The sequence below is a fragment of the Allobosea sp. 01N443 genome (genome assembly GCF_056399325.1).
The window spans coordinates 1-46320 of sequence record NZ_JBFTRC010000042.1; the positions used below are offsets into that span (position 1 = coordinate 1).

Sequence of the window (46320 nt, forward strand, 5' to 3'; positions counted from 1 at the left end):
GCTACAACAAGTCCGCCTGGCCGAGGGCTTTTCGGTGGCTGCTCGAAGGCATCGCCGACGGGTGAAACGCTTGAAGCTCTAAGGGCATAAAAGGAAGAAAAGCCGTCGGCCCAAAAGCTTCTCAGTGCGATTCCACCGTGCGACACGAGCCAACTTGCCGCGCTAGTGGACGGTGAGCGGTACGGCAACCAGATTTGCCAAACCGACGTGCTCCGCATGCTCGATGAATTCGGCMATGGCTTCGGTATCAGTCGCAAATGACCTCAACCAAATTGTGGAGGTGCCGCCTTCCAGCTCCAGCGTCCAACCGTCATTCTCGATCCTATAGATGGCGACCTCGACCGTAAGATCACCGACCTGGACGCTGCAAGAARGGGGGGAGCGGGTAATCCTGCGGTGCTCGTTCATGGCCGTGATTGCTTCCTCTGGCGATAGCAAGCGGCGGGAGTTTCGGGGGCGACGTCGGCTCTCGAATATAATCTAAAGCTGGCAGAAATGAAAAAGGCCAAGCATGAGCTTGGCCTTCCTCGAAGGACTGCTGCGACAATGCCAGTACATCCGTGGTCATCGTCGACGAGGCAGTCTGATTAGGCGGCTTGGAGCTGCTCCGCAGCCATTTTGCCGGACTTGTTGTCCCGGGCGACTTCGAAGCCGAGCTTCTGGCCTTCCGCAAGGTCGCGCATTCCAGCGCGCTCGACGGCGGAGATATGGACGAAGACGTCCTGGCTGCCGTCGTCAGGCTGGATGAAGCCGAAACCCTTGGTGGAGTTGAACCATTTCACTGTGCCGGTGGTCATAAGAAACCCTCCTTTTGGCAAGACCTGTCGCTCGCCAAGCGAGTGCCCGGCGAGTTCAGAACGATTTCGAAAGGGGGAACTTATCAGAAACGCGCTGAGCGCGAAAATAACAACGACCGTCCAAGCAATATCGACAAAAATCAACTTATAGAAAACAACCGATAAGGTCAATCTTTTTGTTAAATCATTTCTCTAGACGCAACATGTGAACTCGGTAATTCGTTTCAAAATATATGCTTTATTTCACATATCGGGGCGAAATTACAAAAAATATCCTTGCGCTTGCCCCATTGCGAGGGGACGCGCGCCGTGGATCCGCCCTCTACCGCTTACGCAAATTCTTGGGATCCGTGACGCCCGCTCCTAACCTACAAGGCGGACGATCGTCTCCGCATTTATGGGCAGCACCATACAAAAGGTCTTCTATCCCGATTTTATGCGGGCTAGGCCCGACCGCATTGTGCTTTGCGACGTAGGTCCGCTTGCGGGCAAGAAGTCGAGTCGGCTCTTGGCGCGCTCCGTCAGGATTATCGCGTCTTGAGGCTTGAAGGGTCGCCAGAGAGCCAAATGACGTCTTGGTCCGGAAAGAGTCATACCTCGCTGCGCGATGTGCCATGACAGGCCTTTTCGGCTGTCGACAGCTCTCGGAGCGAAAGCGGGTCCACGGATCTTTCCATGGCTATAGCAAAGCCCGACCGGGCTCACATGCTCCTCTTAAGTGACTGATAGCACGTGCCTCGACGTCATTGGAAACTATTCGCCCCCCCAAGGGACCAAGCGGCCGGCTTAAGAACGGGCGTAGGCTGCCGGCAGCCTGCGACAGCCGGCTCGGGGCTGGCTTTGCCGAAGAGAAAGCCTTGATCTCGAACCAGGCTGCGGCCGCGGGCTGGCGGGAGGGGGCGCCAAGTCCGGCAAGCCGGCGTCAGTGGCGAAATGCCCTCGCGGCGAACCCTCATGAATGGATAAGGGTATGGCACCCTAACGAATTTCTAATTGTAACATGAACAATTCTTTTCAATTATACGCAACAACCATGGCTGGCGCCAGTTAAGTCGGTTCACAGCCGAAAGCTCTCCATGACAAAGACCGTCGTTCTTGTCGTCGAAGACGAGCCCATTATCCGCATGAATGCGGTCGCACTGATCGAAGACGCGGGCTACGACGCCATCGAAGCGGCCAACGCTGACGATGCCATCCTTCTTCTGGAGACGCGGCCCGACATCCGTGTCGTGTTCTCCGATATAGAGATGCCCGGGTCGATGGACGGCCTGAAGCTGCTCCATGCTATCCGCGAGCGATGGCCTCCGGTCGTTCTCATCCTTGCATCGGGCCGCGTATCGCCCTTGGCCGACGAAATGCCCTCCGGCACCGTCTTCTTACGGAAGCCATATGCCGAGACCTCAGTCCTCGATGCCATTCAAAGGGCCGATACCCGGGCGAATCCGACGCAGACGTGTTGAACGGCCTTTGGACGTCGGTCGGCGATGCGATCGGTCTCCACACTGTCGTTTCGGAAGGAGCTGCAGGAAGCTTCAGGCCGATGGAGCCCAACCGTAGGTCGCAAGCACAGCCCCGTAGAAACAGCCGGACGCCGCGAGGACGAAGACGTGCCAGATGGCGTTCTGAAACGGAAGGCTCCGCCAGACGTGGAACAGGACGCCCACCGTGTAGAGAACGCCGCCCGCCAGCATGAGCCACAAGGTGACCGCCGGAAACTGCGCAACGCGCTCCCACACGATCACGCCGCTCCAACCGAGGCAGAGATAGAGCACGATCGAAACGCGATCGAACCGGCCCGGCAGAGCAAGCTTGAGCAGGACGCCGGCGAGCGACGTGATCCATACGGCAGCCAACAGGGATTGCGCCACGACGGCTTCGCCGAGCTTCATCAGGAAGGGGGTGTAGGTACCGGCAATCAAGACGTAGATGGCTGAATGATCAAAGCGTCGCAGCAGCCACTTCATGGGCGAGACCGGCCACATGTTGTAGAGGGCGGAAACGCTGAGAACGGCAATCAACGCAGCGCTGTAGATCCCGACAGAAACCAGATCGGACAGCGAAGCCGTCGCGAGCACCCTTGCGATCAGGATGGCGACCGCACCCAGCCCCAAGGCGATGCCCAGCACATGGACGACGCCGTCGGCCCAAAGCTCGGCGCGGGTGAATTCGAAGCGCCCATGCGTTGGTTCGCGCATGTCAGATTCCTTCAAGCCTTGTCAGGAGATCGGGAGAAATCGGCCTGCTCGCCCACGCCATCGAAGCGGGACATCTCCTATCGCCGGGACAAGCGCCTGACATTCAAGCGCACTTTGGAGCGATACGCACGCACGATTCCGATGGGAGGCGCCCCTGCCGCGAGGCTCGAAAAAGCCTGCTGGGCCGCCGCCAGTTTCTCGGTCACCATCAACTGCGCCTCGCGACCAGCGGCAGATCCACCGGCTGACAGCCTGATGGTGCGCAGCCATATGGCCTGCTGCGCTTCGGCGGCGAGCATCGAGAGCTCGTAGAAAATCTTGAACATCAGAGCCTGCCCCCTCGCAAAGAAGCTCAAGCCGGGCGCAGGCAGAATGTTCCGTCGCTCTGGTGGCCTTCAGCAGATATCCGGCACGATCGCCTGCGCGATCTCCGGCAGGTGCAGCGCCGACCGCGTGAGTAGAGCCCCGCTCGCCTGGGGGGCCCTGAGGCGCATTCAGCCCGTCCCGGCGTCAACGTCCTTGCGCGGCTTGGTCGAGGGCAGCGCGCCGGCCCCCGGCGTCGCGTCATGGTTCGTCGAGCCCTCCGTCACATGGGGGCCTGCCGCGGGCATCGTCTTGTCGGGCTTCCCGACGGGCTTCTTGTCCGTGCCTTCAATCCTTTCACGGGCGCGGTCGAATTCGCTGTCTGGTTTCTTGGCGGGGGTCATCGAACTGTCCTTTTTGATCGAACACGGATTTCGGCCGGCATCGACGCGGTGAATCGCGGGCCATCGCTCCCGGGGAAGCGGAGGTAAACGCCGTGCATGCGGCGTTATTCCCTGTGCGATCGTTCGATGTGTTGTCGCGCCGGCAGATCGATCGACGCTGCCCTGTCTGGGCCTCGTTCGAGGCGATGCCAGGCCGGGTTCATGGGGTGTTCCGAGCCGCCTCTCATCTTAACCCGGCAGCGGCCCCGGATGTTCCGGGATGTCGCAATCGCAACGCAGCAAGCTGCCCCAAGCCTGCGGAGCACGGGAAGGCTCGCTGCGCATCCAAACGGTCAAAGCCCCCTCTCCTGCCGGGGCTTCAGGCTCCAGGTTGCGAAGCTCGTGACGTTTGGCGAGCAGCCGCTGCGTCTCTCCGCGCTGCGCGAACGGACATGACAGCCCGGAGATGCAGACGCAGGCGCGCTTCGATGCCCCTATCCTCCCGTATTCTGGACGATGCCCGCCTGTGGCCGAAGCGCGCCTTGTGCAGCCGCTCGCTATTTGACGCGCTCGACAGTCCAGCCCGCCCGGCTGATCTCGGCTTGCGCCATCGGCGTAAGCGTGCCGTTGCTCGCCAGCACCGGAGCCTTTCCATCGCCAGGGTTCACAGACGAGACCTTGCCGAACAGGCCCGCGACAGTCTCGGTCCAGGCGATCTCGTCGAGCGGGAAAAGGGCCAGCAGACGGCCGTCCTTCAAGCGGTTCAGCGGGAAGCCGCCAACCCCGACGAACGGGCCGATGCCGAGAGCCTTGGCGTTGGACGCGAGCAGCAGGGCGCGGCTGCGCTGGAAATAGGCCTCTTCACGCGTCGTTGCCTCAGCCGCCTTCGCCACGAAGAGTGCGTTTCCGCCGACCTTGAGCGAGGCCAGGGCCTTTGTGATCAGCAACAGGTCGGTCGGCGTATACGATCGGTTCTGGACGAAGCGCTCCGCAAGTGCGCGAGAGACCTTCATGCGCGTTAGCATGCCGATCACCTGTTCCACGATCTGGGTCGAGGTGCGTTCGGCCAGAGTTGCCCGAACGCTATCGACGGTCGTCGTGGAACTGATGGCGACACCGGCGCCCCCCGGGATCGCCAGCATCATGCCCCTGACGGAAAGCCCGCCCATCGCGCTGGCTGCGGCAATGTCGTTCAGCTTGGCGGCCAGCGGCGGGAAATCGGTATAAGGATCGACGCCCAACTGGACGGCCAGCGCCCGTCGCGCTGCATCGACGCCCAGAATACTGCCGGCAATGCTGTCGCGGTTGGCGCTGGTGTTGGCGATGCCGGTTCCAATCCGGCTGAACATGTTGGCGACACCTGAAGCGGATTTCTTCAGCGTCTCCGCTGGCGAGGTGATGAGGTCGGCGCCGAAGCGCAGGGGAGCAGTGGCTTGCCGCTCAAGCGACTTCACGAAAACATCCGATGCGGACATTTCGTTCAGCTTGCGAAGGGCCGACAATTCGCGGATCCGCTCACGCATCAATCCTTCGCCGGCTATGTCGAAAGTGCCGAATGCGGTCTTGAGCACAAAGAGTCGCAACAGGCCGTCGCTGTGCACCTCGGGGTCGACGCGATAATTCGGACCGGAGGCCTGCGCGCCAAGCACTGAAGCAGCGCTGACCGTTGGCGGGGTTTCGAAGGCAGCGGCGAGGCCTGATCCGAAGACGGTCAGAACAAGCCCGAGGAGAGCGCCAAACGGCCTGGCGCCGCGCCGCAAAGCGCGCCCCTGGGCCGATCCGAAACCAATAGCCAGACGCATGAAAAGGCCCCCCGGAGCGATTGCTCGACGGCGACATTACGCACGTCCAGCCCCTGCCCGTCGAGACCGCGGGCACCAACGCCACAGGTGTCGAGGATGGGTCGAAGCGGTGGTGGGCGGGCTGAAGGCCCGGCTTGCCGGGAGATTGCAGTCGCCGGGCCAGACCTGGCGCAAGTTCTGGCCAATGCTGGCGACGTCGAAGACGAATAGCGGCGCCGTATCCGCCTCTGCTATTTCAGAAGCGGATCGTAGCTCTGCCTGAAATTTCAGGCAGAAATGGTGATGGCAACCTTTCCGCGATGCTGCCCGCTGCGCAGCCGGTCGAACGCGTCCTGCGCCGCCTCGAAGGCAAAAATCTCGTCGATAAGCGGCTTGACCCCAGTCGCCATCGCGGCTTTCAGATCGGCGACAGAGCCAACGTAAACTCCGCGGAGATCGATAGCCTTCATCAGGATTGCGCCAGTGTTGATCTCGCCCGCGACGCCAGTGAGAACGCCAACGAGCGCAATTTCGCCCCCGGGCCGAGCTGCCAACAGCGCCTGGTTCAAGGTACCGGAGCCGCCAACCTCGACCACGAAGTCGACGCCCTCTCCGCCCGCCATTCCTGCGGCAACCTCCCCCCAATTCGCTGTGGTGCGGTAGTTGATCGTCGCTTCCGCGCCCAGCTTGCGGGCCCAGGCCAACTTCTCGTCGGAACTGGAGGTGACGATCACACGCGCCCCGGCGGCTCGGGCGAACTGCAGCGCGAAGGTCGACACGCCGCCGGTGCCTTGTATCAGAACGCTATCACCGGGGCGCAAGCCGCGGCCGCCGAACAAGCAGTTCCAGGCCGTAACGCCCGCACAAGGGTATGCTGCAGCCTCTTCGAAGCTCCAGGCATCAGGGAATGGGACCGCAGCGGCAGCCGGCAGGACGATCTGCTCGGCGAGCACGCCATCAACGAATCCGCCGCCGAGCGCGGTCGCCTGCTTGCGGGCCGCGAACGAGCCGTCCAGCCAGCCAGGCATGAAGCCGAGCACGACGCGCTCGCCAATCCGATCGCGAGACACGCCATCTCCAACCTGGGTCACGATGCCGGCGCCGTCGGAAAGCGGGACGAGATCGTGCTTCTGGTCCCCAGGATAGCGTCCTTCCCTGACGATCAGATCCCGATAGTTGAGCGTGGCCGCCTTGAGGTCGACGAGCACCTCTCCTGGGCCCGCCGTCGGTGCGACGTCCTCGTGCAGCGTCAGCGGGGCGTTCGTTCCGTTCATTCGATAAGCGCGCAATGCCGTCTCCTTGGGCTGTGTTGGCGCGCTAGACCTAGGCAGGTAAGGACATATTCGTAAGTACGATCAAAAGGCACATGTACTATCATGAATGATACTGTCAGGCAGGCCCGCCGCAAGGCGACCCGGACGGGCTGCGCAGTCGAGGCGACCCTCAGCGTCATGGGTGGAATCTGGAAGCCCGTGCTGGTGTTCCACCTTCTCCAGGGACGATTGCGCTTCAATGCGCTGTGCCGCCTGACGCCGAACGCGACGCCCCGGATGGTGACGATCCAACTCCGCGAGCTCGAGGCCGACGGCGTCGTATGCCGCACCGTCTACCCCGAGGTGCCGCCGCGCGTTGAATACGAACTGAGCGAGTTTGGCCGCACGCTGGAACCCGTTCTGATCAGCTTGCGAAACTGGGGCGAAGCTTTGCAGGCCAGGGACCAAACCGAAGCGGCACGGAGCTGCCCTCCGCGGTGAGGGCGCATTCGGTCGAGGCGGTATCGAGCCATCGTTGAGCGGGCGCTGACATCGCGAATGTCGGAGTTGGCCCATAGCGGACGCTCTTGCGAACGTCGCAACCCCGATGCCATGCTTCCCGACTGGACGCCTGCGGGAGTGAAGCGAGGATGCACAGCGGCTCATGCCTTTGTGGTGCTGTCAGCTTAACAGTGGCTGACACTCTGCCAAATCCCAACTTCTGCCATTGTCGTATGTGCCGCAAGCACTCGGGCCACCACTTCGCGTCCACTGATGTGCCTAGGACTGCCTTGACGATTGTCGGCGAGGAGAAGCTGACGTGGTTTCAATCGTCGGAGAACGTCCGACGCGGCTTCTGCTCGGCATGCGGATCGTCTCTCTTCTGGGATCGGTCGGATCGGGGTTGGATCGCCGTGGCAATGGGTGCGTTCGACGGACCGACAGAGACCACTGCAAATTTGCATATCTACGTCGCCGACAAGGGGGACTACTACGAGATCGCAGACGGCCTGCCGCAATACGACACCGTTCCACCGCGCGGCTGAGGTGTTGAGAGCGAACGTCCGGTCGCCGGCCGACGCTGCCCATCCCGTCTGCGAATATCCGGTTCCGGGCAAGGCGCCAACATCCGCTCCTGGCGCGAGGCAGTCTTGAGGCGGCCCAGCGCCCTTGCGGGCCGAAATCGCTGGCAGTCGATAGTGGCGATCGGCTCGAACTCGCCCGTCACGCACGAAATCGATCATGCGCCGTCAGCCGCACCGTCAGCGGCTCGGCGTCTGCCCAGCCATAKATGTCGGTGCGGAGATAACGGAGTTCCTCGTCATGGAGCTCTTCGTCGATTTCGATCCACCAGGCTCTGGGCCGTCCGTCGCTCCCATCCGACCATCGATAGCCTCGCCCCTTGAGGTGATCCTTCATGTCGAAGGGAGCATTTTCCGCGTAGATGCGGATTCTGCTGCGCGCGCTCGATCGCAACAGCTCGGAGAATGGTCGCGTTCCACTGGCTCCCACCGGTCTCGCCAGGACCTCCAGGAGGGCATTGCAGTCATCCGTTGCGCGGTGCCCCTCATGGAACAGCCCGGACTGACCGACGAGATATCCCAGCTTGTTGCCTTCAAAGCCTAAGTCGGCCCAGCTAATTTCCCTGACGGAGCAGGCCCAGGCTTTTGAGGCGAAGACTGGCGACAGCCGCTCGCAGAACGGGCGATCGAACGCAGCATTATGGGCGATGACGAGATCGGCAGGTTCGATGAAGGCATCGAGCGTCGCGATATCGATGGCGTGACCGGCGACCATCTCGTCGGTGATGCCGGTCAGCCGCGTAATTTCCGCGGGGATGGGCACCGATGGCTCGCGTAAGCCGCCGTAGATGCCAACGACATCCCCGATCGCTCCCTCGTCGTCATAGGTGAAACCAACGGCGCCGATTTCGATGATCTCGTCCCGCGCGTGCTGCAGGCCCGTCGTCTCCGTATCGACCAGCACCGCGAGGTTCGGGAAGGCGCTCTGCGCGCGCGGGACGATGGGGCGAGGCACGAGCTTTCGCAGCACCTTGAAGCGGCCAGTTTGCTCCAGCCTTCGGGCAGCCTCTTCATCAGCGCCGCCGGGCGACAGCGGCACGGTCTCGAGCCTGCGCTTTCTCGGTGCCGGTCGTGGCGTCTGCCGGTAGCCCGGTGCGTCATCGAACAGATCAAATTGGGAGGATGCCATCTTCATGCCGCGACTCTAGCCGTCTTCTTCGCCGCCGACTGCCCACCAGTCGTTCACCAGGATATAAAACCTGGTGACAGCGAGCCATCGGGCCTCGCAAGACCCGGTTCAATGTCCACCGCATTCGCTGATCGAACTGCGGCGCCACTCCGTGCGTATCTGGTCGCAGGCAAATCGATCTCTGGCACCAACATGGCGCCCGGCTGCTTCCTATCTCCTCTCGCCATGACGAGAGTGAGGCGAAGGCGTCGATCGCACGCCCGCTGCATTGCCCCAGCCTGAGAAGCAAAGGGACGCTCAGCGTACATCGAGCCTGCACAAGCCCCCTGCTCTGCCCAGAACTTCAGGCTGCCCGCGCCCCTGAACGGACGGCTATCTCACGCGCCGCGGCCGTCCCGGCCGCTTCGTCCCCTCGCCTGGCAAGGCGCTCGCGATCGGCTTCACATGGGCCAGGTGGCGGGGCGAGTCGTTGCGGTAGTCCAGGATCTCGTCGAAACGGCTCATCAGGATTTCGGATGGCCGCAGGATCTGCTTGATGCGGATGTCGCGCGCGGCCTCGCCATCGCGCCGGCGCAGCGCTTCGACAAAGGCGAGCGAGGTTTCCACGGTGGGCGGAAACCCCTCGAACAGCGAGTAGAGACGGACGATCGGCCCGATCTGACGCCAGAGGCTCTGGATGATCGGCAATGTCGCCGGCCGCTGCGCGGCCTCGTAGAGCGTGAAGAAGATCTGCTTGTTCAGCACGAGGAAACGCTCGCTGCGGAAGACCCCGAGCTCGTTCATCTCGTCGATCGCGCGTGCCACGTCCCGGACGTTCTTATCCGTCAGATGCGCAACTGCGGCGGCCGTCACATCCCCTTCGAGCAGCGTGCGGACATGCGTGATCTCCGCGAATTCCGACTTCGTCGGGCGCCAGACGCGGACCCCCTTCTGCGGCTCGACAAGAAGAGCGCGTTCGGCGGCCAGGCGGCGTACGGCATCGCGCACCGGCATGATGCTGGTCCCGAACTGGGTTGCGAGATCGTTGATATTCAGCGCTTCGCCCGGCCAGAAGGCCCCTGTCATCAGCGCATCGCTCAGCTGGTCATAGACCAGATCCTGAAAGCTTGTCGCCGCCACCGGCTTGAACATGACCATCCCTTTCCGCGGGCCGATGCTGCCCGAGCGATGCACGCATATCACGAACCGGGCCTCCGTCTTGACACCCCGCTTCGGCCCTAACTAATATCTTAGATATCAATATAACAAGAGGGGAAGGCGCATGAGTTCGTCATTGAGGCATTTCGCGGGGCCAGCCGCGGTCGTCGCCGGCATTCTCGCTTCCATCTGCGTCGCACCGGCCAGCTTTGCCGCGGACAAGGCGACGATCCGCATCGGGGCCGACTATGACAGCCTTGACCCGGTCAAGACCGTGACGTCGGACGGCTATCAACTCGTCAACGTGCTCTATGACCGCCTTGTCGCGCTCGACGACAAGGGCGCGCCCGTGCCGGCGCTCGCCGAATCGTGGAGCGGCGACGCGAGCCGCACCGTCTTCAAGCTGCGCAAGGGCGTCACCTGTTCCGATGGCACCCCGCTGACCGCGACCGCGGCCGCCGCCGCGCTGACCCGCCTCGGTGCCAAGGAAACCAATGCGCCGATGGCCTATCGCACCGTCGGCATCGCCGGTTATTCCGCCACCGGGGACGACGCCGCCGGCACGGTGACGCTGACCATGACCGCCCCCTTCAGCGACCTGCTGATCGGGCTGGCGATGCCCTGGGCCTCGATCGTTTGCCCCTCCGGGTTGAAGGATACCGAAGCGCTCGGTTCGACACCGAGCGGCACCGGGCCCTACACGCTCGACAAGGCGGCCTCGGTCCGCGGTTCGCACTATGTGCTGAAGCTTCGCCCGGACCATGCCTGGGATTCAAGCGGAGCGACAGGAAAGGACCCGGGGCGGCCCGCGACGATCCAGGTGCGCGTGATCAACAACAACACGACGGCGGCGAACGAGCTGCAGTCCGGCACGATCGACGTCAGCCTTGTCACGGGCCGCGACATCAACCGGCTGAAGGCCGCGAAAGCGCTCGATTTCCTCGATGCCAAGCCCTTCGGCATGCAGTTCATGATGTTCCAGCATCGCGACGGCTATCCCACGGCCGACGTGCTGGTCCGCCGCGCCATCGCAACCGCCATCAATCGCGATCTCGCGACCCGCGCCGCCACGGCCGGCAACGGCCTGACGGCCACGAGCTATATCAGCCCGCTGGTCGCCTGCTACGAGCCCAAGACGGCGGATCTCCTGCCGAAGCCGGATGCGGAGGCGGCCAAGGCCCTGCTGAAGCAGGCAGGCTATGCGCCGGGATCCGATGGGATCTTCGCCAAAGACGGCAAGAAGCTCAGGCTGCGCCTGATCGGCCAGCCCGGGCTTCAGGGCTCGGCCCCAGAATACATCCTTGAAGCGCTGCGCGCGATCGGCGTCGAGGTCGAGCTCCGCAACATCACGCTTCAGGAGACCGCCTCGGTGATGAGCGGGCCCGATTGGGAAATCGGCGTCTTCCCCTTCGGCCCGCCGATGCCGAGCGCCAATACCGTCGTCCCCTTCGTGAGCGGCAAGGGCTCGAACCACGGCACGATCGAGAATGCCCGCTTCGCGGCGGCACAGGCCGCGGCGCTCGCCTCCTCCCCCGACAGCCCCGAACGCTGCGCCCGCTGGAGCGAGGCACAGCTCTCGCTGCTCGAGAACATGAACATCCTGCCGCTGTTTGGCGGCGTGAACACCTTCTTCTCGCGCAAGGGCGTCCGCTTCACCATCGGCGGACCGTTCGTGATGGATATCCGCTCGATCCGCGTCGGCAAGTGAGCGCAGCATGATGACGCGCGGCCGACCGCTCTCCAGGTTCCTGCTCGGGAAGGCCGCGCAGATCGCCGCGATCCTTTTTGCCCTCGTGCTCCTGACCTTCCTGATGGTGAAGATGATCCCCGGCGATGCAGCCAGCCGCATCGCCGGGCCGGACGCCGACGCCGCCTATCTCAGCCAGCTGCGCAGCGAACTCGGGCTGGACCAGCCCTTCGCCGTGCAGCTCTGGAACTATGTGGCGGGGGTAGCGCGCGGGGATTTCGGCGTCTCGCTCGCCACCCGCCAGCCGGTGATCGAGCTCATCCGCGATCGCCTGCCCTATACCGCCGCGCTTGCCGGGCTCGCGCTCGCCTTCGTCGTGGTGGTCGGCTTCAGCTTCGGGCTGGCGGTCGCCATCGCGACGCGCGACGACCGCCTGCCCTGGCTCGACCATGGCTTCACGATCGTGACCGGTACGCTGGGCGCGATCCCGGAACTGCTGGCCGGCATCTTCCTCGGCTATGTCTTCGCCGTCTCGCTCGGCTGGCTTCCGATCTCGGGCGCCGCCGGCCCCGGCTCGGTCATCCTGCCCGCGCTCGCGATCGGCCTGCGGCCGGCGCTGAATCTCGCCCGCGTCGTGCGGGTCGAGGCGCGGCGGACACTGCGGGCCGATTTCATCCGCACCGCCCGCAGCAAGCGGCTGCCCGCCTGGCGCATCTATCTGCGCCATCTCGCGCCCAATGTGGTCACGGCGGCGCTGACCATTGCCGGACTGGTCTTTCCCTTCCTGATCGGCGGCGCCGTGATCGTCGAGAACATCTTCGCCTGGCCGGGCCTGGGCACCGCCATCGTGCGGGCGGTCGTGACCGCGGATTACCCCGTCGTCCAGGCGATCGTCGTGCTGCTCGGCCTGCTCGTCCTCGTCACCAACATGATCGTCGACGTGCTTCTCGCCATCGCCGACCCGCGCAGCACGGTCCGCACATGACCGGACGGCTCAACCTCGCATCCCTGCTGGCCGGTATCGGGGCCATCCTCCTGCTCGCGACCGCGCTCGTCGCCCCGGCGCTGTTTGCCGACGTCGTCAGCCGGATGGATGTCGCGGCCGCCGGAACGGGCCCCTCATCCGAACACTGGTTCGGCACCGACGATCTCGGGCGCGACGTCTTCGCCCGCACGCTGGCGGCAACGCAGCTCTCGCTCGGCCTGGCGCTGGCGGCAACGGCCATCCGCGTCGTGCTGGGCGTCGCGATCGGCATGTGGCTGTCGCTATCGGGCAGCCTCGCCCGGTCGATCGGCACGCGGATCATCGACACCGCCCTGTCCTTCCCCGCGATCCTGATTGCGATCGTGATCACCACGATCGTCGGCCCGAGTATCGAGGGCGCCGTGCTCGGCGTCGGCCTCGCCGGCGTGCCGACCTATGCGCGGCTCGGCTACACCATGTCCTCGGCCATCGTCGGGCGGGACTATGTCGCCGCCGCAAAAGCACTCGGCCTCGGCCGCATCGCGATCCTCTGCCGCCATGTCCTGCCGAATATCGCCGACACACTCGCCGTCAGCACCGCGACCTCGCTTGGGCTGGCGATCGTCGAGATCGCGTCGCTGAGCTTCCTCGGCCTCGGCGTCAACCCGCCGGCCTTCGACTGGGGCCGCATGCTGATCGAGCGTCGCCTTTCCGACCGAGGGCTCCCAGACGATCGCGGCGGTTCGCAATGTAGGCTTGAGCATCGGGCGTGGCGAGACTGTCGGGCTCGTCGGGGAATCCGGCAGCGGCAAGACGCTGACCGCCATGGCGCTGGCCGGGCTCACCGGCTATCCGGCCCGGGTCTCCTCCGACCGGATGCTCTTCACCGGCGAGGATCTGACGGCGATGAGCGGGGCTCTGCGCGAGCGTCTGCTCGGCACCGGGCTCGCCGTCGTCTTCCAGGATCCGAGCACCTCGCTGAATCCGGCTTTGCGCATTCGCGAGCAGATGACGGAAGCCGTGCGCCATCATCGCGGCCTGTCTGAAGAGGAGGCCAGCGCGCTCGCGCTGGAACAGCTCGCGCTCGTCGGCATCACCGAGCCCGGCCGGCGGCTCGACCAGTATCCGCACGAATTCTCCGGCGGCATGCGGCAACGGGCGATGATCGCCATGGGGCTGATGATGCGCCCGTCCCTGATCGTGGCGGACGAACCCACGACCGCGCTCGACGTCACGGTCCAGGCCCAGATCCTCGCACTGCTGCGCGAGGCCAATGGCCGGGACGGCACCGCGATCCTGATGATCTCGCATGATCTGGCGGTGATCTCGCAGGTCTGCGACCGCGTGCTGGTGATGTATGGCGGCCGCATCGTCGAGAGCGGCCCGGTCGAGCAGGTCATCGGCGATCCCGCCCACCCCTATACGCGGGCCCTGATTGGCGCGATTCCCGACCTCGACACGCCGCGCGGACAACGCCTGGTCGAAATCCCGGGCCAGCCGCCGGTGATCGGCGCCTTCCCGCGCGGCTGCTCCTTCCAGGAGCGCTGCCCCGCCCGCCACGGCGCCTGCGCCGTCTCGGAACCGCCCCAGACGGAGATCGGATCAGGCCGCGTCGTCGCCTGCTGGCTGCATGCCGCGCCCGATGCCGAGCCCGACGCCAAGTCCGAGACCAAGTCCGATACCAAGTCAGAGGCTGTAGCATGACCGGCCTGTCCGCGACCGATATCCGCGTGCGCTTCGGGGCGATGCTGGCGCTCGACGGCGTCAGCATCGCGATCCCGCCCGGCGGCACGCTTGGGCTCGTCGGCGAGTCCGGCTCCGGCAAGTCGACGCTGGGGCGCGCGCTCCTGCGCCTCCACGATCTCACTGGGGGCCGGATCATGCTGGACGGCGAAGACGTGACGCGCGCGGCAGGGGCTCGCCTGAAGGCTTATCGCCGTCAGGTCCAGATCGTCTTCCAGGACCCGTCCGCCTCGCTCGATCCGCGCATGACCATCGCACGCGCGGTCGAACAGGGCATGCGGCTGCGCGGCGAGCGCGACCCGAATGCACTGGGGCGCCTGCTCGACACGGTTGGCCTCTCCCGCACCGTCGCCTCGCGCCTGCCGCATGAATTATCCGGCGGCCAGCGCCAGCGCGTCGCGATCGCCCGTGCGCTCGCGGTGCGCCCATCGATCATCGTGCTCGACGAGGTCACCTCCGCGCTCGACGTCTCGGTCCAGGCGCTCGTGCTCAATCTGCTGCGCGATCTGCAGGCGGAACTGCGCCTGTCCTATCTGTTCATCTCGCACAACATGGCGGCCGTCAGGGCCATGAGCGACGAGGTCGCCGTGATGTATCGCGGCAAGCTCGTCGAACAGGGCCATGCCGACAGCTTCTTCGCCGCGCCCTCGCACCCCTATTCGCGCAGCCTCCTCGAGGCCGTGCCGCGTCTCCGACACATGCGCGAGCCCCCCGCCTCCGCCCCCGGCCCTTTCGGCCCGGGCTGAAAATCGTTGCGCGTCCGCGTCTCCAGGCTTCCCGAGGATACCGATCATGTCTGCCGAAATCAGCTTTCCCGCCCGCCTCGCAGAGCTTGCAGCCGAGGCGCCGGACATCGTGGCGATCACCTTCGTCGATCGTGACGGGCAGGAGACGGACGTGACCCGGCGCGACCTGCATCTGCGCGCCACGCGCCTCGCCCGCGTGCTGGCGCAGCGCGGGGTCGGCCCGGACACCATGGTCGTGACCGGCATCCCCAACAGCATCGAGCACATCGCCATCGCGATTGCCGCCTGGCGCTGCGGCGCCTGCACGGTGGCCCAGAGCGCCCGTGCGCCCGAGCGCGAATTCGCCGAGACGCTGAAGCTTCTCGACGCAAGGTTCGTGATCGCCGACCGCGCGGGAGCCGACATGAGCCATACCGAGATCCGCGCCGTCAGCCTGGACGACAGCCGCGACGCGGAGCCGGTGCCGGACCGGGTCGCTCATCCCGGCAAGGCGACCGCCTCGGGCGGTTCGACCGGCCGCCCAAAAATCATCGTCTATCCCCACCCTTGGGTCCGCGTGCCCGGCGAGATCGGCGATATCAGCCATATCGGCTTCCGCTCCGGGCAGATCCAGTTGGTCTGCGGCCCGCTCTACCACAACGCACCCTTCACCTGGGCCCATTTCGGCCTGTTCGAAGGCCATCGGCTGATCCTGATGGAGCGCTTCGATGCCGCGCGCGTGGTCGATCTGATCGAGCACCATCGCTGCAGCTTCATGTTCTTCGCGCCGACGATGATGCAGCGCATCATCCGGCTGCCGGAGATCCAGTCGCGCGATCTCTCCAGCATCGGCTCGATCTTCATCACCGCGGCGATCTGCCCGGTCTGGCTGAAGCAGGCCTGGGTCGACCTGATCGGCGCTGAGAAACTGCAGGAATCCTACGGCAGCAGCGAAGCCGTCGGCTACGCGCATATTTCCGGGCCGGAATGGCTGAGCCATCGCGGCAGCGTCGGGCGGGCCGGCGATGGCGACCTCAAGATCCTGGACGCCGAATTCAACGAGGTCCCGACCGGGGAGATCGGCGAGATCTTCTTTCGCCCGACCCATTATCCCCGGCCGACCTATGCCTATATCGGCTCGCCACCGGCCAAGACGACGCCGAACGGCTATACCAGCGTCGGCGACATGGGCCATGTCGATGCCGAGGGCTTCCTCTACATCGCCGACCGGCGCACCGACCTGATCATCAGTGGCGGCGTCAATGTCTATCCCGCCGAGGTCGAGGCCGTGCTGACCGAGCATGCCGCCGTCGGCGACGCCGCCGTGGTCGGCCTGCCCGACGCGGACTGGGGTCGGCGTGTCCACGCGATCGTGGAACCGGTCGACCCGTCCGGCACGATCGCGCTCGACGAACTCTACGCCTGGATGCGCGAGCGCCTGTCGGCTGCGAAGATCCCCAAGACGATCGAGTTCACCTCCGCCTTGCCGCGCGACCAGTCCGGCAAGATCCGCCGCAGTGCCCTGATCGCGGCCCGTACCCCCGAAGGATTGAGCCAGTGACGATGCGTCCCGTCTACATCGCCGGCGCAGCGGAAACGCCGTTGGGCGAGGTCCACGACCATAACGAACTCTCGATGATCGCGCTGGCCGCGGCTGAGGCCCTGGCGGAAGCCGGAATGTCGATCCGCGACGTCGATGGCCTCTTCGTCAACTATATGGGCGAGGAAGGCTCGGTCCAGGTCGGGGAATATCTCGGCATCCAGCCGCGCTACGCCGATTCCACCGATTTCGGCGGCGCGGCCTTCGAAGCCCATGTCCACAAGGCGATCGCGGCCATCAATGCCGGGTTCTGCGAGGTGGCCCTGATCACCTATGCCTCGCGCCAGCGCAGTCGCCGCGCCCGCCATCGCGAGCCGCCTGCCGGCGGCATGGGCGTGCCGATGCTGCAGCAGCTCGAGGTTCCGACCGGGTTGCCGGCACCGATCGGGCGCTACGCCCTCTATGCGGCAAGGCACATGCACCTGTTCGGCACCACGCGCGAGCAGATGGCGGAAGTCGCCGTCGCCTCCCGGATGTGGGCGATGCGCAACCCCAAGGCCTGGAGCCGCAAGCCGCTGAGCATCGACCAGGTTCTGTCCTCGGCGCCGATCTGCGATCCGCTGACCCGTCTCGACTGCTGCCTCGTCACGGATGGCGGCGGGGCGATCGTGGTCACCACCGCCGAGCGCGCCCGCGACGCCGCCAAGAAGGCCGTGCGGGTCATCGGCGCAGCGCAGAGCCAGAACCACTGGCTGGTCTCACAGATGCCGGATCTCGACCGGGAGGGCATGCCGGGGCGGCGCTGCGGGCCGGAGGCCTTCGCCATGGCCGGCATCCGGCCGGTCGATGTCGACGTCTTCCAGCCCTATGATTCCTTCACGATCAGCGTGCTGATCGCGCTCGAGGACCTCGGCTTCTGCAAGCTCGGAGAAGGCGGCGCCTTCGCGCAATCGGGCGCATTGCGCCCCGGCGGCTCCCTGCCCTCGATGACCTCGGGCGGCGGGCTCTCCTACAATCATCCCGGTGCGCTCGGCCTGATGTTGCTGATCGAGGCGGTCCGCCAGCTGCGAGGCGAGGCCGGCGAACGCCAGGTGCCCGGCGCGCGCATCGGCGTGGCCCACGGCACCGGCGGCTTCCTGTCAACTGCGAGCACGGTGGTTCTGGCCAATGACTGATCACGCCTTCAAGGTCGAGGACCCCTTTCTCTGGCCGTTCTGGGATGCTGCCAGCGAGAGGCGCCTCTCGGTCCAGCGCTGCCGCGGCTGCAGCCAGCATCAATTCTACCCGCGGCCGTTCTGCCTGTCCTGCGAGGGCCGCGAGCTCGACTGGGTCGATGTCGCTGGCGCGGGAGAAGTCTATTCGATCACCACCGTGCGGATCCCGGTCTCCGATCTCCTGCCGCCGCCCTATCAGGTCGCGCTGGTGACGCTCGATGCCGGGCCGCGCCTCCTCGCGGGCATCGATGGCCCCGACTGCAGCATCGGTGACCGGGTCAGTCTGGTCTGGCGCGAGCGCGAGGACGCGCCGCCCTTCCCCGCCTTCGAGAGGGTCGCCCCATGAGGCTGCGCGACCGCGTCGCCATCGTCACCGGGGCCGGGCGCGGACTGGGGCGGGCGCATGCGCTGGCGCTGGCCGCGCAGGGCGCCGCGGTGATCGTCAATGATCGTGGGGCTGCGCTCGACGGCGCCGGCCGTGACGCCGGCCCGGCCGAGGATGTCGTCGCAACCATCCGCGGGCTCGGCGGGCAGGCCGTCGCCAGCGGACATGACGTTGCCGACTGGGACGAGGCGGCGGCACTGGTCGCCTTCGCCGTGACGAGCTTCGGCCGCCTCGACGTGCTCGTGAACAATGCCGGCATCCTGCGCGACCGCACGCTCGCCAACATGTCGGAGGCCGAGTGGGACGCCGTCATCCGCGTTCATCTCAAGGGCCACGCCGCGCCGGCGCGCCATGCCCTCGCCTATTGGCGCGAGCGCCATAAGCGCGGCGAAGCGGTCTCCGCCAGCGTCGTCCATACCAGCTCCGCCTCCGCCTTCGCCGGCAATGTCGGGCAGGCGAACTATGCCAGCGCCAAGCTTGCCGTCGTCGCCCTGTCCTCCACGATTGCGCTGGAGGGCGCCCGCTACGGCGTCCGCTCCAACGTCGTCTCGCCTTCGGCGCGCACGCGCATCAGCGAGGCCACGATCGAGGATGCGCCCGCCGATGGCAGCTTCGACGTGATGGCGCCCGACAATGTCTCTCCCCTCATCGCCTGGCTGGCGGAAGCCGCCTGCCCGGCCAACGCGCAGGTCTTCCACCTGATCGGGCGGGAGGTCCTGCTGATGGACATCGCGGCGGTGGCGCAACGCGTGCGCGCGCCGCGCCGCTGGTCGCCGGAGACCCTCGACGCGGCGCTGCGCGGACGGATGCTGCCGCCGCGCGACATCAACATCTTCCTGAAGGAGCAATTGCTGTGAACGAACCCTCACAATCCCCTCTCGTCGCCGTGATCGGGGCCGGCATCATGGGCACCGGCATCGCCCAGTCGCTCGCGCTCGCCGGCTGTCGCGTGCGCCTGAACGATATCGCAGAGCAGCGCCTGCAGGCCTCGCTCGACAGGATCGAGCACGGTCGCTTCGGCCTGCGCCGCGGGGTCGAGCGCGGCAAGCTGACCGCCCAGGCGGCCGACGAAGCGCTCGCGCGCATCACCACGACGGTGTCGCTGGAGGAAGCCTGCGCCGGGATCGACCTCGCCGTCGAGGCCGTGCCGGAAGACCTGACCTTGAAATGCGAGGTCTTCCGCCGGCTCGACCTGGCCGCGCCGCCCGTCGCCATCCTGACCTCGAACGCGGCGGGACTGCCGATCACGGCGCTCGCCTGGGCGACCGGCCGGCCCGAGCGCGTGCTGGGCTGGCACTGGGCCCAGCCGGTGGCGGTGATCCGGCTGGCGGAGCTCGTCGCCCATCCCCGCACGGCGCAGGATGCGCTCGACTATGTCAGCGCACTGGCGCGCCGCTGCGGCAAGAACCCGATCGTCGTCAAGGACCAGCCCGATAGCTGGGGCTATGTCGCCAACCGGATCAACCGCGCCGTCCGCATCGAGGCGCGGCGCGTGGTCGAGGAAGGCGTCGCCTCGGAAGACCAGGTCGACGAAATCATGCGCGACTGCTTCCGGTGGCCGATGGGACCGTTCGAGATGCAGAGGCCCGGCTCGATGTGAGCTGAAGCCGCCCTGCGCCAGGTCTGGCCGCCTCTATGCAGGCGGCCACGTGGCCCTCGCGACTGGCCGGAGCCCGATCCCGGTGCCTGGCCGAGCGATCGGCGGGTTGCAAGGAAGGGCGATGTTCAGGTGTGGGGGGTGTCGGACCGGAAGATATCAGCCTTGCGCGGCGTGGCGGTGGGCCGTTCGATCGATAGGGTCACGTCCGGCGCCTCATGCCCCATATGCAGATCAACGAGGCTGGCATTCAGCGCTCTGTCAGCTGCGGTCTGGCGATAATTGAAACGCAGATAATCGTGCCAGGTGGGCGTGTGGAACGACTCGGTCCAGACGGCGGTATCGCGCAGATTGCGCGTCAGAATCCATCTCCGGGCGCCGTTGCGCCCTTGGGCGCGCCGGCGCTGCAGCATCAGGGCGAGAAAGTTCTCAATCTGATCGGCGGCGATCCGATACTCGATCCTGACGGCAATCGGACCGCTTCGCGGCTTCAGATCGAGGTTGATGGCGGGCGCCTCGAAGGTCTCGTGCGTCGAAACATCAGAATCCTTGCGCTGATGGATGGGCAGGAGCAACCCGAGAACGGCGACGCCAAGAGAGGCTGCGCTCGATGCCTGCAAGGCAAAACTCAAGGAATAGCTCTCGGTGACCATCCCCCAAAGCCAGCTCCCGGCGGCGAGCCCGAGTGAGGTGAGCGCGTAATAGAGCGAAATCGTCCGGCCGACGACCCAACGGGGGCTCGCCCATTGCACGCTGATGCTCAGGCCCGACCAGCCCAGGACCCATCCGGCGCCGCCGAGCATGAGGGCAACCGCCGCGACAGCCGGGGTTTTCGTCAGCGAAAGACTGATCGTGCATGTCGCGCAAGCGATGCAAGCCAGCTTCAGGAGCTGTTCGTCCGACAGCTTTCGCCTGAGCGCTGTCGAGGTCAGGCCCGCCAGCAGCGCTCCTGCGCCGAAGCCGGCCATCAGGGTGCCATAGGCGACGGCTCCCTGTTTGAGCTGATCACGGACCACCAACGGGAGTAGTGCGAGAATGGCGATGCCCGCGAGCCCGAACAGAAAGCCGCGGGCGAGCGCCGTCTTGATCTCCGAAGACAGCGACGTGAAGCGAATGCCGTCGGAGATCGCCGTCAGCATCGCTTCGGGTGGCAGTCTCGAGGTTGGGACTTTCCACCGGGAGCGCCAGACCACGATCAGCGGCGCGAGATGGCCAAGGGTGTACAGGCAAAACGCCGTCAAGGGGCCGAAGGACGCGAGAATGATGCCCCCGAGGGCCGGCCCCACGCTGCGCACCGTGTTGAACCCGACGGAGGTCAGCGTAACGGCCGCTGCGAGATCCTTTCGATCGACGATATCGCCCACGGACGCTTGCCAGGCCGGGTCGTTGAAGGCGATGCCGCAGCCCGCGAGGAAGCTGAAGAACAGGATGATCCAGGGGTTGATCATGCCAAAAGCGACGAGGATCGTCAGCGCAGCGGCGGTCACGGCCATCAAGGACCGCGCCGCCAGCATCACCTTGCGCCGATTGAAATTGTCGACGATGGCCCCGGCGAAAATCGACAGAATGAAAGCGGGCAGGTTCGTCGCGGCCTGAACCAAGGCAACCATGACGCTGGACGGCGTGATGGTTGCCATCAGCCAGCTCATCGCGATGGTCTGGATGAGCCATCCCATCCCCGAGATCAGCCCGGCGAGCCAGATCGCCCGGAATGTCAGGTTGTTGAGAGGCGCAAACGGCCCAGTGCCTGCCGCAGGCTTCTGCACATCCATGACCCGGCTCTTTTCCGACGTCTGCTTCTGGGCGCCGGCGTTGATTCCGAGCGTAATTCCTGACTCTTACGTCACGATGCCTGTTTGCAAAGCGCCAAGAACGCAGGTTGCACCATCGTCCAGCGACGGATGCCGGCCGTGCGGCGTCACGATCCCGGCCGTCGCAACACGCCGGAAGCCGACGCTGGCCCATCGTTGCACCCGTCGCGTCGGTGCGTCATCCGCCGGCGGCGCTGTCCCGGAAGGTCTGAACCGCCTCGGCGGCAAGGGTGTTGATGGATTTGGAGCCATCGCTCATCAGGCGAACGATGATGCCACCAAGTTTCGCTTTCGCAGCATCGGCCTCGTCGCCGATGAGGCGGTTGTCGCGGCTGACGGCATCCCAGGCACGCGCCTGGATCGACTCGGCAACCAGCATCTCCTTCGAATTAAGGACACCGGGGAAGCGGACATTAACAGTCGACATCGGCAGGTCTCGATCGCTCCAAGAAGACGCCCGTACGGTCGGGGGCGCACGAGCAGATCGATTCCGACGCGGACGAACTGCACGGGCGTACCAGCCTGGGCGGCAACCAAACGCTCAATCGGGCAAAGAGTTCCGGCGGCGCGAGTGGAAAAGCGTTCGCCTCTTCACCGCGTCATGCGAAGCGAGCCACCACCCGCTTCAACCGAGCCTGACAGGCTCGCCTCCTGACCAGAAAGGCGGGCAACGACCCGCTCGCGCGAGTACAGCGTGACATTGCCTCCTGAGAAACTCCAGAGGTTGACGGTCTCAAGCGGAGATCCCGCACAACCACTCACGGAGGCCTTGTAGAGGTCGATGGAGGACGTGGTGGAGAGTTGAATTCTGCAGGCCTTTCCGCTGGCATCCACAGCTCGCCAGGCCCCGGCGTAGGCTGATGGGCTGGATGCAGGTGGAATCGCCTGCGAGGCAGAGGGCTGGTTTGTCGCAAGTCTTCGCGCAGGCTGCGGTCGCTCTTCGATCACCTCTCCCTCCCGGGCAAGCTCGCCGTCCTCATAAGGCTCCGGCGCGAAATCAGGACCCGAGGCAACAGGGTCTGGTGGTGGTCCAACCACGACGCGTCCGGCGGGAGGTGCGACATCGGTCTGGAAGGAATCCATGCCGCCGTTATCGAAATAGGGTTCCGTGTCGACACCGTCATAGGGCGGCGCATCCCAAGGCGCGGGGTAAACAGGTGCCGGGCCATAGACGCTGCGTGGCCCCCAGGGGCCGGTCGAGTAGCTGGTCGGGTAGCCAACCGAATTGCAGGCTGTCAGGAGGACTGAGGATGCGGCAATCATGATGCGTCGCAGCGTCATCGAATACCTCGCTGGAAATCCGGTCCCTGACGGCAGGGCAGCGCTTGTTGGGGCTTTGACTTGATTTGCGACGATGCTGAACGGCGCACCGCCGCGTGAGGCGACGAAACAGGAGGGCGACCAAAGACTACCGCGGTTATGGCGATCACGCATCCCGGGTCGCAAGCGAGTGCCCTTGTCGCTACAGTTCGATCCATGACGAAGCAGGCCGCGAGGGCAACAATGTCGCGCAGTGTCTCAAGGTCCCTGACCGGCCTTGCCGTCGCTGTCGTGGCCGCCATCTCATGTCCGGCCGCATCCCGGGGGCAGGAACCGTCTCTGGCCGGCCAGATGAAGAGCCTGATTGCCATCCTGCGGGCCACCGCGTTCCGGCCCGAATGGAAGCTCCATCCTGACGAGTACGCGGCGAACGGCATCTCGCAGTTCTTCCCGACCGATCCGACGGCCGAATATTCGTGCCTGGAAAGTGGATGCTACGCGTTCGGCTCGATCGAAGCCCCTTTCAATCTCGCGATCATCCATGGGCCCGATGGATCGCTCTCGGCGAATTTTATCCTGAAGGAAACCGATCCCGCCAAAATGAACAGGGCCGACCGCTATCAGATCACACCGCTTTCCTACCTTGGCACAGCGTGCTTCTCGGTCGCCGCTGCCAATTATCTTCATAAATCAAAGCTGTATTTGGATCCCGATACGCTCTCGAAAGAGGTGGACTCTATTTTTATTGAAATGGAAAACAAGAATAATACTCAGGATTTCCAGCGCGGGATCATCGGCGGGTTAAAGTTATCGTTCCCCAAATATCGCGTAACGCTTGATCTTGCCAGCGAGATGCCAAATGTAAGTTGCGCGATCCTCTATGATGCCGAGGGTGGCATCAGCGAACTCGATTCAGTGGCAAACGAACTCGCGGGCCCCAACGCTGCACGGTAGTGCCAGTGCGGAAACGCGGCCCCTTCGAACCGTCGCCCCCCCGCGCGAGCTTGGCGATCGCGATGCCATCGCGTGGATGACGAAGGGTGATCGAACGACGTCAGGCAACGTCGATCTGCTTGACCAGCCTTACGCCGGCGCTGTGAACCACTTGCAGGGGGGATTCCATTCCTGCCGCTTTCAGCTTGGAGCGCAGGCGCGCCAGGAACGCGTCGAAACGCCGGCTTTCGGGATCGATCCGGGCGTGGCCGAACAGACCCATGATCAGATCCCGCGAAACCGTTTCGTCCGGTCGCGCCGCCAGATGCTCGAGCAGGATCACCTCCCGAACCGAAAGCTTCACCGATCTGGTGTCCGGCGAGCGCAGCGTTTGAGTGTGCCGATTGAGCCGCCAGGCCGCACCTTCGGGCGCCTCGATCGCACCCGCCCCTCGACCGCTTTCGGCTTCGACCGGCCCGCGGCGCATGCGTCGACCAAGATTGAGAATGGCCAAGGCTAGTTCCTCGGTGTCGACCGGCTTGGTGAGATAGAGATCGGCTCCTTCGGCATAGCCGCGCACGCGATCATCGCGACCGGTGCGCGCCGTCAACAGAATGATCCCCATCTCCCGCCGTGCGGCCATGTCCCTGGCCAACTCGAATCCGCTGACGTCCGGCAGGTTGACGTCCAGGACCGCGATGTCATAGCGCTCCTGCAGCAACGCCTTGTAGAACGCGATGCCGGACGGCGCCTCCGTGACATGCATGTTTCGCAGCCGTAGATAGTCGGCGAGGCTCTGACGGAGATCGTGGTCGTCCTCCACGAGAATGATTTTGAAATCGCGCGAGATCTCCTGTGTAGCGCCTTTCGGGCCGGCCACCGCGTCCACCATCATCCTGTGCATCCACCCCATCGCGACGAGATTCCGTTGACGCCGGCCCCGACAATCCTGCCCGCGACTGATGATGGAGCGGCGACGCGTTCCGGCATGGCCTCGGTCGCAGCCCTGCCGCCGCGGGACGGCCGTCCCCGCCTGTGGCTCGCCGTGCTGGCGGCGATGCTCGTACTCGGCATCGCATATCTAACCCAGGCGGAACCTCCGCCCCGACCTGCGCCCTYGCCCTCGCTGAACGGCACGATTTCCGTCCTGTCCGATCCCGCTTCGTCACTGTCGCTGGCGGAGATCCTCGATTCGGCCAAGCAGGCTGAGTTTCGGACTATCCAGGGGGCGCATGTCAACTTCGGCTTCACCCGGACCCCCGTCTGGATTCGGATGGAACTGCCCGGCCGGGTAACCAAACAGGCCATCCTTTCCCTGGCGCCAAACTTCCTCGATTACGTCGATATCTACACCGCCGCGCCGGATGCCCCCCTTTCGATCGAGCGGTTCACCCGGCACGAGATGGGGGATCGCCGTCCCCTGCCGCGGGACGGCCTTTCGGCGCTCGACTATGCCATTCGGCTCGATCTGGCCGAGGGTGCGACGACGCGGGTGTTCATCCGCGTCCGGAACGGTAATTCGGCGACCTATCTGCATCTGCGCCTGACATCAGCCGAAGACTACGCCGCCGGGGCCGCCCTGGATGCGAGTCTTTACGGTGCCTGGCTGGGTGGGATGGGCGTGCTGTTGGTGACCCAGCTCGTCTTCTTCTATTTCGACAGGAAGGCGCAATACCCGCTTCTGGCGGCCAGCACGCTTGGCATCATGCTGATTTACATGGGCAATCTCGGCTATAGCAGGGTCTATCTCTTTCCCGAGAATGGTGCCGCCAACGATGCCTTTCTCGGCTTCAATGCCTGGGCGGGCCTGACCGCCAGCGCAATCGCCTATATGCGCATCCTTGACCTGCGCAACCGGGCTCCGCTGTTGCACCGCCTCTATCAGGGAAGCGCAGCCGCCGGGCTCGTGGGCGTAGGCTTCGCCTTCGCCGGCCTGAACATGATCTTCGGCCCGATCGGAACGGTGCTGGGGATCGTCATGGCCTGCGTGAACATGGTGCAGGGCCTGAGGCAGTGGAGCGACGAAGGGGCCGCGAGCCGTCTCAGGGGCGCGGCGTTCTCGGCGCTGTGCGTCGGCGCCTTCCTGACGATGGCGCAGCGTCTCGGGGTTGCCTGGCTGCCGCATTGGGCCATCCACAGTTATGGCATTGCCGGCCTGTTTCTCACGGTCCTGCTGACGGGAGCCCTCGCGGTTCGGCTGCGGGATGCCGAAGCGCTGACCCTCCGGATGAAGGACGAGGCGCTGCGGCATGCGCAGCTTGCCGAGAACATCGCGGCGGGGTTGGTCGAGGAGAGAACGCGCGAACTCGTCGATGCCAGGCGCATCGCCGAAGACGCCCTGCATCTCGAAAAGCAGTCCCAGCTCCAGCAGGTCCGCTTTCTCGAAGTGGTGTCACATCAGTACCGGACGCCGCTCGCCGCCATTCGCTCGAGCATCGACAGCATCGGGCTCGCCTTGCAGCCCGATGACGGCGCCAACCAGGGCCGGATCGAGCGCATCCGCAGAGCGATCGCGCGGCTCGTCGAAATGCTGGAGATCAATCTCGCCCGCAGCCGGGTGCAGGGACCGTCCTTCCGCCCCCGGATCGCCCACGTCAATGCCGGCGCCCTCGTCGTCGCCGCCCACCAGCGCGCCTGCGATCTTCTCAGCGGCCCGACGATCAAACTGCTGATCGAGCCTCGGGCTGCGCAGGCGACGATCGTGGCCGATGAGGGCATGATGGAGCTCGTCATCATCAATCTGCTGGAAAATGCCGTCAAATTCACCGCGCTGAAAGGCAGCGAGCCGATCGCGCTCGCCTTGGGCCTGGCGGGAGAAGAGATCACCATCACCGTTACGGATCGCGGCTGCGGCATCCCGGCCTCCGAGCTTCCCGGGGCCTTCGTCCTCGGGGTGCGCGGGCGGTATTCGCAGGCCGTCGAGGGATCCGGCCTCGGCCTCTTTCTCGTGAAGAAGATCGTCACCGCCCATGACGGCCGGGTTTCGATCGAGAGCAGCGAAGGCGAAGGCACGACGGTGCGGGTCGCGCTGCCGACAGCGCCCTGACCGGGGCCTTTCCCGGAGAAGCCCGTGGCTGTGGCGTCGAAAGCCGATCCGCCGCGCGAGATCCGCTCCATGGGCGTGCCAAAATAGACACATCCTTTGCTCGTCTTCGAAAAACAACGCCCGGGCAAAGCAAGTCGTTACATCGCGTTACATCCCGGAAAAAGCGTTACAATTTCAGGTATTGCTTGCGCTCGACGTCCGTACCAACGTCAGCTGTACATGGAACCGCCCGGAGCTGGTGCGGCAGCGCCGTCCGACCGCGCCAGTTCGAAAGTGGGACGGAGCCTCGCGCAACGGCATGCGCGTTGCGCTTCCTTTTGCCCTGCTTCTTTCGGGCTGTTCGGCACCCTGCCCTGCCACCCATGCGGTGCAAGGCGTCGATTTCGGCAAGTAGCCGGAGTCTATTTCTAGGTTCAATTAAATATATAAATATCGATACTTCGTATATCGGCGTATCGGTTCATCGCGATGCGAGATGAATTAACATTTGTTAAAGTAATTTACTCCACAAACTCGCTCCGACAACCGAATATCATTCCATCAGAGTGACGCGGGAGATTCACATGCATAGCCAAAATTACGGATTCACCGACGAGGTTCGGTTGAAATCCTTCCAGAACATGATCATCAGCACMCATGGCGACGCGGCCGAATCGGCCCGCTTCAACAGCGAGGTCGACACCCCGCAAGCGCTGGTCGTCTATGCCGCGGCGCGGGGCGTGGATATCAGCGAGAGCGAAGCGCAGACGGTGTTCGAGGCCGCACAGGATTTCGTCGTGACCCAGACCGCGGCAGCCGGCGGCGAGGTTCGTCTGGATGACGCCGTGCTGGGCACCGTGAATGGCGGCGTGAGCTGGGCGGCGGTCGGCGGCACGATCTGTGGGATTGCCGGCGCTGTCGCCGGTGTCGCCATCGCCGTCGCCACTGCGCCCGTCAGCATCGCGCTGGGAACGGTCGCCGGCACCGCGGCGCTCATCGGCACGGCCGTCGTGGGTGGAGCCGGAACGGCCTTTTCCGGAGCTGTCACCGGCGCGCTGGCAGGCGGTGCCTCGCAACTGATCCACGACAAGATCACCGGCTGAGGCGAAGCCCGCCCTCTCCCCCGATCGAGCCGATACAGGAAACCAAGATGAGCATCTCCCAGGAACATCCGTCCTTCGGACGCTACATGGCCGCCGTGCTGCAGGACGAGGCCAAGCTGAAGCAGTTCGCCGAGACCGTGACCGGCCCCGAGAGCCTGCGCTCCTTCGCCGCCGAGCGCGGCCATGCGCTGTCCGCCGAGGAGGCCGAGCAGGTCTACGCCAAGGCCGGCGCGCTGCTGGAGGCCTCGTCGGGCCCCAGCCCGATGAGCGACGAATTGCTCGCGGACGTCAATGGCGGCATCAGCCTGGCAGCCATCGGTGCCACGATCGGCGGCATCGGCGCCGCTGCCTCGCTGACGCTCGCGGTCGGCTGCGTCATGGCCGCCCCGTTCACCGGAGGTGCGAGCTTGGCCGGCGCGGCCGCGGCGATCGCCGGCCTGAGCGGCACCGCCGCGGCCACGGTCGGCGTCGGCGCCCTCGCCGCCGGCGCGGTCGGCGCGGGCATCGGCGCCGCCGGCGGCCACATCATCGAAAACAGCTGAGCCGCAAGGCTGATCGAAGGGGCCATGTTCCGACGGCGTTCGGAACATGGCCCCTTCCCCATCCGGCCGCGCCGCCCTCGCGACGGCGGCCGCACGACCCCTCGTTCCGAGACGATGCGACATGACGGCGGCTCTCTACCGCAAAGAAGCACTCGACAATCTCGCGGGCCCCGACCGACTCGACGAGATGGTGCGCGTCACCTCTCCGCATGGCTGGGCGGCGCTGGGCACGGCGCTGGTGATCGTGACCGGCTGCCTCGGCTGGTCGATCCTCGGCAGCTATCGCACCACCGTCAGCGGCAAGGGCCTGCTCGTCCCGGCGGGAGGCGCTTTCGTCAGCGTCTATGCTCCCAAGGCAGGCTGGCTCGACAGCTATCGTCAGCGCGGCGACAAGGTGAAGAAGGGCGATCTGATCGCCCGGCTCAGCGCGCCCGAGGACGCCGCCCGCCTCGTCGATGTCGATAGCCGCGTCACCCAGCTCACTGCGCAGCGCGCAGCGCTCGCTGCGCAGATCGAGGACCGCATCCTCAAGGAGACGATCGCGGCCCAGCGCAAGCGCGAGGCCCTGCAGGAGACGATCGATCTCGGAGCATCCCGGGTGGACGCGCTCAACACCTTGCTCGGTCAGCGCGAATCCCTCTTGTCCAAGGGGTTGATGCCCTCCGACCGGATCATCGAAACCCGCGAGAGGCTGTTCGCCGCGCGCGAATCGATCTCCCGGGCGCGAACGGAGCTGTTATCGCTCGACGCCTCGCTCCAGACCCTGCGCCACCAGACCGACCAGGAGCGCGCGGCGCTCGATCGCCAGTTGCGCGACGCCGAGGGGCAGCGCGCCCAGAGCCATCTCAGCGAGAACCTGGCGACCACCATCGTGGCCCGTTCCGACGGCACCATCACCACCAACGAGGCCGGCGACCATGCACTGGTCAGCGCCGGCCAGAAGCTGATGGTGATCGAACAGGGCGGCCCCCGGCTCGACGCCCTGCTCTACGTGCCGGCCGATAGCGGCAAGGAGGTCAAGCTCGGCATGGAGGTGCGCCTGTCGCCCTCCACCGCCAAGAAGGAGGAATACGGCTCGCTGATCGGCACGGTCATCCAGGTCGACGACAGCCCGGAGAACGAGGCGGCGCTGACCCATCGCCTCGGCAACCCCGATCTCGCCCGCCTCTTCACCAAGGCTGGGCCGCCGCTCCAGCTCGTCGTGCGGATCAATCCCGGTTCCGGCGGCCCTGACAGCTACGCCTGGACCTCCAAGCGCAGCGAGCAGATCGAACTCGCCTCGACCACTCTCTTGGAAGGCCAGGTGACCGTGAAGTCGGGCCGGCCGATCAGCCTGTTCATTCCAGCGCTGCGCCGGTTCGTCGGCCTATGAGCAAGGTGCCTCCCGTGCGCTTCCCGCAGACCGGCCGCAAGCGGGTCCCGACCATCTTGCAGATGGAGGCCGTCGAATGCGGCGCCGCCTGTCTCGCCATGGTCCTGGCCCATCACGGCAAATGGGTGCCGCTCGAGGAGCTGCGCGTCGCCTGCGGCGTCTCGCGCGACGGCAGCAAGGCGAAGAACCTGGTGCAGGCGGCGCGCCGCTACGGCCTGGTGGCCGAGGGCTGGCGCACCGAGCCGGACAAGCTCGCCGGCAAACCGCTGCCGGCGATCCTGTTCTGGGAATTCAACCATTTCGTCGTGCTGGAGGGGGTCGGCCGCAAGGTCGTCTATCTCAACGATCCCGCCAGTGGCCCGCGCACGGTCACGCATGAGGAATTCGACCGCGCCTTCACCGGCGTGATGCTGACGATGGCGCCGGGGCCCGATTTCCAGCCTTCAGGCGAGCGGACGAATGTCTGGGGCGCGGTGCGCGACCAGCTCGCGCCCTCGCGCGGCGCCGTCGTTTTCCTGGTTCTGGCCGGCATCGCCGCCCTCCTGCCCGGCATCTTCGTTCCGGCGGCGACGAAGGTCTTCGTCGACGACATCCTCGTGCGCCATCTGACGGACTGGATGCGGCCGCTGCTGCTCGGCCTCGCCTGTGCGGCCCTTCTCGGCGGGCTGCTGAGCTGGCTGCAAGGCTATTTCCTCGCGCGCCTGCAATGGAAGCTCGGCGTGTCGCTGGGCCTGAAGCTGACATGGCACCTGCTGCGGCTCTCGCCGAGCTTCTTCGCCCAGCGCTATGCGGGCGACATCGCGAGCCGGCTCGCGACGACGGAGCGGGCCTGCGACCTGATCGGCAGCCAGGTTTCGGCCATGCTGGTGACCGGGCTCGCGGCCCTGTTCTACGGCGCCCTCATGGCGGTCTATGATCCGGTGCTGGCCGGCATCGGGTTGGCGCTCGCTCTCTTCAACGCGGTGTTTGCCCGTCTCATCGCGCGGCGACAGGAGGATGCCGCCCGCACCGTCATGCGCGAGCACGCGGCGCTCGGCAGCCTTTCCATCAGCGGCATCCAGTCGATCGAGACCTTGAAGGCGACGGCCTCCGAGGACGATTTCCTGAATCGCTGGGCCAATGCGCAGGCGCGCACCATGAATGCGGTGCACCGCTCGCAATTGCCGCTCCAGCTCCTCGATCTGATCCCGCGCGCGCTCGGCGCGCTGACGATGGCCGCGATCCTCGGCGTCGGCGGCTGGCGCGTCATGGAGGGGCTGATCACGATCGGGACGCTCGCAGCCTTCCAGACCGTGCTGTCGAGCTTCCTGTCGCAGGTGAGCGGGCTCGTCGGCGTCGCCTCGGGCATGCGCGAATTGCGGGTGGCGATGGAGCGCGTCGACGACGTGCTGCGCTATCCGCTCGACCGCCGCCTGGATCCGAAATTTTCCGAAGCGCCCGAGAATGCGCCCCGCCGCCTCTCCGGCGCGGTCGAGATCACCGATCTCGCCTATGGCTACAACCCGCTCGATCCGCCGCTGGTTGAAGGCTTTTCGCTGACCGTCGCGCCGGGTGCGCGCATCGCCCTGGTCGGCCCCTCCGGCAGCGGCAAATCCACGATCGCGCGGCTGATAGTCGGGCTGGCCGATCCCTGGGCGGGCGCCATCGCCTTCGACGGGCAGCCGGCTGACCGGATTCTGCCGGGCGCCCGCGCCGCCTCGATCGCCTATGTCGAGCAATCCGTTGTCCTGATGGAGGGCACCGTTCGCGAGAACCTGACGCTCTGGGACCCGCGGGTGAGCGAGCGGACGATCGTCGAGGCCGCCCGCGATGCCGGGCTGCACGACACCATCGCGGCGCGCCCCGGCGGCTACGATGCCCCGGTCAGCGAGGGCGGCAGTAACTGGTCGGGCGGCCAGGCCCAGCGCCTGGAGATCGCCCGTGCGCTGGTGGGGGAACCGAGCATCCTCGTGCTCGACGAGGCGACCTCCGCCCTCGATGCCGCGACCGAAGCGGCGATCCTCGACAATCTGCGACGCCGCGGCTGCACCATCATCCTGGTCACCCACCGCCTCAGCGCCATCCGCGATTGCGACGAGATTCTCGTGCTCGACCGAGGCCGGATCGTCCAGCGCGGATCGCATGAGGCGCTCTACCACCAGCCGGGCACCTATGGGGAACTGATCCGTGCTGCATGAAGCTCCTCACCTGCTCGCCGCCTCCGGCACGACGCCCGTCGATCCCAGCGGAGCCGTGCCCGTCTCGGCCGCCGGCCTGCGGGTCGATGCTGGCTCGGCCGATCTCTATCTCGACTGGCCCGGCCGGGCGGGACGGCGCCGGCGCCTGGCTACTCTCGGTCCCCACGACATCGCCCTGCCGCTTTCCCTGACAGCGGCTCTATCGCCGATTCCGGCGGAAGCGCGGCTCCTTGCCTTTCCCGCGCTGGGATCGCGGCTGTCGGCCTTCGCGATCGAGCCCTTCCTGGCCAGCCTCGATGCCGGCGAGGCCGCCGCGATCGAAGCAGCAGAGAGTTGGGTCGAGCGCACCGCCCGCGCTGCAGCCGAGCCTTTGACGGGCACCCCCGTCCTGCTCGGCGATGGAGAAGGCAGGCTCGAACCGGGTTGTGTCGCGCGGCCGGCGCAAGGGCTGCTCTGGGCCGCAGCCGGCGACGCAGCCCTTCTGACCGATCTGCCGGGCGCCGGCCCGGTTCTCCCCGGAATGCCCGCGGTCCCGGTGACATCGGGTGGAATCGTCGCTGAACGCAGCACCGCGATCGGCTGCCGCACGAGCGCGGCCTTGGCCGCGGAAGGCGGCCTCGCGCGCGCCCTGCTCGGACATCACGAGCGGATAACCCGCGCACTCGCCTTCGCGGAAGCGAACCGGGACGACGACGAGGTCGCCCGCATCGCCGGCAAGGTTGTCCGCGACCGCGCCGTCCTGGCCTCGAGCGTCGCGCCGCTTCTGGCTCCTGCCGCCGGCGGCGTGCTGCACGGCGCTTCGCTCGCGTCGACTTTCCGCACCGTCGCCGAGGCCACGGCGGTCAGCATGCCCTCCACGCCGTCGCCCGAGGCGGGCAAGGATGACGGCCTGCCGATCGAGCGACAGATCGCCGACCTCGCCGCCTGGGCCGGCGTGCGGACACGCCGCATCCGACTGGAGCCGGGTTGGTGGCGCCGGGGCGGGCAATCGGTTCTCGGCTTCCGGCGCGAGGACGGCAGCCCGGCCGCGCTGATCGCCGGAACGGGTTGGCGAGGCGGCTACCGCATCCGCGAGGCGGGCCGGGACCGGCCCGTCGATGCCGGGACGGCGGCTGCCGTCGCCGACTACGGCTACGTGCTCCAGCGCCGCCTCCCCGACGCGGCGATCGACGGAAGCGGGCTGCTGCGCTTCGCCGCGCCACTCGCGTGGCCCGCCCTGATGGCCATCCTGATCATCGGGCTGGCCGGGAGTCTGCTCGGCCTCGTGACGCCGATGGCGACCGAGATCCTGTTCGAGACGGTGATTCCGGCGGCCTCGTATCCCGAACTGCTCCAACTCACGGCCGGCATCGCGGCGCTCGGGCTCGGCGGCATCGTCTTTGAGCTCGTGCGCGGCTTTCTGGTGCTGCGGCTCGCCACGCTCCTGAACACCGATCTCGAAGGAGCGGTGTGGGACCGACTCCTGCGCTTGCCGGCCGGTTTTTTCCGAAACCACGCCGCGGGCGATCTCGCCTTGCGGGCCGCGGCGATCAACCAGATGCGCGACGCGGTGAGCGGGACGGCGGTCAGCTCCCTGCTCTCGGCGGTCTTCTCGGTCTCCAGCCTCGCCCTGATTCTCTATTACGAATGGCGCCTCGCCCTCGTCGCGATCGGCCTCGTCATCGTCCAGCTCGTCGTGATGGTGGGGGTCAATCTGCGGATGCTCGCCTGGAAGCAGCGGGCTCTTGAAACGGAAGGCCGGCTGCAGGCCCTGGCGCTGCAACTGATCCAGGGCATCGCGAAGCTGAAGGTCGCGGGCGCCGAGGCGCGGGCCTTCGCCCGCTGGTCGCCGCTCTTCATCGCGCGGCGGGCCCTCGGCTTCCGGCAGGGCGCGCTTTCATCCGGCTTCTCCGCTTTCGGAACGGCTTTTGGCATCGCCTCGGCCGCCCTGCTGATCGGGATCGTCGGCCTCGGCGGGATCGAGATCGGCATCGGCCGCTTCGTCGCCTTCAACGCCGCCTATGGCCAGTTCATGGCGGCGACCCTGTCGCTGGGAAGCGCGCTGCCCGCCTTGTTGTCCCTGAAGCCGCTCTATGGCCGTGCCGCGCCGCTGCTCGCGGCCTCGCCCGAGAACATCGGCCGGCGCGGCGCCCTGCACGATCTGCGCGGCGGGATCGAGGTCAACGATGTGGTGTTTCGCTACCGCGTCGACGGCCCTGCCGTTCTCGACGGCGTGTCGATCAGGATCAGGCCCGGCGAGTTCGTCGGCATCGTCGGTACCTCCGGTTCCGGCAAGTCGACGCTGATCCGCATTCTGCTGGGTTTCGAGACGCCGGAGAGCGGCTCGGTGTTCTTCGACGACCAGGAGTTGAGCAGCCTCGATCTGCGTGCGCTGCGCCGGCAGATGGGCGTCGTGCTCCAGTCGAGCCGCGCCACGAGCGGTACCATCCTGGACAATATCCTCAACGGCGCCGCGCTGAAAGAGGCGGATGCCTGGGAGGCGGCGCGCCTCGCCGGACTGGACGCCGACATCCGGGCCATGCCGATGCGCATGCACACCTTCGTCGGCGAAGACGGCACGCTGCTCTCGGGCGGCCAGCGGCAGCGCCTGCTGATCGCGCGTGCGGTGGTGCGCCGGCCGCGGATCCTGCTCTTCGACGAAGCGACCAGCGCGCTGGACAACCGGACCCAGCAGATTGTCTCCCAAGGGCTGGAATGGCTCGACGCCACCCGCGTCGTCATCGCGCACCGCCTGTCGACCATCCAGAACGCCGACCGCATCTATGTGCTGCAGGGAGGGCGGGTCGCCGAGGAAGGAAGCTATCGCGAGCTTCTGGAGCGGGGCGGAGTGTTCGCCCAACTGGCGCTCAGGCAGGTCGCGTGAACCAGACATCTCCCGAACGTGACTATGGAATGTTCAGAACCATCGCCGACGATCCGAACGCAGAGGGACCCGATATGAACAGCAAGATCGACAGCAGCAACCGCAAGCTCGACGAGGCCGAGCTCGACGACGTGCATGGCGCCGGAACCGGTGGGCATTGGGACCATAGCGGCAAGGCTTCGATGTGGGTGACGACCGTGCCCGGAGACGCCCATGGTTTCTTCAAGCCGACCGAAAACAGAAGCTCCGTCCGCCCGGACGGCAATGGCGGYTATATCCGCTGGGATCGTGCCGGCAATTGCGAAGCCCCGGCCATCCGCAGAACCTGAACCCTATCAATAATTTGGAGCCTGATCCGATCAGATTGAATCAACCTGATCAGATCAGGCCGCGCGGATAGCCCGCTGCAGGATGCCCGCGTTCCGGCCTGGCCCGGCGCCGTGATTTGAAGCCTCCGCGTCATGACCGTGCGGGAGCTGCTGCGGTGTCTGGCACATCCCACCCCACGTGGCTCAAGGCAGCCACAGCTCGACGGAGAAGACAATGGGCAACGAAAAGCTTGAAACCGGCGAAGATCGCAAAGACATGAAACTCTCCGATGACGAATTGGAGACTGTCACGGGAGCAGAGAAAATGAATCTATCAATTCTGCATCCGATCGACAGCTGGGGAAAGGTGTTCGGAAAACTCTTCGAACCGTTCAAGGCCACGCTGGATTCGCTCCAAGAAAGATCAAATAGGCACAAGTGATCCAGGGAACACGCGGCGTAAGCAGGCCTCGATAGGCCTTTCTCAACGCAATGACGGGCCCGGCCCGGGAAGGAGCAGACCGATGAGCACAGAGCCCGATAACGCTCCGCTGAACGATGCCTCGCTGGAAGACGTCAACGGCGGCTACAACGTGGTGGATGGCTTGGCGCGGCTCGGACACTCGATCGAGAGCAGTGCTCTGGCTGGCCACAAATTCGGAGCGGACGCCGACAATCATATGGCTGCCGCTGGCGGCGCCTTTGTTGGTATCATTTCCCCTGTCGAGTGGCGCTGCCGTGCCAGAGACCGATCTTCACATCCCTGAGATCGGTCGCCCCCCTTGGCCGGCTTGGCCAAGGGGGGCGGTTCGGCTTCCTTATCGACGCTTGAGCGCGTCCATGAGGGCTGCACCCAGGGCACCCTGGCTTTCCTTCTGCGGTGTCCGCGCCGGCCCTCCCCGGCCCGGGTTACCCTTGCCGTCGCGCGCGTCCTTGCCGCCGCGGGCATCCTGGCCGTCGCGAGCCCCCTGGCCGCCGCGCGCATCCTGGCGCGCGGTCTCACGCGGCCCCTTCGAGCTGTCGCCGCCTGCGTCGCTGCGCATGGACAGCGAGATGCGCTTGCGCTTGATGTCGATCTCCAAGACACGCACCTTCACGACGTCGCCGACCTTCACCACCTCATGCGCGTCCTTCACGAAGCGCTCGGCAAGCTGCGAGACATGGACGAGCCCGTCCTGATGGACGCCGATGTCGACGAAGGCGCCGAAGGCGGCAACATTCGTCACCGTGCCCTCCAGCGTCATCCCGACTTCGAGGTCCTTCATGTCGTCGATGCCATCAGCGAAGGCCGCGGTCTTGAAGGCAGGACGTGGGTCGCGGCCCGGCTTGTCGAGCTCGGCGATGATGTCGCGGACAGTCGGCAAGCCGAAGCGATCGTCGACGAAGCTGCGAGGATCGAGCCTGGACAGCACAGCGCTGTCACCCATCAGGGAGCGCAGGTCGCGCCCGCAGGCGGCGACGATCTTGCGGGCGACGCCATAGGCCTCCGGATGCACCGATGAGGCGTCGAGTGGTTCTGATCCGTCCCGGATGCGCAGGAACCCGGCGCATTGCTCGAAGGTCCGAGGTCCGAGCCTGGCAACGGCGAGCAACTGGCGGCGCGTACCGAACGGTCCGTTGACATCGCGATGCGCGACGATCGCTTCGGCGAGCGCAGCGCCGAGCCCCGATACCCGCGCCAGCAGCGAGGCCGAGGCCGTGTTGAGGTCGACCCCGACTGCGTTCACGGCATCCTCGACCATGGCGTCGAGCGCGCGGGCGAGATGATACTGATCGACATCGTGCTGATACTGGCCGACGCCGATCGATTTCGGATCGATCTTGACGAGCTCCGCCAACGGGTCCTGCAGGCGCCTTGCGATGGAAACCGCGCCGCGCAGCGTGACGTCGAGGTCCGGGAACTCGGCGGCGGCCTGTTCCGAGGCGGAATAAACCGAGGCGCCGGCCTCCGAGACGACCACCTTGATCGGCTTGGGCGGCGGCAGATCGCCGAGCAGCTCCGCGACAAGCTTCTCGGTCTCGCGACTGCCGGTCCCGTTGCCGATGGAGACAAGTTCCACGCCATGCTTGCGGATGAGGCTCGCAAGCTCGGCCTGCGTGCCGCGAACATCGTTCCGCGGCTGGAATGGATAGACGGTCGTGGTGGCAAGCAGCTTGCCGGTGCCGTCGACCACCGCCACCTTCACGCCGGTCCGGATGCCGGGATCGAGACCCATGGTCGCCCGCGATCCGGCCGGTGCGGCCAGAAGCAGATTCTTGAGGTTGCGGGCGAAGACATTGATCGCCTCGGCCTCGGCCTTCATCCGCAGATCGGTCATCAGGTCCACCGAGAGGTGAAGCGACAGCTTCGCCCGCCAGGTCCAGCCGACGACCTCCATCAGCCAGGCATCGCCCGGCAACCTGTCGCCGATCGCGTAGGTGTCGGCGATCATGCGCATCACCGGCTTGACCGGGCGCGGATCATCCCTGTCCACCTCGATGTCGAGCGTCAGAATGTCCTCGTTCCGGCCCCGCAGCATGGCCAGCGCACGGTGGCTCGGCACGTTGGCCCAGCGCTCGACGTGATCGAAATAGTCGGCGAACTTGGCGCCCGCCTCCTCCTTCCCTGCGATCACGCGCGCACRCAACTCGGCCCTTTGATGGAGGTAGCCGCGCAAACGACCGAGCAGTTCGGCATTCTGGGCGAACTGCTCCGACAGAATGTCCCGGGCACCGTCCAGCGCGCTCTTGGTGTCAGGCACGTCGTCGGCCAGATAGGCCGCCGCCAGCTCGGCCGGGACAGCTCGGCGATTGGCCAGGATCGCCTCGGCGAGTGGCCCCAGGCCGCGCTCACGCGCAATCTCGGCCTTGTTGCGGCGCTTGGGCTTGAACGGAAGATAGATGTCCTCCAGCTCCGCCTTGGTCGTGGCGGCAGAGATCGAGGCCTCGAGTTCAGGCGTGAGCTTCTCCTGCTGGCGAATGGCCCCGAGAATGGCGGCGCGTCGACCTTCGAGTTCGCGCAGATAGATCAGCCGTTCTCCGAGCAGGCGCAGTTGGGTGTCGTCCAGCCCCCCGGTCGCCTCCTTGCGATAGCGCGCGATGAAGGGAATGGTCGCCCCCTCGTCGATCAGTGCAATGGCGGCGGCTGCCTGCGGCAGGCGCGCGCCGATCTCGGCGGCGATGCGGGATGCGATTGCGGCGTTGTCGGACATTCAGGACACTGGAACCGTTGCTGGAACAGAGATGATGGTTGGGTGCCTGAGGCGATGCAGCGTGATCGCATCCGCACCGGGCATGTCCCCTTCATAGCACCGCTCTCGATCACCTCCACCCCGCGCCGACGGTCCCACCCGAAACAGGCAATGTCCGCCGAAGGCGAACCGGCGTTCTCCGCCCGACAACGACGCCGCATCCGCCCTCGTCAGAAGTTGACGGCGAGCCGTGCGGTGCCGCCGAGGCTTCTGGTGTTGGTGGAGAGCTCGCTGTCGAGGCGGATGCCGAGCGAGACACGCTCGTTGAACTTTGCGTCCAGGCCGGCGGCGATCAGGGCGCTGTCGCGGTCGGGCCGGGCCCCGCTGGCGGCGAAACTCGCGCCCGGCAGCGCAATCAGGCTGGCGGCGAGGCTGRCATCGCGCTCGACGTAATGAGCCCAGGCGGCTCGCGCGAAGCCGGTGACCGGCACTGCGCCGACCATCGCCTGCCCGTCGAGCTGGAAGCCGACTTCCCAACGGCTGGTGACAGCGTTGCGCCTGGCGACACTGAGTGCACCGGCATTGCCGGCGAACCCGGCCCCTTCCGTGAAGGTGGGGCTGCGCACATGCACCGCCTGCAGGGCCGCCAGCGGCGAGATTGTGAGGCCGTTCCAGCTTGCCAGCGCCGCGGTCGCCTGCAGCCGCCCGCTCCAGGCCGTACTGGCATAGGAGGAGCTCAGCGCATTGCCGAGCGCCGGCACGGCGCGGTGGACGTCGTTGTCCAGTCTGGCATAGCCGCCGGCGGCGGCGAGGTTGACCGGGCCGAGCCTGGTCAGGCCATAGAGCCCCGCCTGGAAGGCGTCGCTGTGGATCTTGCCGAGCCCGCCGGACAGCGAGGCGCGCGCCTGGCCCGCGGCGACCGCGACACCCGCGACCGTACCCGGCGCCAGCAGGACATCGGCGCCGACCGCCAGATGCGCGTCATCGAGCGTGCGATTGGCCGAGCCGATAAGGCGCTCGCCATCATTGCGTCCGCGCGAGCCAAAGGGAGCGCCCCAGAGCGAGAAGCGCGCCGGGTCGAAGGTGGCAGGCCCGGCGGCGCTTCCTTTCGAGGGCAGACCGGCGGTGAAGCCGGCCGCTCCGCCGGGCGCCCCCGCCGCACCGGCCAGACGGCCGCGGCCGTTGGGGTCGAGCATGGTGCCGAGGAACGCGTTCGCCGCCTGGAAGCCGAGCGCCGGAACGCTGGCATGGATCTCGCCCGAGAGTTGGTTGACGACGGCCGGAATCGCGCTCGCCGGCTGGTTGTAGAGGTTGAACAGCGGCGAGGCGTCGCCCCCATTCGCCACCGCCCTGTCGATCGAGGCGGCGACGGCATAGGCGTTACGCGGCGAGGTCACGCCGAGCGCAGGCGAGCCCGATGGAGAGCCGGGTGGCGAGCCTGGTGACGAGCCGGGATCCCCTGAGCCGCCGGGTGTCAGCGGGCGCGGGGTCAAGGTCAACTGCACGTCCTGGGCGGTGTAGCTCACGGTCGTGGTGACGCCGTCGCCGAAAGCGCCGGTCGTGTCGACGGTGCCGAAGGTGCCGCTCCGCCCGCCCRCTGCCGAGAGCAGGGTGTAGGGGCTGTTGAAACGGAAGGTCTGGCCGAGTGGYACGATCTGCAGCGTGCCGGCGAGCGCAGCCGTGCCGCTGACATTGATGCGGTCGGCGAGCGGCCCCTGCACCTCGGCACGGTAGGTCGAGACCGCGTCCATCATGAGATTGCCGGAGACCGTCAGCGTGCCCGGAGAGTTGCCAGGCGAGAGCGTGCCGCCGGTGACGGTCACGCCCGGGACGGTGCCCGAGCCGCCAAGCGTGCCCCCGGCGTTGAGCGTCACGCCGGAAGAAGCGGCGATCGAGCCGTTCACGACCAGCGTGCCGCCATCGACTGTGGTCGAACCGGTGTAGCTGCTCGCGCCCGAGAGCGTGAACCCGCCCGTGCCGGTCTTGATCAGGCTGCCATGGCCGTCCGATCCGACATTGCCAGCGAAGGTGCTATTGGCATTGTTGCCACCGACGGTCAGAGTGCGTCCGGCACCAAAGATCACCTGCGCGCCTGCCGTACCGCTGAGCGCGCCAATGCTCTGGTCGCCGTTGATCCGGAAACTCGTATTCGCGCCGCTCAGGGTGACGACGGCTTGCGGCGAAAGCGCATTGCTGCTGACCGCGTCGAAGGCCGCTCCGCCCGAGATGTTGATCTGCCGGGAGTTGAGCAGTGTGCCGCCGAGCGCAATGCGGAGCATGCCGCCCGATACGGTTGTCGGGCCTGAATAGGAATTGACGCCGTACAAGTCCTGACTGTTCGCCCCGACTTTTGTCAGGCCGCCGGTCCCGGTGATATTGCCGAAGAAACCGATATTCGAGCCACCGCCGAGGGTCAGCGTGGCCGAGCCGAGCGCGACGGTCGTCCCCGCATTTCCCGCCAGGCTGGCGACGGCCTGATCGTAGCCCGCGAGCCTCCAGGTCCCGCCATTCAGCGTGATGTTTGTCGAAGAGGGCAGAGCGTTGCCGATGCCCATCTGCAAAGTGCCGCCATTGACGATTGTCGCACCGGTATAGGTGCTGGCGCCAGCCAGGGTCAGCGTGCCGCTGCCGTCCTTGGTCAGCCCGCCCCCGCTGCCCGAGATCACCCCGCTGAAGGTCGAGCTGGCGTCCTGCGAACCTGCGCTCAGCCGCGCCCCAAGCCCCAGCTCGATCAGGCCGCTCCCGCTCAAGCCGTCCACGGCAAGGGCCGAGTTGAGCCGATAGGTGCCATCGATCTGGAGGTTCGTCTTCGCTTCGACGGCGCCGGGATTGTTGGTGGTCAGCGTCGCGCCGGATCGCACCTCGAGCGTGCCGATGCCGGCGCCGACCCCAGTCCAGATGCTGTCTCCCTGAAAGCTCAAGCGCGACGCGCCCGTAATGCTCGTAGAGAACGTCCCGCCGCCAATCGTCAGCGCCGCAGCGATCCCGATTGCGCCACCGCCTTCGAGACGGTTGATTGTCGCTTCGTAGCTTGAGAACTGCAGCGTTGCGCCATCGTTGATGGTGATCGAGYGGAATGATCGACCGAAGTCGGCGAGCCCAAGCCGATCTTGGCCGGCGGCGATGGCATTGCCCCCCTCGATGACCAGCCGCGCACCCAGGCCTCCGAATCCAGTCCAGCCGGTCACGTTGATGTTTCCGGTGTCGGTGGCTGAACCGAGATAGAGGGTCGAATTTCGTCCGAACCGGCCGAACGACACAGACAATGTTCGACCGGCGACGGCCGTCAGCCGGGCGACCGAGTCATCGTCGGTCAACACCTGGCTGCCCAGGTTCACGTCGTTCAAGGCACGGATATGACCAGCCGTCCCAATGAAGGTCAGTGTGCTGAAAGGATAGGGATTATTGGTTGAAACCTCGCCCAGGCCGCCCACATTGCCATTGGTCTGCCCATTTGCGGCATGGGACCCAAGGAAACAGAAGGCAATATACAAAGTGATTGAACAATAAATCCTGTAAAAATTGATGTATCCGCTTCTGACATCATGGTGCCTTGATGATATACGCCCGTTCTTTGTCGGCGGCTTCGAGGAATTGATAGCAGAAGGGCGCATAGCTCGTTATCTGTCGATCTCGATCGGCTCTGGACATCGCATTACTCCAGCCCCCACACAGATAGCAAAGTCCAAACTTTGCAGGTATTCCGCCATGAGCGACGCTTTTCGGCCGGTCAGCCGCGCCGACCATCTGCATCCCGCCGTCGATGCCTATGCGCAGGAGCCCGTATGGTCCTATGCGGTCGAGCTGATCCGTTCGCCCGCCTTCGGCCACGCGTTGCAGAACTACTGCATCGCGATGATGCAGCCACCGGAGATGGCCTGGCCGGCTGACAAGTTCTTCGGACAGAAGCTGCGCTATCTCGTCTCGTTCGCCTTGATCGGCCAGGATGCCCGCTGGCGCCGGAGCGGAGGAGAACTGCCGACGATTTCCGCCCTTCAGCGGTCTGCACACGCCAGCCCCCGGCAGGTCGCCGCCCTCGTCGCTGCGCTGAAGCTGGGCGGGTATGTCGTCGCGACCCGCGCCTCCCAGGATCGCCGCGCCGTGCGGCTACAGCCCGCGATGGCGCTCCTCCTGGAGATCGGTCGCTCACCCCTGGCATTTCTCGAAGCTTCGGAGCAAATCGCCCCGCCGCCACGGCCGTTCGCCGCTCACCTGCGCAGCCAGGACATCGCTCTGGCCGACTGGCTCGGCCGTTCCTACGATATGTTCCTTCAGGAAGACGTCTACTTCGCGCCCTTCGCGAAGATTGTCCGGTTGGCCGAACAGGATTGCGGCTATCCGGTGCTATCGGCCGTGCTGGGTGCTCATTACGCGGCCCGCGCCGGTGCCGCCGCACCTGTTTCGTTGTCCTATGGCGGATTGGCGGAGCGCTTTCGCGTCTCGCGCCAGCATATCGGCAATATCCTGAATGAGGCCGAGCGGCGCGGCTGCTTTTCAGTCGATCACGGCGGCCGCACGGTCGCGGTCGCGCCTGATTTTCTGTCGGAGTTCGAAACCTGGTCTGCGGGGCAGATAGCCCATTATCGCCTGCTCGCAGAACAGGTCAGATTTCAATCGGAGCCGGTACTATCGGAATAGTCGCTTTCCCGGTCCTGCGGTCATCGTAATGGACCACCGAGATCACGCCTGGACATCGGACCGGATATCGTATCCGCTCCGATGATCTCAGCCTTTGTGTTTGCATCGGCTTTCCCGAAAACCGCCGTCCGCTATGTCGGGCCGACGCTAGCGATCTCCACCCTCCTCCGGCTGAAAGCGCGGGCTGCCATAGGGATAGTAGTCCTTCAGCGTCAGGTTCTCGTAGGGCAGAGCTTCGAGATGCACCGTGCCCATGAAGGGCTGCGACGGCTCGACCAGCAGGATCGTCGGCGCGAAGCCGCTATCGTCGAAACCCCGGCGGAAATGGACGCGGGACTTGATCGCGATGATATCGAATTCCGCGGGCTTGAGACCGAGTTCCCGGAGTTCCGATGGCTCGATGATCTGGACCAGATAAGGGCTCAAGACCAGCACATTGCCGTTGCCGAAGCTGACGCAGACGGACTCGTTGCCCATGCCGCGTCGGTTCGTGGCCGTCCGGATATCGCGGATCGTGCCGGTGATGCGCACGGGCTCGCCTGCCGATTCATCGAAGAGGCCGCCGATCTCCGCGTCGAACGCATCGCCGGGCCGGGCTCCGGCCGCGAGCACGGCACGGATAGCCTCGGGCGAGGCGATGGTGGCGATCAGGGTGCGCTCACAGCTCTGCGCGACGATCTCCTGCAGCAGCCAGGTGGCATAGCCCGAGCGATCGCTGTAATCGGCGAGCACGACCGGCGCCCTGCCCTCCGTCACGGCCTCGCGGGCGAGAATGACGCCCTGCTCCATCGTGTGGATCTTCACGGTCTCGAGCAGCGCCTTTCGCCGCCGCCAGGTCCAGTCGGCCATATCGCGGAGCACGCGCTCGGCGAGGTCCGGGTCGTCATTGGTCAGGACCTGAAGGCCCATCCCGGCATCGGGAACGTCCGCCCAGGGAAATCCGAAGAAGACATTGACGAAGACATCCGGCTCCCGCGCCTCCCAGATCAGCGCCCGCTGGATCAGGTCGGACCAGGGCGAGGCGCCGGTCCACATCACGACCGTGGGTGCGAGGATCGGGATCCGCAGCGACCGGTGCACCGGCTTGAAGCTGCCGCGGATCGCCCTGACCAGCATGCGCGCCGCGCGCTCGCCCTGCAGGTGCATGTCGTAATGGGGGAAGTATTTGACGCAGAAGGCCATGTCGGCCTGCTCTAGAAATGCTTCGTCCTCATTGCCATGGGGATCGAATGTCGCGGAGATGAAGGCCTCCGGGCCGACGACCTCGCGGACGCGCCTTGCGATATCGGCCTCGGGACGCGGCACGCCGCGTACCGCCAGCGCGCCGTGAAGCGCCAGATAGACGCCGTCCAGCGCCGGTTGAGCCTTCAGCTCCTCGATCATGATGCCGAGGAAATGCTCGTAGGCATCCTGCGTGACCCAACCCGAGCCCGTGCCGGTGCGCGGCCAGAGCGGCGAGGTGATGCCGATCAGCTCGACATCGTCGTGTTCGCGCGCGACCTGGACGAAGCCGCCCATATAGCCCTTCGGGTCGGTCGCAAGCAGCACCTCGCCGCCGGCCGGCGAGCCGGGATAGATGAAATCCTCGCGGGTGGTGTCGTTGGGGAGGAAGGTGACCGTCTCATGGGCGAACTGGAGAACGGCGATACGGATCGGCTTGGACATCATGCTCGTTTCACGTCGTAGAATTGTGCGAAGCCAATACGCATCCCGGCCAATCCGCGATAGGCCGTCTTCTCGTAATAGGCGCCGAGCGGGATATAGGGCACCTCGGTGAAGAACTGCTTCTGGATTTCGGCGCAGATCGACTTTTGAGCGGCGATATCCTTGGCCCCGAACCAATCGAGGCGCAGCTCTTCCAGGCGCGGCGATTTCGGCCAGCCGAACCAGGCCTGATCGCCATTGCCGCGGATGCCGAGCTGGCTGGCGGGGTCGAAATTATTGGTGCCGTTCAGATAGGTGAAGAAGATGTTCCAGCCCCCCTTGTCGATGGGTTGCTTGCTCGCGCGGCGTTGAACGACGGTGCCCCAATCGGTCGAGACCATGTCCACATTCATCCCGGATTTCTGCAGCGCGTCCGCCGCCACCATCGCCAGCGCATGGGTCGAGGGGTAATCGGTCGGGTCGAGYAGCACGATGCGCTCGCCCTTGTAGCCGGCTGCCGCCAGCGCGCGCCGGACCGCCGCGAAATCCCGCTTGCCGACCAGAACCTCCGTTCCGGCCGTGGTCGCCAGCGGCGTGTCGGGGCTGAACACGCCGACATGGTCCTTCCACATCGAGCGTTCGTCTCCGGCGACCGCGGTCATGAACTCGGGCTGGTCGATGGCGCCGAGCAGGGCGCGCCGGATTGCGGGATTGTCGAAGGGAGGGTGGAGACTGTTGAAGCGCAGGCAGCCGATGCCGCCGGCCGGATCGAGACCTTCGACCTTCAGTCCGGCCTTGGCTCTCAGCGTCCCCAGCAGATCCGGTGTCGGGTTCTGCCACCAGTCGATCTCGCCGGTGCTGAGCGCGTTGGCCGCCGTCGAAGGGTCGGGCATGATGCGCCATTCGACCCGGTCGAAGAACACGCTCTTGGGGCCGGCGGTGAAGGTGGCGGAGCCATCCGGCCGCGGCACATAGCCTGCAAATTTCTCATAGACCGCCAAGGCGCCCGGCACCCGCTCGTCGGCCTTGAAGCGGTAGGGGCCGCTGCCGACCATCTCGGTCACCTGCTTGTTGGGGTCGGTCAGCGCCAGCCGTTCCGGCATGATGCAGGGCATCGACGTCCCGGTCTTGCCAAGGGCTGCCGGAAGCAGCGGGAACGGCCGCTTCAGCCGGAATTTCACGACGCGGTCGGATTCGGCCGACAATTCGTCCGTCGCATCCATCAAGGCCCGGCCGAAGGCATCGCGCGCGGAAAAGCGACGGATGCTCGGCACCACGTCCTGCGCCCTCACCGGCTCGCCATCATGGAAACGCAGGCCCTCGCGCAATGTCAGTCGCCAGGTCTTGCCGTCGTCCTCGATCGTATGGCCCGCCACCATCTGGGGCTCGAAACCATAATCGGCGTTCTGCCCATAGAGCGTATCGAAGACCAGATAGCCGTGATTGCGCGTCACCGTCGCCGTCGTCCAGACTGGATCGACGATCGCGACATCCGCCTCGGGAACGAATTTCAGGAGCTTTGCCGGCAGCGCGAGGCTGGGCTTTGCGAGGGCCGATAC

Annotated in this window: 38 protein-coding genes and 2 pseudogenes; 24 read left to right on the plus strand and 16 right to left on the minus strand. The window is 65.9% G+C overall.

What is annotated here, in order from left to right; all coding sequences use genetic code 11:
• Window positions 1–587 precede the first annotated feature (587 nt).
• The gene (locus AC1DRP_RS13200) at window positions 588–797 is read right to left on the minus strand and encodes a cold-shock protein (protein WP_441507165.1); all 210 of its coding nucleotides are present in this window, start codon (window positions 795–797) and stop codon (window positions 588–590) included.
• A gap of 1076 nt (window positions 798–1873) precedes the next feature.
• Between AC1DRP_RS13200 and AC1DRP_RS13205 the strand changes: the two genes are divergently transcribed.
• Complete coding sequence (locus tag AC1DRP_RS13205) at window positions 1874–2257, plus strand: response regulator (RefSeq protein WP_441507164.1); 384 nt, start codon at window positions 1874–1876, stop codon at window positions 2255–2257.
• Between the two features lie 72 nt (window positions 2258–2329).
• Here AC1DRP_RS13205 and trhA read toward each other — a convergent pair whose 3' ends face one another.
• The 5 genes from trhA to AC1DRP_RS13230 form a co-directional block, all read right to left on the minus strand.
• Window positions 2330–2992 carry a PAQR family membrane homeostasis protein TrhA gene (gene trhA / locus AC1DRP_RS13210; RefSeq protein ID WP_476768673.1) on the minus strand — a complete coding sequence of 221 codons (663 nt, stop codon included), beginning with the start codon at window positions 2990–2992 and terminating at the stop codon, window positions 2330–2332.
• A 77-nt stretch (window positions 2993–3069) separates the two neighbouring features.
• A complete protein-coding gene (locus AC1DRP_RS13215) occupies window positions 3070–3318 on the minus strand; it encodes a hypothetical protein (protein WP_441507162.1) in 249 nt (82 codons plus the stop codon).
• A gap of 168 nt (window positions 3319–3486) precedes the next feature.
• Window positions 3487–3699, minus strand: coding sequence for a hypothetical protein (locus AC1DRP_RS13220; RefSeq protein ID WP_476768674.1), 213 nt, complete (start codon window positions 3697–3699; stop codon window positions 3487–3489).
• A 536-nt stretch (window positions 3700–4235) separates the two neighbouring features.
• Window positions 4236–5480 (minus strand): hypothetical protein, encoded by a 1245-nt coding sequence (locus AC1DRP_RS13225; protein WP_476768675.1) that lies wholly within the window; start codon window positions 5478–5480, stop codon window positions 4236–4238.
• Between the two features lie 266 nt (window positions 5481–5746).
• Window positions 5747–6748 carry a zinc-dependent alcohol dehydrogenase family protein gene (locus tag AC1DRP_RS13230; RefSeq protein WP_441493615.1) on the minus strand — a complete coding sequence of 334 codons (1002 nt, stop codon included), beginning with the start codon at window positions 6746–6748 and terminating at the stop codon, window positions 5747–5749.
• Between the two features lie 87 nt (window positions 6749–6835).
• On the opposite strand from AC1DRP_RS13230, the gene AC1DRP_RS13235 reads away from it, so the two are divergent.
• On the plus strand, window positions 6836–7213 hold the full coding sequence (locus tag AC1DRP_RS13235; RefSeq protein ID WP_441507158.1) for a winged helix-turn-helix transcriptional regulator: 378 nt from the start codon (window positions 6836–6838) through the stop codon (window positions 7211–7213).
• Between the two features lie 149 nt (window positions 7214–7362).
• Window positions 7363–7758, plus strand: a complete 396-nt coding sequence (locus tag AC1DRP_RS13240) for a GFA family protein (protein ID WP_476768676.1) — start codon at window positions 7363–7365, stop codon at window positions 7756–7758.
• Between the two features lie 178 nt (window positions 7759–7936).
• Here the strand turns inward: AC1DRP_RS13240 and AC1DRP_RS13245 are convergent, their stop codons facing one another.
• Both AC1DRP_RS13245 and AC1DRP_RS13250 read right to left on the minus strand, forming a co-directional pair.
• The gene (locus AC1DRP_RS13245) at window positions 7937–8923 is read right to left on the minus strand and encodes a 3'-5' exonuclease (RefSeq protein ID WP_476768701.1); all 987 of its coding nucleotides are present in this window, start codon (window positions 8921–8923) and stop codon (window positions 7937–7939) included.
• Between the two features lie 372 nt (window positions 8924–9295).
• A complete protein-coding gene (locus tag AC1DRP_RS13250) occupies window positions 9296–10054 on the minus strand; it encodes a GntR family transcriptional regulator (RefSeq protein ID WP_476768677.1) in 759 nt (252 codons plus the stop codon).
• A 130-nt stretch (window positions 10055–10184) separates the two neighbouring features.
• Between AC1DRP_RS13250 and AC1DRP_RS13255 the strand changes: the two genes are divergently transcribed.
• The 10 genes and pseudogenes from AC1DRP_RS13255 to AC1DRP_RS13300 all read left to right on the plus strand — a co-directional run bounded on the left by AC1DRP_RS13255 (window position 10185) and on the right by AC1DRP_RS13300 (window position 19918).
• Window positions 10185–11768, plus strand: coding sequence for an ABC transporter substrate-binding protein (locus tag AC1DRP_RS13255; RefSeq protein ID WP_476768678.1), 1584 nt, complete (start codon window positions 10185–10187; stop codon window positions 11766–11768).
• Window positions 11769–11775: 7 nt separating this feature from the next.
• A complete protein-coding gene (locus AC1DRP_RS13260) occupies window positions 11776–12732 on the plus strand; it encodes an ABC transporter permease (protein ID WP_476768679.1) in 957 nt (318 codons plus the stop codon).
• Between the two features lie 104 nt (window positions 12733–12836).
• Window positions 12837–13397 (plus strand): annotated as a pseudogene (locus tag AC1DRP_RS13265) (ABC transporter permease); the annotation flags it as partial.
• Window positions 13398–13467: 70 nt separating this feature from the next.
• Complete coding sequence (locus tag AC1DRP_RS13270; RefSeq protein ID WP_476768680.1) at window positions 13468–14415, plus strand: ABC transporter ATP-binding protein; 948 nt, start codon at window positions 13468–13470, stop codon at window positions 14413–14415.
• 32 nt (window positions 14416–14447) lie between these two features.
• Window positions 14448–15200: pseudogene (locus AC1DRP_RS13275) on the plus strand (ATP-binding cassette domain-containing protein); the annotation flags it as partial.
• Between the two features lie 46 nt (window positions 15201–15246).
• Window positions 15247–16740, plus strand: a complete 1494-nt coding sequence (locus tag AC1DRP_RS13280) for an AMP-binding protein (RefSeq protein WP_476768681.1) — start codon at window positions 15247–15249, stop codon at window positions 16738–16740.
• A gap of 2 nt (window positions 16741–16742) precedes the next feature.
• Window positions 16743–17894: an acetyl-CoA acetyltransferase gene (locus AC1DRP_RS13285; protein WP_476768702.1), complete on the plus strand. Its 1152-nt coding sequence runs from the start codon at window positions 16743–16745 to the stop codon at window positions 17892–17894.
• Window positions 17887–18279, plus strand: coding sequence for a Zn-ribbon domain-containing OB-fold protein (locus AC1DRP_RS13290; protein ID WP_476768682.1), 393 nt, complete (start codon window positions 17887–17889; stop codon window positions 18277–18279). The genes AC1DRP_RS13285 and AC1DRP_RS13290 overlap by 8 nt, the downstream gene beginning before the upstream one ends.
• Window positions 18276–19175, plus strand: a complete 900-nt coding sequence (locus AC1DRP_RS13295; protein WP_476768683.1) for an SDR family NAD(P)-dependent oxidoreductase — start codon at window positions 18276–18278, stop codon at window positions 19173–19175. Before AC1DRP_RS13290 ends, AC1DRP_RS13295 begins: the two co-directional genes overlap by 4 nt.
• Window positions 19172–19918, plus strand: coding sequence for a 3-hydroxyacyl-CoA dehydrogenase family protein (locus AC1DRP_RS13300; protein WP_476768684.1), 747 nt, complete (start codon window positions 19172–19174; stop codon window positions 19916–19918). The genes AC1DRP_RS13295 and AC1DRP_RS13300 overlap by 4 nt, the downstream gene beginning before the upstream one ends.
• Window positions 19919–20043: 125 nt before the next feature.
• Here the strand turns inward: AC1DRP_RS13300 and AC1DRP_RS13305 are convergent, their stop codons facing one another.
• The 3 genes from AC1DRP_RS13305 to AC1DRP_RS13315 form a co-directional block, all read right to left on the minus strand.
• A complete protein-coding gene (locus tag AC1DRP_RS13305) occupies window positions 20044–21687 on the minus strand; it encodes an MFS transporter (protein WP_476768685.1) in 1644 nt (547 codons plus the stop codon).
• Between the two features lie 217 nt (window positions 21688–21904).
• A complete protein-coding gene (locus AC1DRP_RS13310; RefSeq protein ID WP_441507147.1) occupies window positions 21905–22153 on the minus strand; it encodes a hypothetical protein in 249 nt (82 codons plus the stop codon).
• Between the two features lie 164 nt (window positions 22154–22317).
• Entirely contained in the window at window positions 22318–23007 is a 690-nt protein-coding gene (locus tag AC1DRP_RS13315) for an AprI/Inh family metalloprotease inhibitor (protein WP_476768686.1), read from the minus strand.
• A gap of 195 nt (window positions 23008–23202) precedes the next feature.
• Here AC1DRP_RS13315 and AC1DRP_RS13320 point away from each other — a divergent pair, with 195 nt between their 5' ends.
• A complete protein-coding gene (locus AC1DRP_RS13320) occupies window positions 23203–23940 on the plus strand; it encodes a hypothetical protein (RefSeq protein WP_476768687.1) in 738 nt (245 codons plus the stop codon).
• Window positions 23941–24040: 100 nt separating this feature from the next.
• Here the strand turns inward: AC1DRP_RS13320 and AC1DRP_RS13325 are convergent, their stop codons facing one another.
• Entirely contained in the window at window positions 24041–24814 is a 774-nt protein-coding gene (locus tag AC1DRP_RS13325; protein WP_476768688.1) for a response regulator transcription factor, read from the minus strand.
• 33 nt (window positions 24815–24847) lie between these two features.
• Here AC1DRP_RS13325 and AC1DRP_RS13330 point away from each other — a divergent pair, with 33 nt between their 5' ends.
• The 9 genes from AC1DRP_RS13330 (at window position 24848) to AC1DRP_RS13370 (ending at window position 36076) form a co-directional block, all read left to right on the plus strand.
• On the plus strand, window positions 24848–26965 hold the full coding sequence (locus AC1DRP_RS13330) for a sensor histidine kinase (protein ID WP_476768689.1): 2118 nt from the start codon (window positions 24848–24850) through the stop codon (window positions 26963–26965).
• 563 nt (window positions 26966–27528) lie between these two features.
• Window positions 27529–28047: a hypothetical protein gene (locus tag AC1DRP_RS13335; protein WP_476768690.1), complete on the plus strand. Its 519-nt coding sequence runs from the start codon at window positions 27529–27531 to the stop codon at window positions 28045–28047.
• Window positions 28048–28094: 47 nt separating this feature from the next.
• Window positions 28095–28589: a hypothetical protein gene (locus AC1DRP_RS13340; RefSeq protein ID WP_476768691.1), complete on the plus strand. Its 495-nt coding sequence runs from the start codon at window positions 28095–28097 to the stop codon at window positions 28587–28589.
• Window positions 28590–28710: 121 nt separating this feature from the next.
• Window positions 28711–29961, plus strand: a complete 1251-nt coding sequence (locus tag AC1DRP_RS13345) for an NHLP bacteriocin system secretion protein (protein ID WP_476768692.1) — start codon at window positions 28711–28713, stop codon at window positions 29959–29961.
• Window positions 29958–32138 carry an NHLP family bacteriocin export ABC transporter peptidase/permease/ATPase subunit gene (locus AC1DRP_RS13350; protein ID WP_476768693.1) on the plus strand — a complete coding sequence of 727 codons (2181 nt, stop codon included), beginning with the start codon at window positions 29958–29960 and terminating at the stop codon, window positions 32136–32138. Before AC1DRP_RS13345 ends, AC1DRP_RS13350 begins: the two co-directional genes overlap by 4 nt.
• Window positions 32128–35001: an NHLP bacteriocin export ABC transporter permease/ATPase subunit gene (locus AC1DRP_RS13355; protein WP_476768694.1), complete on the plus strand. Its 2874-nt coding sequence runs from the start codon at window positions 32128–32130 to the stop codon at window positions 34999–35001. The genes AC1DRP_RS13350 and AC1DRP_RS13355 overlap by 11 nt, the downstream gene beginning before the upstream one ends.
• A 74-nt stretch (window positions 35002–35075) precedes the next feature.
• The gene (locus AC1DRP_RS13360) at window positions 35076–35330 is read left to right on the plus strand and encodes a hypothetical protein (RefSeq protein ID WP_441493786.1); all 255 of its coding nucleotides are present in this window, start codon (window positions 35076–35078) and stop codon (window positions 35328–35330) included.
• 214 nt (window positions 35331–35544) lie between these two features.
• Entirely contained in the window at window positions 35545–35751 is a 207-nt protein-coding gene (locus AC1DRP_RS13365; protein WP_476768695.1) for a hypothetical protein, read from the plus strand.
• Window positions 35752–35833: 82 nt separating this feature from the next.
• Window positions 35834–36076 carry a hypothetical protein gene (locus AC1DRP_RS13370; RefSeq protein ID WP_476768696.1) on the plus strand — a complete coding sequence of 81 codons (243 nt, stop codon included), beginning with the start codon at window positions 35834–35836 and terminating at the stop codon, window positions 36074–36076.
• A gap of 51 nt (window positions 36077–36127) precedes the next feature.
• On the opposite strand, the gene AC1DRP_RS13375 is transcribed toward AC1DRP_RS13370, so the two are convergent.
• Together AC1DRP_RS13375 and AC1DRP_RS13380 are read right to left on the minus strand one after the other, a co-directional pair.
• Window positions 36128–38500: a Tex family protein gene (locus tag AC1DRP_RS13375; RefSeq protein WP_476768697.1), complete on the minus strand. Its 2373-nt coding sequence runs from the start codon at window positions 38498–38500 to the stop codon at window positions 36128–36130.
• Between the two features lie 209 nt (window positions 38501–38709).
• The gene (locus AC1DRP_RS13380) at window positions 38710–41796 is read right to left on the minus strand and encodes an autotransporter outer membrane beta-barrel domain-containing protein (protein ID WP_476768698.1); all 3087 of its coding nucleotides are present in this window, start codon (window positions 41794–41796) and stop codon (window positions 38710–38712) included.
• A gap of 391 nt (window positions 41797–42187) precedes the next feature.
• Between AC1DRP_RS13380 and AC1DRP_RS13385 the strand changes: the two genes are divergently transcribed.
• The gene (locus AC1DRP_RS13385) at window positions 42188–43117 is read left to right on the plus strand and encodes a MarR family transcriptional regulator (protein ID WP_476768699.1); all 930 of its coding nucleotides are present in this window, start codon (window positions 42188–42190) and stop codon (window positions 43115–43117) included.
• A gap of 147 nt (window positions 43118–43264) precedes the next feature.
• On the opposite strand, the gene AC1DRP_RS13390 is transcribed toward AC1DRP_RS13385, so the two are convergent.
• Together AC1DRP_RS13390 and AC1DRP_RS13395 are read right to left on the minus strand one after the other, a co-directional pair.
• Window positions 43265–44770: a M81 family metallopeptidase gene (locus AC1DRP_RS13390; protein ID WP_476768703.1), complete on the minus strand. Its 1506-nt coding sequence runs from the start codon at window positions 44768–44770 to the stop codon at window positions 43265–43267.
• An 11-nt stretch (window positions 44771–44781) separates the two neighbouring features.
• Window positions 44782–46320 (minus strand): ABC transporter substrate-binding protein (locus AC1DRP_RS13395; protein WP_476768700.1); only part of this gene is annotated, 1539 nt, incomplete at its 5' end.

Coding starts and splice junctions, on each gene's coding strand:
- AC1DRP_RS13220 (WP_476768674.1), bottom strand. CDS start 3,699: ATGACCCCCGCCAAGAAACCAGACAGCGAATTCGACCGCGCCCGTGAA.
- AC1DRP_RS13235 (WP_441507158.1), top strand. CDS start 6,836: ATGAATGATACTGTCAGGCAGGCCCGCCGCAAGGCGACCCGGACGGGC.
- AC1DRP_RS13255 (WP_476768678.1), top strand. CDS start 10,185: ATGAGTTCGTCATTGAGGCATTTCGCGGGGCCAGCCGCGGTCGTCGCC.
- AC1DRP_RS13290 (WP_476768682.1), top strand. CDS start 17,887: ATGACTGATCACGCCTTCAAGGTCGAGGACCCCTTTCTCTGGCCGTTC.
- AC1DRP_RS13385 (WP_476768699.1), top strand. CDS start 42,188: ATGAGCGACGCTTTTCGGCCGGTCAGCCGCGCCGACCATCTGCATCCC.
- AC1DRP_RS13240 (WP_476768676.1), top strand. CDS start 7,363: ATGCACAGCGGCTCATGCCTTTGTGGTGCTGTCAGCTTAACAGTGGCT.
- AC1DRP_RS13325 (WP_476768688.1), bottom strand. CDS start 24,814: ATGATGGTGGACGCGGTGGCCGGCCCGAAAGGCGCTACACAGGAGATC.
- AC1DRP_RS13280 (WP_476768681.1), top strand. CDS start 15,247: ATGTCTGCCGAAATCAGCTTTCCCGCCCGCCTCGCAGAGCTTGCAGCC.
- AC1DRP_RS13200 (WP_441507165.1), bottom strand. CDS start 797: ATGACCACCGGCACAGTGAAATGGTTCAACTCCACCAAGGGTTTCGGC.
- AC1DRP_RS13225 (WP_476768675.1), bottom strand. CDS start 5,480: ATGCGTCTGGCTATTGGTTTCGGATCGGCCCAGGGGCGCGCTTTGCGG.
- AC1DRP_RS13310 (WP_441507147.1), bottom strand. CDS start 22,153: ATGTCGACTGTTAATGTCCGCTTCCCCGGTGTCCTTAATTCGAAGGAG.
- AC1DRP_RS13295 (WP_476768683.1), top strand. CDS start 18,276: ATGAGGCTGCGCGACCGCGTCGCCATCGTCACCGGGGCCGGGCGCGGA.
- AC1DRP_RS13320 (WP_476768687.1), top strand. CDS start 23,203: ATGACGAAGCAGGCCGCGAGGGCAACAATGTCGCGCAGTGTCTCAAGG.
- AC1DRP_RS13365 (WP_476768695.1), top strand. CDS start 35,545: ATGGGCAACGAAAAGCTTGAAACCGGCGAAGATCGCAAAGACATGAAA.
- AC1DRP_RS13250 (WP_476768677.1), bottom strand. CDS start 10,054: ATGTTCAAGCCGGTGGCGGCGACAAGCTTTCAGGATCTGGTCTATGAC.
- AC1DRP_RS13305 (WP_476768685.1), bottom strand. CDS start 21,687: ATGGATGTGCAGAAGCCTGCGGCAGGCACTGGGCCGTTTGCGCCTCTC.
- AC1DRP_RS13340 (WP_476768691.1), top strand. CDS start 28,095: ATGAGCATCTCCCAGGAACATCCGTCCTTCGGACGCTACATGGCCGCC.
- AC1DRP_RS13315 (WP_476768686.1), bottom strand. CDS start 23,007: ATGACGCTGCGACGCATCATGATTGCCGCATCCTCAGTCCTCCTGACA.
- AC1DRP_RS13260 (WP_476768679.1), top strand. CDS start 11,776: ATGATGACGCGCGGCCGACCGCTCTCCAGGTTCCTGCTCGGGAAGGCC.
- AC1DRP_RS13345 (WP_476768692.1), top strand. CDS start 28,711: ATGACGGCGGCTCTCTACCGCAAAGAAGCACTCGACAATCTCGCGGGC.
- AC1DRP_RS13215 (WP_441507162.1), bottom strand. CDS start 3,318: ATGTTCAAGATTTTCTACGAGCTCTCGATGCTCGCCGCCGAAGCGCAG.
- AC1DRP_RS13205 (WP_441507164.1), top strand. CDS start 1,874: ATGACAAAGACCGTCGTTCTTGTCGTCGAAGACGAGCCCATTATCCGC.
- AC1DRP_RS13350 (WP_476768693.1), top strand. CDS start 29,958: ATGAGCAAGGTGCCTCCCGTGCGCTTCCCGCAGACCGGCCGCAAGCGG.
- AC1DRP_RS13370 (WP_476768696.1), top strand. CDS start 35,834: ATGAGCACAGAGCCCGATAACGCTCCGCTGAACGATGCCTCGCTGGAA.
- trhA (WP_476768673.1), bottom strand. CDS start 2,992: ATGCGCGAACCAACGCATGGGCGCTTCGAATTCACCCGCGCCGAGCTT.
- AC1DRP_RS13285 (WP_476768702.1), top strand. CDS start 16,743: ATGCGTCCCGTCTACATCGCCGGCGCAGCGGAAACGCCGTTGGGCGAG.